Annotated in this window: 55 protein-coding genes, 1 tRNA gene and 1 pseudogene (1 of these 57 cut by a window edge); 35 read left to right on the forward strand and 22 right to left on the reverse strand. The window is 66.1% G+C overall.

What is annotated here, in order from left to right; all coding sequences use genetic code 11:
- Nucleotides 1-167: 167 nt before the first annotated feature.
- Genes AC1RM6_RS29505 through AC1RM6_RS29515 form a run of 3 tightly spaced genes read right to left on the reverse strand, consistent with a single transcriptional unit; the run spans nt 168 to nt 1,908 of the window.
- Nucleotides 168-344, reverse strand: a complete 177-nt coding sequence (locus AC1RM6_RS29505) for a Trm112 family protein (RefSeq protein ID WP_493108089.1) — start codon at nt 342-344, stop codon at nt 168-170.
- A 24-nt stretch (nt 345-368) separates the two neighbouring features.
- The gene (locus AC1RM6_RS29510) at nt 369-995 is read right to left on the reverse strand and encodes an LON peptidase substrate-binding domain-containing protein (RefSeq protein WP_493108091.1); all 627 of its coding nucleotides are present in this window, start codon (nt 993-995) and stop codon (nt 369-371) included.
- Nucleotides 996-1,011: 16 nt separating this feature from the next.
- A complete protein-coding gene (locus AC1RM6_RS29515) occupies nt 1,012-1,908 on the reverse strand; it encodes a tetratricopeptide repeat protein (protein ID WP_493108093.1) in 897 nt (298 codons plus the stop codon).
- Between the two features lie 174 nt (nt 1,909-2,082).
- On the opposite strand from AC1RM6_RS29515, the gene AC1RM6_RS29520 reads away from it, so the two are divergent.
- Nucleotides 2,083-2,157: transfer RNA gene (locus AC1RM6_RS29520), tRNA-Gly, on the forward strand.
- A gap of 138 nt (nt 2,158-2,295) precedes the next feature.
- Here AC1RM6_RS29520 and AC1RM6_RS29525 read toward each other — a convergent pair.
- From AC1RM6_RS29525 to AC1RM6_RS29545, 5 genes are all read right to left on the reverse strand, one after another.
- On the reverse strand, nt 2,296-2,562 hold the full coding sequence (locus AC1RM6_RS29525) for a helix-turn-helix domain-containing protein (RefSeq protein ID WP_493108096.1): 267 nt from the start codon (nt 2,560-2,562) through the stop codon (nt 2,296-2,298).
- A complete protein-coding gene (locus tag AC1RM6_RS29530) occupies nt 2,559-2,951 on the reverse strand; it encodes a CopG family transcriptional regulator (RefSeq protein ID WP_493108099.1) in 393 nt (130 codons plus the stop codon). The genes AC1RM6_RS29525 and AC1RM6_RS29530 overlap by 4 nt, the downstream gene beginning before the upstream one ends.
- A gap of 72 nt (nt 2,952-3,023) precedes the next feature.
- On the reverse strand, nt 3,024-4,982 hold the full coding sequence (gene rlxS / locus AC1RM6_RS29535; RefSeq protein WP_493108103.1) for a relaxase/mobilization nuclease RlxS: 1,959 nt from the start codon (nt 4,980-4,982) through the stop codon (nt 3,024-3,026).
- Nucleotides 4,983-5,435: 453 nt separating this feature from the next.
- Complete coding sequence (locus AC1RM6_RS29540; protein WP_493108105.1) at nt 5,436-6,356, reverse strand: HEPN domain-containing protein; 921 nt, start codon at nt 6,354-6,356, stop codon at nt 5,436-5,438.
- A gap of 423 nt (nt 6,357-6,779) precedes the next feature.
- Entirely contained in the window at nt 6,780-7,508 is a 729-nt protein-coding gene (locus tag AC1RM6_RS29545) for a hypothetical protein (RefSeq protein WP_493108107.1), read from the reverse strand.
- A gap of 428 nt (nt 7,509-7,936) precedes the next feature.
- Here AC1RM6_RS29545 and AC1RM6_RS29550 point away from each other — a divergent pair, with 428 nt between their 5' ends.
- The 8 genes and pseudogenes from AC1RM6_RS29550 to AC1RM6_RS29585 all read left to right on the forward strand — a co-directional run bounded on the left by AC1RM6_RS29550 (nt 7,937) and on the right by AC1RM6_RS29585 (nt 15,936).
- Nucleotides 7,937-8,116, forward strand: coding sequence for a hypothetical protein (locus AC1RM6_RS29550; RefSeq protein ID WP_493108109.1), 180 nt, complete (start codon nt 7,937-7,939; stop codon nt 8,114-8,116).
- A gap of 202 nt (nt 8,117-8,318) precedes the next feature.
- Nucleotides 8,319-9,317, forward strand: coding sequence for a hypothetical protein (locus tag AC1RM6_RS29555; protein WP_493108111.1), 999 nt, complete (start codon nt 8,319-8,321; stop codon nt 9,315-9,317).
- A gap of 92 nt (nt 9,318-9,409) precedes the next feature.
- Entirely contained in the window at nt 9,410-10,681 is a 1,272-nt protein-coding gene (locus AC1RM6_RS29560; protein ID WP_493108113.1) for a HEPN-associated N-terminal domain-containing protein, read from the forward strand.
- Nucleotides 10,682-10,898: 217 nt separating this feature from the next.
- Entirely contained in the window at nt 10,899-11,993 is a 1,095-nt protein-coding gene (locus AC1RM6_RS29565; RefSeq protein ID WP_493108116.1) for a hypothetical protein, read from the forward strand.
- A gap of 244 nt (nt 11,994-12,237) precedes the next feature.
- On the forward strand, nt 12,238-13,920 hold the full coding sequence (locus tag AC1RM6_RS29570) for a phospholipase D-like domain-containing protein (protein WP_493108117.1): 1,683 nt from the start codon (nt 12,238-12,240) through the stop codon (nt 13,918-13,920).
- A 98-nt stretch (nt 13,921-14,018) separates the two neighbouring features.
- Nucleotides 14,019-14,288: pseudogene (locus AC1RM6_RS29575) on the forward strand (SOS response-associated peptidase family protein); the annotation flags it as partial.
- 71 nt (nt 14,289-14,359) lie between these two features.
- Nucleotides 14,360-14,578 carry a DUF6961 family protein gene (locus tag AC1RM6_RS29580; protein WP_493108119.1) on the forward strand — a complete coding sequence of 73 codons (219 nt, stop codon included), beginning with the start codon at nt 14,360-14,362 and terminating at the stop codon, nt 14,576-14,578.
- The gene (locus tag AC1RM6_RS29585; RefSeq protein ID WP_493108121.1) at nt 14,563-15,936 is read left to right on the forward strand and encodes a competence protein CoiA family protein; all 1,374 of its coding nucleotides are present in this window, start codon (nt 14,563-14,565) and stop codon (nt 15,934-15,936) included. The genes AC1RM6_RS29580 and AC1RM6_RS29585 overlap by 16 nt, the downstream gene beginning before the upstream one ends.
- Before the next feature lie 8 nt (nt 15,937-15,944).
- On the opposite strand, the gene AC1RM6_RS29590 is transcribed toward AC1RM6_RS29585, so the two are convergent.
- Nucleotides 15,945-17,255: a restriction endonuclease gene (locus AC1RM6_RS29590; RefSeq protein ID WP_493108123.1), complete on the reverse strand. Its 1,311-nt coding sequence runs from the start codon at nt 17,253-17,255 to the stop codon at nt 15,945-15,947.
- Nucleotides 17,147-18,250, reverse strand: a complete 1,104-nt coding sequence (locus AC1RM6_RS29595) for an AlbA family DNA-binding domain-containing protein (protein WP_493108125.1) — start codon at nt 18,248-18,250, stop codon at nt 17,147-17,149. The genes AC1RM6_RS29590 and AC1RM6_RS29595 overlap by 109 nt, the downstream gene beginning before the upstream one ends.
- Before the next feature lie 89 nt (nt 18,251-18,339).
- On the opposite strand from AC1RM6_RS29595, the gene AC1RM6_RS29600 reads away from it, so the two are divergent.
- Entirely contained in the window at nt 18,340-19,317 is a 978-nt protein-coding gene (locus tag AC1RM6_RS29600) for a hypothetical protein (protein ID WP_493108127.1), read from the forward strand.
- Between the two features lie 4 nt (nt 19,318-19,321).
- Here AC1RM6_RS29600 and AC1RM6_RS29605 read toward each other — a convergent pair whose 3' ends face one another.
- From AC1RM6_RS29605 to AC1RM6_RS29620, 4 genes are read right to left on the reverse strand one after another with little or no spacing between them, the layout of a single operon-like run.
- Complete coding sequence (locus AC1RM6_RS29605) at nt 19,322-20,344, reverse strand: RES family NAD+ phosphorylase (RefSeq protein WP_493108129.1); 1,023 nt, start codon at nt 20,342-20,344, stop codon at nt 19,322-19,324.
- A gap of 4 nt (nt 20,345-20,348) precedes the next feature.
- A complete protein-coding gene (locus AC1RM6_RS29610; RefSeq protein ID WP_493108131.1) occupies nt 20,349-21,290 on the reverse strand; it encodes a sce7725 family protein in 942 nt (313 codons plus the stop codon).
- 7 nt (nt 21,291-21,297) lie between these two features.
- On the reverse strand, nt 21,298-22,314 hold the full coding sequence (locus AC1RM6_RS29615; protein ID WP_493108133.1) for a sce7726 family protein: 1,017 nt from the start codon (nt 22,312-22,314) through the stop codon (nt 21,298-21,300).
- A complete protein-coding gene (locus AC1RM6_RS29620) occupies nt 22,304-23,551 on the reverse strand; it encodes a tyrosine-type recombinase/integrase (RefSeq protein WP_493108135.1) in 1,248 nt (415 codons plus the stop codon). Before AC1RM6_RS29620 ends, AC1RM6_RS29615 begins: the two co-directional genes overlap by 11 nt.
- Nucleotides 23,552-24,015: 464 nt before the next feature.
- On the opposite strand from AC1RM6_RS29620, the gene AC1RM6_RS29625 reads away from it, so the two are divergent.
- From AC1RM6_RS29625 to AC1RM6_RS29635, 3 genes are all read left to right on the forward strand, one after another.
- Nucleotides 24,016-24,552, forward strand: a complete 537-nt coding sequence (locus AC1RM6_RS29625) for a sigma-70 family RNA polymerase sigma factor (RefSeq protein ID WP_493108137.1) — start codon at nt 24,016-24,018, stop codon at nt 24,550-24,552.
- Nucleotides 24,515-25,504 carry a FecR family protein gene (locus tag AC1RM6_RS29630; protein WP_493108139.1) on the forward strand — a complete coding sequence of 330 codons (990 nt, stop codon included), beginning with the start codon at nt 24,515-24,517 and terminating at the stop codon, nt 25,502-25,504. The genes AC1RM6_RS29625 and AC1RM6_RS29630 overlap by 38 nt, the downstream gene beginning before the upstream one ends.
- A 205-nt stretch (nt 25,505-25,709) precedes the next feature.
- Nucleotides 25,710-28,073: a TonB-dependent siderophore receptor gene (locus AC1RM6_RS29635; RefSeq protein WP_493108141.1), complete on the forward strand. Its 2,364-nt coding sequence runs from the start codon at nt 25,710-25,712 to the stop codon at nt 28,071-28,073.
- Between the two features lie 34 nt (nt 28,074-28,107).
- Here the strand turns inward: AC1RM6_RS29635 and AC1RM6_RS29640 are convergent, their stop codons facing one another.
- A complete protein-coding gene (locus AC1RM6_RS29640; protein WP_493108211.1) occupies nt 28,108-28,194 on the reverse strand; it encodes a small membrane protein YohP in 87 nt (28 codons plus the stop codon).
- Nucleotides 28,195-28,386: 192 nt separating this feature from the next.
- On the opposite strand from AC1RM6_RS29640, the gene AC1RM6_RS29645 reads away from it, so the two are divergent.
- Together AC1RM6_RS29645 and AC1RM6_RS29650 are read left to right on the forward strand one after the other, a co-directional pair.
- A complete protein-coding gene (locus tag AC1RM6_RS29645; protein ID WP_493108143.1) occupies nt 28,387-29,346 on the forward strand; it encodes an MlaA family lipoprotein in 960 nt (319 codons plus the stop codon).
- Between the two features lie 238 nt (nt 29,347-29,584).
- A complete protein-coding gene (locus AC1RM6_RS29650) occupies nt 29,585-29,908 on the forward strand; it encodes an ACT-like domain-containing protein (protein WP_493108145.1) in 324 nt (107 codons plus the stop codon).
- Nucleotides 29,909-30,045: 137 nt separating this feature from the next.
- Here AC1RM6_RS29650 and AC1RM6_RS29655 read toward each other — a convergent pair whose 3' ends face one another.
- The 5 genes from AC1RM6_RS29655 to AC1RM6_RS29675 all read right to left on the reverse strand — a co-directional run bounded on the left by AC1RM6_RS29655 (nt 30,046) and on the right by AC1RM6_RS29675 (nt 35,610).
- Nucleotides 30,046-32,079 (reverse strand): M13 family metallopeptidase, encoded by a 2,034-nt coding sequence (locus AC1RM6_RS29655; protein ID WP_493108147.1) that lies wholly within the window; start codon nt 32,077-32,079, stop codon nt 30,046-30,048.
- 86 nt (nt 32,080-32,165) lie between these two features.
- On the reverse strand, nt 32,166-32,576 hold the full coding sequence (locus AC1RM6_RS29660) for a hypothetical protein (protein WP_493108149.1): 411 nt from the start codon (nt 32,574-32,576) through the stop codon (nt 32,166-32,168).
- 228 nt (nt 32,577-32,804) lie between these two features.
- Nucleotides 32,805-33,905, reverse strand: a complete 1,101-nt coding sequence (locus AC1RM6_RS29665; RefSeq protein ID WP_493108151.1) for an MBL fold metallo-hydrolase — start codon at nt 33,903-33,905, stop codon at nt 32,805-32,807.
- The gene (locus tag AC1RM6_RS29670; RefSeq protein ID WP_493108153.1) at nt 33,898-34,464 is read right to left on the reverse strand and encodes a DUF4337 family protein; all 567 of its coding nucleotides are present in this window, start codon (nt 34,462-34,464) and stop codon (nt 33,898-33,900) included. Before AC1RM6_RS29670 ends, AC1RM6_RS29665 begins: the two co-directional genes overlap by 8 nt.
- 81 nt (nt 34,465-34,545) lie before the next feature.
- The gene (locus AC1RM6_RS29675) at nt 34,546-35,610 is read right to left on the reverse strand and encodes a nucleoside hydrolase (protein ID WP_493108155.1); all 1,065 of its coding nucleotides are present in this window, start codon (nt 35,608-35,610) and stop codon (nt 34,546-34,548) included.
- A 171-nt stretch (nt 35,611-35,781) separates the two neighbouring features.
- Between AC1RM6_RS29675 and AC1RM6_RS29680 the strand changes: the two genes are divergently transcribed.
- From AC1RM6_RS29680 to pal, 20 genes are all read left to right on the forward strand, one after another.
- Nucleotides 35,782-37,287, forward strand: a complete 1,506-nt coding sequence (locus AC1RM6_RS29680) for an efflux transporter outer membrane subunit (RefSeq protein ID WP_493108157.1) — start codon at nt 35,782-35,784, stop codon at nt 37,285-37,287.
- Nucleotides 37,284-38,705 carry an efflux RND transporter periplasmic adaptor subunit gene (locus tag AC1RM6_RS29685; RefSeq protein WP_493108159.1) on the forward strand — a complete coding sequence of 474 codons (1,422 nt, stop codon included), beginning with the start codon at nt 37,284-37,286 and terminating at the stop codon, nt 38,703-38,705. Before AC1RM6_RS29680 ends, AC1RM6_RS29685 begins: the two co-directional genes overlap by 4 nt.
- Before the next feature lie 5 nt (nt 38,706-38,710).
- Nucleotides 38,711-39,463 carry an ABC transporter ATP-binding protein gene (locus AC1RM6_RS29690; RefSeq protein ID WP_493108160.1) on the forward strand — a complete coding sequence of 251 codons (753 nt, stop codon included), beginning with the start codon at nt 38,711-38,713 and terminating at the stop codon, nt 39,461-39,463.
- Nucleotides 39,463-40,671 carry an ABC transporter permease gene (locus AC1RM6_RS29695; protein ID WP_493108162.1) on the forward strand — a complete coding sequence of 403 codons (1,209 nt, stop codon included), beginning with the start codon at nt 39,463-39,465 and terminating at the stop codon, nt 40,669-40,671. The genes AC1RM6_RS29690 and AC1RM6_RS29695 overlap by 1 nt, the downstream gene beginning before the upstream one ends.
- Nucleotides 40,668-41,435, forward strand: a complete 768-nt coding sequence (locus tag AC1RM6_RS29700) for an EF-hand domain-containing protein (RefSeq protein WP_493108164.1) — start codon at nt 40,668-40,670, stop codon at nt 41,433-41,435. The genes AC1RM6_RS29695 and AC1RM6_RS29700 overlap by 4 nt, the downstream gene beginning before the upstream one ends.
- Nucleotides 41,432-42,142, forward strand: a complete 711-nt coding sequence (locus AC1RM6_RS29705; RefSeq protein WP_493108166.1) for a response regulator — start codon at nt 41,432-41,434, stop codon at nt 42,140-42,142. The genes AC1RM6_RS29700 and AC1RM6_RS29705 overlap by 4 nt, the downstream gene beginning before the upstream one ends.
- Nucleotides 42,139-43,635: an ATP-binding protein gene (locus tag AC1RM6_RS29710; protein ID WP_493108168.1), complete on the forward strand. Its 1,497-nt coding sequence runs from the start codon at nt 42,139-42,141 to the stop codon at nt 43,633-43,635. The genes AC1RM6_RS29705 and AC1RM6_RS29710 overlap by 4 nt, the downstream gene beginning before the upstream one ends.
- A 193-nt stretch (nt 43,636-43,828) precedes the next feature.
- Entirely contained in the window at nt 43,829-45,118 is a 1,290-nt protein-coding gene (locus tag AC1RM6_RS29715; protein WP_493108170.1) for a thiamine pyrophosphate-dependent enzyme, read from the forward strand.
- A gap of 29 nt (nt 45,119-45,147) precedes the next feature.
- On the forward strand, nt 45,148-46,152 hold the full coding sequence (locus AC1RM6_RS29720; protein ID WP_493108212.1) for an alpha-ketoacid dehydrogenase subunit beta: 1,005 nt from the start codon (nt 45,148-45,150) through the stop codon (nt 46,150-46,152).
- Between the two features lie 5 nt (nt 46,153-46,157).
- On the forward strand, nt 46,158-47,429 hold the full coding sequence (locus tag AC1RM6_RS29725) for a dihydrolipoamide acetyltransferase family protein (protein WP_493108172.1): 1,272 nt from the start codon (nt 46,158-46,160) through the stop codon (nt 47,427-47,429).
- A 74-nt stretch (nt 47,430-47,503) separates the two neighbouring features.
- Entirely contained in the window at nt 47,504-48,247 is a 744-nt protein-coding gene (locus AC1RM6_RS29730; RefSeq protein WP_493108174.1) for a YebC/PmpR family DNA-binding transcriptional regulator, read from the forward strand.
- Nucleotides 48,248-48,484: 237 nt separating this feature from the next.
- Nucleotides 48,485-48,991: a crossover junction endodeoxyribonuclease RuvC gene (gene ruvC / locus AC1RM6_RS29735; protein ID WP_493108176.1), complete on the forward strand. Its 507-nt coding sequence runs from the start codon at nt 48,485-48,487 to the stop codon at nt 48,989-48,991.
- The gene (gene ruvA / locus AC1RM6_RS29740) at nt 48,988-49,590 is read left to right on the forward strand and encodes a Holliday junction branch migration protein RuvA (RefSeq protein ID WP_493108179.1); all 603 of its coding nucleotides are present in this window, start codon (nt 48,988-48,990) and stop codon (nt 49,588-49,590) included. The genes ruvC and ruvA overlap by 4 nt, the downstream gene beginning before the upstream one ends.
- A gap of 43 nt (nt 49,591-49,633) precedes the next feature.
- A complete protein-coding gene (gene ruvB / locus AC1RM6_RS29745) occupies nt 49,634-50,665 on the forward strand; it encodes a Holliday junction branch migration DNA helicase RuvB (protein WP_493108181.1) in 1,032 nt (343 codons plus the stop codon).
- 71 nt (nt 50,666-50,736) lie between these two features.
- Nucleotides 50,737-51,183: a tol-pal system-associated acyl-CoA thioesterase gene (gene ybgC, locus AC1RM6_RS29750; protein ID WP_493108183.1), complete on the forward strand. Its 447-nt coding sequence runs from the start codon at nt 50,737-50,739 to the stop codon at nt 51,181-51,183.
- A gap of 4 nt (nt 51,184-51,187) precedes the next feature.
- Nucleotides 51,188-51,883: a protein TolQ gene (gene tolQ, locus AC1RM6_RS29755; RefSeq protein ID WP_493108185.1), complete on the forward strand. Its 696-nt coding sequence runs from the start codon at nt 51,188-51,190 to the stop codon at nt 51,881-51,883.
- Nucleotides 51,883-52,362, forward strand: a complete 480-nt coding sequence (tolR, locus tag AC1RM6_RS29760; RefSeq protein WP_493108187.1) for a protein TolR — start codon at nt 51,883-51,885, stop codon at nt 52,360-52,362. Before tolQ ends, tolR begins: the two co-directional genes overlap by 1 nt.
- Nucleotides 52,362-53,216, forward strand: coding sequence for a UCP034077 family protein (locus tag AC1RM6_RS29765; RefSeq protein ID WP_493108189.1), 855 nt, complete (start codon nt 52,362-52,364; stop codon nt 53,214-53,216). The genes tolR and AC1RM6_RS29765 overlap by 1 nt, the downstream gene beginning before the upstream one ends.
- 75 nt (nt 53,217-53,291) lie before the next feature.
- The gene (gene tolB / locus AC1RM6_RS29770; RefSeq protein WP_493108190.1) at nt 53,292-54,617 is read left to right on the forward strand and encodes a Tol-Pal system beta propeller repeat protein TolB; all 1,326 of its coding nucleotides are present in this window, start codon (nt 53,292-53,294) and stop codon (nt 54,615-54,617) included.
- Nucleotides 54,618-54,689: 72 nt separating this feature from the next.
- Nucleotides 54,690-55,214 (forward strand): peptidoglycan-associated lipoprotein Pal, encoded by a 525-nt coding sequence (gene pal, locus AC1RM6_RS29775; protein WP_493108192.1) that lies wholly within the window; start codon nt 54,690-54,692, stop codon nt 55,212-55,214.
- Nucleotides 55,215-55,254: 40 nt separating this feature from the next.
- Here pal and AC1RM6_RS29780 read toward each other — a convergent pair whose 3' ends face one another.
- Complete coding sequence (locus tag AC1RM6_RS29780) at nt 55,255-55,704, reverse strand: hypothetical protein (RefSeq protein ID WP_493108193.1); 450 nt, start codon at nt 55,702-55,704, stop codon at nt 55,255-55,257.
- A 46-nt stretch (nt 55,705-55,750) separates the two neighbouring features.
- On the reverse strand, nt 55,751-56,182 hold the 3' portion of the coding sequence (locus tag AC1RM6_RS29785) for a S1/P1 nuclease (protein ID WP_493108195.1). The gene runs 414 nt beyond the window's last position; only the last 432 of its 846 coding nucleotides appear in the window; the start codon falls outside the window, past its right edge; its stop codon occupies nt 55,751-55,753.

Below are 56,182 nucleotides of genomic sequence, written 5' to 3' on the forward strand. Positions count from 1 at the left end.
GCTTCAAAGGAGAATATCCATGTCACCCTAACACGACATCTTGACCCACAACTCCCCATGTGAGTGCGGGGCGACGAAGAAGAAAATGGAGCGCCCTAAGTCGGCGCCTATGGGCGGAGGCCGGGGCCGCCCAAGTCTCGTGCATCACCGGCCGATGCCAGCCGGCTTTACTGCCCGTCCAGCCGCCGCGCTTCCTCGACCAGCATCACCGGCACGCCGCCGCGAATCGGAAAAGCGAGCCCAGCCTGCTCCGACACCAGCTCGCCCGCCGCTTCGTCATAGACCAGCGGCCCGCGCGTCGCCGGGCACACCAGCACCGCGAGAAGCTTCGGATCGAGGCTCATTGCCCGACACTCACTGCCCGACACTCACTGCAACGTCGCGCCATCGTCGTCGCCGCGGCGGAAGAAGCCGAGAAACTGTGCGAGCAGGTCGGCGCGGTCGGCGAGGGTCTCGGCCTCGAGCAGTGCCTGCTTCGACGCGCTGTCGAACGGCGACACCTGCGAGATGCCGTTGACCAGGGTCTCGTCGTCCAATCGGCTGATCGCGGTCCAGTCGATCGCCACCCCGCGCGAATCGGCGAAGCGGCGCGCCTCGCGTTCGATCTCGGCGCGGACGATGCTCGGCAGCGCGTCGGGGGCCTCGTCGTCGGCGAAGCCGCTGATATCGCCCTGGATCTGACGGAATGGGGTGATCGCCGGCAATTCGCGCAGCAGCCGGAAACGCGACACGCCTTCGAGGACGATGTTGAAGCGCCCGTCGTCCATCCGCTGGACCTCGCGGATATGGCCGATGCAGCCGACGTCGAACAGCGGCGGCGGCTCGCCCGGGCCGCGCGGCTGGATCATCGCGATCCGCCGGTCGCGGGCGAGCGCGTCGGTCACCAACGCGCGGTAGCGCGGCTCGAAGATGTGCAGCGGCAGATGGCCGCGCGGAAACAGCAGCGCCCCGGCCAGCGGGAAGATCGACAGGCGCTGGCCTTCCTTGTGCGGCATCAACCTTGCCCTGCCATCAGGTGAACAGGATCGCCGAAAGCTTGCGCCGCTGGTCGCGCACCCACGGATCCTCGAGCCCGACCACCTCGAGCAGCTTGAGCAGCCGCTGGCGCGCGGCGCCCTCGTTCCAGTCGCGGTCGCGGGCGATCAGGTCGAGCAGCGCCTCGGCGGCGCCGTCGCGGTCGCCTGCCGCCATCAGCCCGCCGGCGAGCTCGTAGCGCGCGTCGAAATCGTCGGGATTGGCGGCGACCTGCGCCCTGAGGCCGGCGAGATCGTCGACCGGCTGTGCGTCCTTGGCCAACGCGATCGCGGCGCGGGCGCGGGCGATCGGCTGTTCCTTCTCGCGCTCGGGCGGCAAGGTGGCGAGCGCGGCCTCGGCCTCGTCGACCAGTCCGGCCTTGACCAGCGCGCGGGCATAGCCCGACAACACGTCGGCATTGTCGGGCGCCATCTCGGCAAGCTGGCCGAACACCGACAACGCCTGCTCGACCTCGCCGGCCTCAAGCGCTTCCTCGGCCATCGCGATCATCGGCGCGATATCCTCGGCCAGCGTGTCGGCATCGCCCTTGATCGGCAGCTGACGCAGGATCTGGTCGAGCATCTGCGACAATTGGCTCTCGGTGCGCGCCGGGGTCAGGTCGGCGACCAGCTGGCCCTCGAACAGCGCATAGACGGTCGGGATCGACTGGATGCGGAACTGCGCCGCGACCAGCTTCTGCTCGTCGACGTCGATCTTCTTCAGCACCACGCCCTTGTCGGCATATTTGGCGGCGACCTTCTCGAGCACCGGGGTCAGCGTCTTGCACGGCCCGCACCACTCGGCCCAGAAGTCGAGGATGACGAGCGAGGTCATCGACGGCTCGATCACGTCGCGCTTGAACGCCTCGATCGCCTGCCGTTCCGCTTCACTCATCCCCAACGTCGCCACGTGCGATTCTCCATGTGCATTTGTCGCGCCCTTATGTGGGGGGCGGGCGGTCTCTGCCAAGGGGTTGAAGATTCTTCGCCTTGGGGGGTTGCGCCCCCCGAAACCCCAAGCTAATAGCCGCGCCTCGACGACGGGTTAGCCCGCCGGTCGGACGCCAGAGCGGGCGTAGCTCAGGGGTAGAGCACAACCTTGCCAAGGTTGGGGTCGAGGGTTCGAATCCCTTCGCCCGCTCCAGTTTTCCAAAGGAAATCTGGCTAATTTTCTGCTTACCTGCTGGTTGATGCGCAGCCGGGTAAGCAATAGGTAAGCTGCGACGAGCGTAGTTCAGCGTGACTGCTCGCACTGCATCGGGCCGGTCTCCGTCCGCTCGTCTTAAAACTGAAGCGGCTTCTTCCAAGTAGATGCGGAGGTCGATTCGTATCGACGTCGCGAGGCCCACTCCTCTAGATCCGGGAAGGCGTAGAGAACGCGCCGACCGAACTTGAGGAACGGAGGACCACCGCCGCTGACACGCATTTTCTCCAGCGTGCGGGGCGAGAGATTCAGAAATCTTGCAGCTTCCATATTGGAATAAAACGGCGATTCTCGGTGCGCGCGGTCGGCTCCATCACCAAGCGGCGGCCTTTGATTCCGGCTCATTGCTTGTTCTCCAGTCTCGGCCGCTTTGCGATCCTGTTCCCGACGATCTCGACAAATTTTTCGTAGCGAGCCCGCCCCAGCCGAGCGGTCTCGGGATCGAAGGGCGGCTGGTGCGCGACGAGGGTGAGCTGATGCAGGACGAACACCCCCAGCGCCTCGGACAACATCGCGCCCTGCCGCTCAATCCGCTCGATGGCGCGGCTCTGCCGGTCGAGTCGATTACCGAAGCGTTGGTCGAGTTCGCTGGCGCCTTGCCGGGCGAACCAAGCGCGAAGCGCGTCGGTGAGAATGCCCGTCTTCGACGCGCCGGGCTTGCTCGCGAGCGCGTCGAGCTTCTCCGATAGATCGTCGGGCAGATAGAATTGGTGGCGGGTCTTGTAAGTTTTCATGGGGCCGATGATGCGCGACCACCGCAATCCGCGACAGTTGCTCCATGACGCAGGACGACGCACCTCGCGCCGTCAGAGGCCAAGCCCGCGGCTTCGGCCGATCGTCCAGCTCACGTCGTCACCGCGCATGATCCCCTGAACCGCCCGTCCCATCTGCTTCTCCAGTGCGGGCTTCCACGGTAGCAAGGTGAACTCCCGGGACTTCTCGATCAGCGCAAAGCGCTTGTCGCCGATCCTGATGTTGCGAGTCAGCCTGCCCTCGACAGGCTCCCCATGCCGGGCTTCGGCAAAATCGAGCCCCAGTTCCTGGCCGAGCTGCCGGGCGGTGCGGGTCAGTTCGCGCCGCTGAAGGATCGCCATCACGTTCGCCCGGTAGCGGAAGGTCTCGCCATCCTGTTCGGCCAGTTGCTGCTCGATCAGCCATTGGCGGCGGATCGCGAGCGCTGCGCGGGTTTCGGCGCCGAAGCCGCGGCCGAGTGTCTCGGGTACGGGCGAGGTGATCTCCCGGTCGAGCCAGGTCACGCCGTCATGAGCGGCGAGCTGGTCGAGCGGCCGATGGCTCAACATCTCGATCGTGACCGGCGCCAGCTTCGACAGGCTGCGCTCATAGGCATGCGCCTTTTCCACATGGTCGGGGGCGATGATCCACCGCCCGTCGGGTTCGCGCGTCACGGCGCCCGTCCCTCGCCGGATCGCCTCAAGCCGGCGAACATGCGCCTGCGCATATTCCTCTCGGCCGCCGCGATCATACTTCAGGTGGATATCGACACTATAATATCCGCCGTTCGCCGCGGCGACCTGGGCCACGGTGCGATCGACCTGCCGGATCGCGACGGGACGCGGCGTGAGCTGGACGATCGCGCCCTCGCCGATCGGCTCCGGCGGCGCGACGCCGATGTCGGCATAATGGCTGCGGCCATCGATGCCATCGACGATCAGATAATGGCGATCCTCATATTCGTCGGACAGGCCGTGGGCGACCACGCGCCCGACGATCGGCGCCGCCTTCCCCTCGGCCGGATCGAGCACGGCATAATCGGCGGGTGACACGCTGCGGGCATGATTCCGCATCTCCCGGTTCAGGGTCGCGATGATATCGCCACGCCGGCCCATCGCCTTCAAGGTTTCCTCCAGCCGCTCGTCGAACCGCCAGCGACCCTTCCGCTCCTCCACAGCCAGCCCCATCCGCCCGAGCGTCTGGAGGCGGCCGGCCCGGAAGGCTTGCTCGATCCCGCCATGGTGTGACGGCGATACCAGCGCGTCGCCGTCGATCGCGTTGATCAGCCGGCGGTCAATTGACGTGAAGCGTTCCTGCGTCATCTCACGGCGCTCGGCCGCCATAATTTCCTGATCGGTGCGGGGGCCGAGATCGAGATTGACGATCTCGGCCGCACGCTGGCGAAAGCCCTGGGTCATATATTCGCGGGCGATGATCAGATCCTTGCCGCGATCGTCCGTCCCTTTGACGATGACGTGGCTGTGCGGATGGCCGGTGTTGAAGTGATCGACCGCCACCCAGTCGAGCTTCGTCCCGAGATCCTGTTCGGCCTGCGCCATCAGCTTGCGGATCATTGGCTTGAGGTCGTCATATTCGGCGCCGTCTTCGGCCGCGACGATGAAGCGGAACTGGTGGCGGTCGTCCTGGCCGCGTTCGAGGAAAGACCTGCCGTCGATCATGTCGGCGTCGGGGCCGTAGAGCGCACCGCGTTCGCCCTCCCGCGTGGTGCCGTCGCGCTGCAGGTAGCGCAGGTGGGCGACGGCGCCGGTCGCCCCCTTGCCGGCGAGCTTGACGATCCGCGCCTTGACGATGACGCGGCGGGCACGCCGGCTGGTGAAGCGGTCGGACGATCCGAGCAGCCGGCCGATGCTGGCACCACGGCCGATGCGACTGCCGTCGAAGCGGCGGCTGCCGGTTCGGCGAACACCGCTCGCCAGGTTGGTGGCGCGGCGGACTTTGCCGGCGAAGGAGTGCCAACCGCCCTTGTTGCCGACATGTCCGAGCCACAGTTCGAAATCCTCGTCGCCGGCCATCGCGAAGCGTCCTTATCCCTTGGAAAACCAAGGATGATGGAAGCATCAGCGCCCTCTTCAAGCGCCTCCATCATTCAGGCCCGGAACATGGGCATTCCGGCAAATGTCGGAGGCAAGGCCGGAATCATGCCTCCACAAACGAAGACGTGCAGACAGCGTTTCCGGCCTCCCGTGGAGGCAGGGCTTTCATCTTGCCATACCTTTTCTCCGCCATTTTCTGCGCCTTCTTACCTCAAGAAGATGTCAATGGCCGGCCGTGGACACGGTTCCAGACACACCTTTTACCGGCGCGACCGCAACCTCGCGCCGATTGTCCGCAAGATTTTGCCGATGCGGCGCCATGGTCTGCCGACACCGACATTAAAAGGGACCGCGCGAAGCGCGGCCAAAATGAGCTGGCTGGGGGTGAAATTCAGGAGGAAATAGAGGTGAAGGATCGCGCCTGATGCGCGATCAGGCGGCCTTGGCGAGGGTGTCGATCCGTTCCAGGCACAGCTCGCGGATAAGGGCTGCCAGCATCTCGACGCGCTCGCCGAGCCATGCCAGTTCCTCATCGGTGATGCGGTACTGGCGCGAATATCGGGCCTTCACATAGGCCTGCCGCAGCAAGTCGTAACAGCGCCGCTGGAACTTGTTTTCGTTGGGCCAGACGTCTTTCAGACGCGGCTCAAGCTGTTCGGTCTGCGACCTCAGTCGGTTCAGATTGTGGGTCTTCGGGCTGTACAAAGTGCGGACGAGAAGCACGCAATGATAGAGGCGTTCGGCTGCCTGATGCATGTCGAAAGCGGCCTCTTTCAGATAGCCTTTCGCCAACGCCGTCTTTGCCATCTCAAACCGACGAACGGCGCTTTCGTACCAATCCTCATAATATTCCCGCGTCTCCTTGAGCGCCTGTTGTGGCGTCAACGGCTGCGGCTTTTCGAACCGCACGCCGGGTTCGGAATAGAGCAGGATGCCCTCGTTCACGATGTCGATGAAGAAGTAGCGCCCAAGCCTGAGCTTCTCGTTCACGTCGTCGATGCTGTGAAAGATCGGGCTGACCTGCGTGCGCAGTCGCGTGCCTGACGACAGTTCATCGAGCAGCCGGTCCTCGGTCTTCAGCCAGAATTCCGGGACGTTTGTGAGGTCTTCGTGATCGACCACGACGAGGATATCGTAATCGGAGAAATAGCGTCCGACTGGGTCTTCGACCCAGTCCCCGCGCGCATAGCTACCGAACAGGATGATCTTGAGAATCTTGCCATCACGGAAGCGCTCGGCCTTCCGCTCGGCAATCGCATCCGCGAAGCCGTCGCGGATCACCTGCAACACGAAGTCGAGCTCGCGCCGCTTGCCTTCGGGCAGGTCTACGTCCTTGGCGGTGATCGGCTTCATAGGGTCAGACTCGCGCTATTGGCGGGGATTGCCAAGTGAATTTGCGGCATCGACCGGGGCTTGCTCGGTGCGCTACCTCCGCCCGCTTCCGCCAAAGACGAGCGCTTCAGGACGAACAATGCCGAACTCGCTGACCAGATCGCCGCCGCCCAACCATTCTGGCCGCGATGGGCGAATGGCGTGACAGAGCCAGATGTCTCGCGATCATGGACTATCCGGGCTTTATCGCATTCACCTTCCAGTTTCCGCGCGAGGAGCAGCTTGTCGCGGCTACCCGTGCCTATGTCGCCGATCAGCTCGGCCAGGGCACTGGATAAAGCCACAGGGTTATGCGGTCGATGCGACGGCCCGGCGATTGCCATCCGAAGGTTGATCTTCAGCCCGCCAGAAGTGTGATGACCGCGCTGATCCCGAAAACGTCTGTCAGGGACGGGTGAATGGGGTTGGCAGCGCGGCCAAGCGGCTTGCACCGAAATCCTCGGACACGGCGGCTGAGGTGTGGCGATCGGATGGCGTCTCGATCGCGGACGCTAGATTCTGGGGCACTGTCGCGCGAAACTCTGGGGTCGGCGCCAACAGCTGATGGGCCTGGATCGCGATGTCGAGCGTCACCTTATTCCCCTTGAGGCATTCGCTTGCCAGAGCATCGGGCTGAACCAGCGCCTTGGCGAGATCGACGCGGATCTTGTTCTTCAAGTCCTTGTCGGTCAGCTTATTATAGGTCGCGCTGAGGCCCTTCACGTTGAAGGCGCTCAAAAAGATGGTGGGTGCGATCGTGGCATGTCCCTGACGGTCGAGTTCGTGGTTGACCGCGAAGACCGCTAGCAACGCCTTATCCACCCGAAGGGCACGCATTGCCGCTGGATCGTTACGTGGCCTTTTGCCGGCCGCGAACTTGATTTGCTCCGGTGTCAGCTTCTCATGCCTGATGATGCTTCGTCCGGTATAATCGAGGAGCTTGAGGTTCGCGACCGCAGCCAGGTGATGGTAATCGACCGGGGTCAGGTCGCCCAGCATGGCACGCAACTCGGGGACATAGGCATAGACGCGGATGGCGGCCCAATCGGTCCACAGGCGGTCAAAACGCGGATCGATATCGAACCACTTCGTCGCACGCAGCGGATCAGCATAATCAGCTAGGTTGACAGGCATACGACCCCCTCGACGCGAACGTTTTCGCTCGTGTGCGCTTCTCTGGTCGGTGGGTACGCCCTGATAGCACTACGACTTAAATAATATACTGCAGTATATTAGGGCACTTGACAATGTGCCAGCGTTTTGGAGCCGATTCGAGCGTATTGCAACGACCGCACCCTAGTGAGTCTTCGCGCTTGATCCGACACTTTCAGACGACGACGTGCGGGAGCCTGTCGTTTTGCGCGATGCCGTTCCATCGCCAACGTACACGGTGCGCATCATGCTGGCGTGAGTTTGATCACCCCGCCGTAAGCTCGATCACGCTCCTTATTCTCGCCAGGTTCAAACGGCGACAGCAAGCATTTACAAGCTATTTGCCCAGATTATGCGCGCCCGCTCGGCGCGGCACGACCTCCGGACCGACCACGCACATGGAGGTTCCAATGCACGACATGATTGTTTCCGGCGCTTATCTAGCGAGCGCCGCCGCCATCACGGCGGCTACCGCCTTTCCCCGCAAGAATGCGACGATCCACAAGCTCCATGCCGACTATGAGCGCCGCGCCCACATCTTCTCCTGCGTGTCGCTGTCGGCGGCCTATCTGGTGCATGCCCTCACCTGATGCCGAACCGCACTTTCCCTGGCCCACGGCCCGCCGGCGCCAAGATCGCCCGGCGGGTCCGCCCATGATGCGCGCCGGGACTTGCGACAACGCGGCGGAGAAATGCTGCTGACCGGTTCAGGAGCGGCGTGTCTAAGATCCCGCGCTGTGCGTCAGAAGAGCCAATGCTAGCGTCCGGGGTATATTGAGCTAAATTGGCGGGATGGAATTCAAAAGGCGCACCTTATCGCAGATTGCCGACTTCATTTGCGGGAGTCGCGCCGACGACAGTGTCTGGGGGTATCGGAGCAGTCATTTTCTGACGACCTTCTTTGGGGATTGCGACACGGATTACGAGCATGACGGTTCGACGCGCGCGCTCTGGGTGATCGACGTCTTGACGCAGATACTGGCGGAACCAAGCGCGAATGCGCAGACCCCGCCGAACACCTTCGCGCGCGTCATTGCTGTCCTCATGGATCAGGGCGGCAGCCTGAATGAAACTGCCGAGCGGCCGGCCGCGCTAATGGCTCTGAACGCGGCGCTAGCACGGGAGGGGTTCGAGGCGTTCTACGCTGAAGACAAGCGCTGCTATTTGCGGCACGTTGCGACCAACCGCGTTGCCACGTTCCAAGTGGACCCGCATCGGCCCTTCTCGAAAGCGGAGGTCGAGCGTCGTGACCTTCTCGTGTCTTTCCTCGACCGGGCATCGGAAGATCAGCTGATCGAAGACGTGCTGCTGCCGCTTTTCCGGCAGCTGGGTTTCCATCGCATCACGGCCGCCGGGCATAAGGACAAGCAGCTGGAATATGGCAAGGACGTGTGGATGAAGTTCACGCTGCCAACCCTGCACGTTCTCTATTTCGGCATTCAGGCCAAAAAAGGAAAGCTGGACGCATCCGGCGTCACTAAAGGTGACAACGCGAACATGGCGGAGATCCACAATCAGGTTTATATGATGCTCGGGCACGAGATATTCGATCCCGAGATCGGGAAGCGCGTCTTGGTCGATCACGCCTTCATCGTCGCCGGAGGCGAGATCACTAAGGCCGCCCGAAACTGGATCGGCAATAAATTGGACGCCGACAAACGGAGTCAAATCCTGTTCATGGATCGCGACGACATCCTGAACCTGCACATCGCCAGCAACATGCCGCTCCCGAAGGGCGCGCTCCCGGCGACGAGCCCCTGGGACGAGATCGATGAGGACGTTCCCTTCTAGATGGTGAGCCGCCCGCCCCCCTGTGACAGCATCATGAGCGCCGACGTGCGTCGCGACGTGCGGGTCGATCCATGACGATGTCGGACTATGACATGGGCCGCGCCGACTGGATCGACATGATGCACGCCCAAGGTGCCGGCGACATCGATTCGGGGGACTCGCGGCATGTCTGCGGACGCTGCGTCGGGGATGAGGGTATCGCCGCTGCGGTCACTTATTTCGCCGACCAGAAGCGCTGCGACTTTTGCGGCACGCGGTATCGGTCGGACAAGACGGCACCGGTTGAGGACATCGCTCAGTTCATCATGGGATGTCTCCGCCAGGACTATGACACCCCCGAAAATGTGCTGTTCCTCGACAAGGAAAGCGAAAATGGGTGGGCGGGCGATACCGTCGATAAGCAGGATCTCCTTGGCGATTATGTAAATGTCGAATGGGAGCTCATGGAGGCGCTGCTCGGCTGCATCAGCGACGACAACGAATTTTGCGAGTCGGACCAAGCGCATTTCCTGCCGCACCGCCAGATGGCGGTCAGTTGGGGGAGCTTCAGCCGTTATGTGAAGCACCGCTCGCGCTTCATGTTTCTGCGCGAGGACGAAAAGCCGCGCGATTATGGCGACGAACCCGACGACGACTTCATCCCGATGTCGGCGATGCTCGAGATGGTCGGCCGCGCCGCAATTGCCGGGAACCTGATCCGTACCCTTCCGCTCGCGACGCGGCTCTATCGTGCGCGCGCGGTCAAGCCCGGTCGCCAATGGTTCACCGCCGCCGCCGACCTCGGCCCGCCTAAGCCGAGCGACACCGGGCCGCCGGCCGGCCGCATGAACCCAGCGGGGATCGTCACCTTTTACGGTGCGCTCGAAGCTGAGACCGCGCTATCCGAGGCGCTCAACAGCAACGGCCGCGTCTCACTCGGCTGTTTCGCTCCCAAACGGACTTTGAAAGTGCTCGATCTGACCGGACGCCGGCCGGTCCCCTACCACAGCATCTTCTCGGGTGTATCATCGACGGACCGGGGCTTACGCGGTTTCGTCGAAGCCTTCAGCGAGGACATTGCGCGGACCACCGCGCGCGACGGACGCGAGCATATCGACTATGTGCCCTCGCAGATCGTCACCGAATATTTCCGGCGAATCTTTACCTTTGGCGAAGATGGCGAAGAGCGTCTCGATGGTCTTCTGTACCCGAGCACGCGCAATGATGGCGGCCATAATGTCGCGCTGTTTTTCACTCGGCACGACATCGAGGGGATCGAGCGCCGGCGCGATCAGGCACTCCGTTTTTGCCCGCGCAGCACCAAGCGCTACGAGGTCCGCGCCCGCCGCGGGGTCGTGACAGGCTGGACCCAGATCACTGGCTGAACATGTGTCGGGCGCCGCCAGGATCGCGCACCGGCTTGCGGGAAAACCGCGTTAGCGCTATGTCCCTCGCATGCGCCGCTCCCGTCGGCGCGGCCGCTGCCATGGCGAAGGACTGTCGTCCAACGATAGGATCACACTCTCGCGACCGTATCCACGATGCCGGCCGCCAGAGACGAGCAGCGCGTCTCTACTTGGCCATCATCTGGAGACGACGCTCATGTTTTCGACCATCGACGGCGCCAAGGATCGCGCCAAATCCCTCAAAAAACAGTTCGACGATAGCGGTTTTGCCTTCGCGCTCGCCAAATGCCAGACCGCGATCGCCATCGCGGGCGGGTATCGCGATTGGCATGATCTGACCGCGACCTTGAAGGCGACACCTCGGCTCATCGTTGAAGCGCAATTTCGGCGCCGCTTGCTCACAGCGCTGCCGGCGCCCTGTCTCCCCGCTGCCCTGGCCTGGCTCGATGGCGAGCGCGCGGGGCCAAGCGGCGGCGGCATGACCCTGCGCTGGTATCGCGACATCTTTCCTTATTTCATGGCATCGGCCGCACTCCACCGGCGAACCGCCAGCCTCGCCCCAGGCTCGGGCACTGGGCAGCGGCTGCGCCAGGCGTTGGTTCTCAACGTCCTGATGAAGAGCGGGCCGCGCAATATCCTGCCGCGTCTCAATCCCGAAACATTGGCGCTGGTGCTCGAAGCACCGCTCGAGACATTATACCCCGACGAAATGGGGCATCCGCGGTTCGCGGTCGAGTTCACCGCGCTCGAACGCGAAGGCATCCTTGCCTATCGGCATGGATGCCTAGTCATCGCAGCGCCACCGCGCGACAAGGTGGACGCCTATGTTCTGCGGATGCGCGCCGAAAAGGCGGGTGGGTGGTTCGATAGCCCGGATGGCGAGGCGATGGGCGAGCTTGTCGACCTACTCGCGGCCGCCCGCATCGTCGATGCGCGCCGGATCGCGGCCGCAATCCTCGCCAAGGACTCCCCCGACCATCTTGTGTCGGTCGGCGCGGCCCTTGAGGTGCTGTCGGAGTTGGCTGAACAAGCCGACGTTGATCAGCTAGCGCGCGCAGCCGCAATCTTCTGTGCGATCTGGCCGGACAAGGCGGATCAGATTCGCTTTTCCATACCGGCGAAGATCGTGTCACGGCATCTGCTGCATGCGCGAAAGCTGGATCAGGGGAAGATCGCCCACTGGACGATCGCACGTGACGACTGGGCTGATCCGATCATCGCGGGCCTCGCCTCGCCGCACCTGTTCCAAAAGACTATCGACGCGATGGTCGACGGCATTGAACGTAGCTGATGGCAGGCTGCGCCAAATACTCCAAAGAGCGGATACACGGCCGGCATTCTCAGCACGAGCGCCGACTGTCTCGAACACCATCGATCTTACGACAAGCAACGCGCCGAATGGATATCCGATTCTGTAGAAATACGCACTACACCGGAGCCGTTAGGTCATCTTCTTGACTTGCCATTCATCCTATAAACCAACGATGATCTTCGCGGGGATGTTGGGGTTTCGACAGACATGAGGGGGGACGGTCATGACGATCGATGTTATCGCTTATGCGAATGCGGACGATGTCCTGATCGCGTGGGAGCCGCAGGCCTGGTCGGCCGACTGGGTCGGCTTCGCGCTCGAGCGGCGCGACGAGCGCACGGGCGCCATCACTCCGATTGCCAATCGCATCCCGCCCAAGTCAGGCGAGGCCCCGGTCGATCCGGGCGGCATCTCCTCGGCGCTCTCGCCGATCCGGCGCTGCCTCTGGACCGACCATGCGGTGCCCGCCACCCAGCGCGTCTCCTACCGGGTCTCGGCGATGCGCGCCGCCGGACAGAGCTTCGCGGTCGATCCCGCTGGTGTCTCCGACTGGACCAACGCGATCAGCGTCTCGGGCCAGACCGACAAAGGGGTGGCCGCTTATTTCAACCGCGGCACCATCATGTCGCAGGTCGTCAGCCATTTCGTGCAAGGGGATACGAGCCAGGCGACGCTACACGAATTCGTCTCGAAGCTCGGCGATCCGGGCTTCGCCGGCCGGCGTTATCTGTCGGGCGACGCCCGCACCCAGATGCTCAATTTCCTCGCCGACGCCGATCGGCGCGGCCACTCGATCTATGCCGCGATCTATGAGATCAATGACCATGAGTTGGTCGAGGGCCTGAAACCCTTCGGCAAGCGCGGCCATATCCTGATCGGCAATGGCGGGGCGACCGAAGCTTGGGTCCCGACCGACCTCCACACCGCCGGGCTTGAGACGCAGCATCGCGATCTGTCGAAGAAGGGCGCTACGTCGCCGAGCGTCCACAACAAGTTCGTCGTCGAAGTCGATCCGCAGGGTCAGGCGCTGCGTGTGCTCACCGGCAGCACCAACTGGACGGTGACGGGCCTGTGCACCCAGCTCAACAATGTCGTCATCCTCGACCGGCCGGCGATCGCGACGCGCTTTCTCAAGCAATGGCACGATCTCGTCGCCGCCGGCGACGATCTGCCCCCGGCCCTGGTCACCGCCAATGGCAAGGTTACCGAGGATGATGGCGTCGAACTCTATTTCGCGGCGACCGACAATGAGGAGGAGTTTGCGCCGGTCCGCCAGCTGATCCGCGAGGCCAAGCAAGGCGTGCTCTTCCTGATGTTCATGCCAGGCCAGTCGCCGCTCCTCGCCGACGTTCTCGACCGCGCGAAGGAGGACAAGGTCTATGTGCGCGGTGTCGTCTCGAGCGTGAAGGAGGAGGGCAAGAAAATCGTCCGGGTCGGGAGCGCCGTCGTCAAGACGGGCGAGAGCCCCGCCGACTTCCACGACGATGTCTTGGTGCCCTCGGGGATCAGTCCCAAGAATCGCCCGTCCTGGGCCGAGCTCGAGTTCAACGTCGCCCAGATGCTCCAGGAGCATATGATCGCGATCGTCCACTCCAAGGTGATCCTGATCGATCCCTTTTCCGACGACTGCGCGGTGGTCACCGGATCGCACAATTTCTCGGACTCGGCCTCGCAGCGCAATGACGAGAATCTCCTCATCATCCGCGGTGACCGCGCTCTGGCGCAGGCCTATGCCGTCCACATCAACGGCGTCTATGACAGCTACTCGTGGCGCGCCTATCTCAAGCAGGACAAGGCAAACGCCGACGTCATCTACAAGCCGCTCGATGGCTGGAAACCCGGCGGCGGCCGCCACCGCGAGCTCGCCTTCTGGATGACCGAAGCGCTGGCGGCAACGCGTGACTGATCCGACGCCGGCACCTGTGCCCGCACCCGCACCCGCACAGGGCGTCGAGGCGGTCGAGAAGAAGGTCAACCGCGTCGCCGAGCTGTTGAAGTCGCTCGATCCCGGCGTCCGAATTCCATGTCACGACCGACAAGCGCAGCTATCGTTTCGCGCTCGAGGACGGCAACTCGTTCTATCTCGCCGGCATCTACCGGCCCGCGACGATCGACAGGCCCGAAAGCTATGCGGTGCTGACGATCGAGGCCAATCCCGATGTCGCGCGCTATCAGGACCGCCAGGGAGCAGTGCTGTTGCGCCGGCAGAATATGGACTGGCTCGTTCTCACCTTTCCGGAAGCCGATCTGCTGAAACCGCTGCCGGCGCGCAGCTTCGACGTCGAAGAGATCGGCGCGCCCAAGGGACGCGCGGGAAACCCCGGCCAGAGGATGCTCGCGCTCTGGTGTTGCCGGACGCTCAACGCTGGGCCGAAGCGCTGGCCGTCCAGCGTCGCGATGGCGCCCAGGCCCCGCTTCACGTCGCCGAGCGTTTCGGTGCGCTGGCCTTGGCCGATGATAGGACCGGGATCGAGCGGTGGCAGGCGATTGCCCGGCGACTGGCACAGCTTCAGGCCCTGGCAGGCCGCCTTGACAATGACACAGCGCAATGCGCCGTACCGTAGAGATCGCCGATTTTGAATGGCCGCGCGGGCCGGTACCGATCGCGACGCTGATGGCGCTGCCGTCCGACAGCTGGGTGCATCTGCGCACTGAGATCAGCCGCCGCCGTCAGACTGATCCCGACCGGCCGCTCGCACGCTGCCGCTTGTGCAAGGGTCCGGTCTATATCCGGTCCCAGTTCGCCAATGACGAGCATCTGCCCTTGTTCGCGCATTATGCTGACGCGCCGGCCGATTGCCCGTGGCATCAGGGACCCAATATCACCCCCGACGATGCTCGCGCCGCGCAGTATAAGGGCCAACAGGAATCCGCGCATCATCGCTGGCTGTGCGAGACCATTGCCGATTTTGTCGGGCGCGATCCGCGGGCCAGGACGATCACGGTCGAAACCTATCGGCGTCCCGAGATCCACAGGCGCGGCCGCTTTCCCGATGTCTACGTCGAGTTGGAAGGCCTTGGCCGCTTCGCGATTGAGGTCCAGCTGTCCAAGCCGTTCGCGCCCGAGATCATCGCGCGCGACCTCCATTATGAGGCCGAAGGCGTCCATCTCCTGTGGGTGTTCGAGACGCTCGACACACCGCTGCCGCAAGGCTTTCAGGATGTAATCTTGCTCCAGCGCGGCAACGCCTTCCAGTTCGACGCCGCCGCGCTGGCGGCGTCGGTCGAGGCCGACCGCCTGCGCTTGACCTGTCTGCGCGACACCGACGCCGGGGGCTGGCTCAAGCCCAGGATCATCACGCTCGATGAGCTCGACCTGACGGGTCGCGCGGTGTTTTTCGAGGATCGGCGCAGCGGCCGGTTGCTCGATTTCTGCAAGGCCGGCCGCGACAAATGGTGGCAGGCGTTTCGGGCCGCCCCGCCCGAGGTCGATGATAAGGCCTTCCATGATCCGGCGTTCGGACCCGCCTGGGATTCGATCAAGGGGTTCGTCCCGTCGCTCGTCGAATGGAAGCGGCAGGTCTGGGCCACCGATTGCGTCAAAGGCGACCAACTGTTCGCCGAACTCGCCGCCATCCTCTTCTCGATCGCCCATAGCGCAGCGATCGGCAAGGAGGTGCTCCACATCACCCGCTACACCCAGGAAGGTCGGCTCGTCGCCATGCTCAACGGCAAGCTGAGTGCGGCCTTCCACTATCCGTTCGCGCGGATTATCGAGACGATGCTCGAGGGCACCAAGATGCGTGATCGCCTGTCGCGGCCGTCGCTACGCAAGACGATCGACCAGGCGAAGACTGTGCCGCAGATCGGCCCGGGCCATGCCGTGTGGGAGGGCGTCACCCGACTGTTCCCCGAGGTGTTCGACGGGCTCAGGCGCGCCGAACTCATGGACCTCGGACAGCTGCCCGACTGGGCGCGCTGAGCGGGACGTCAGTCCATATGGTTGAAGCTGCAGGGCGCGCCGTCCCAGACGTGATAAAGATGATTGCCGTCCCAATAAGACACCTCGCCGTTGTCCCCGACGCTGCGGCGCGCGCGCCACACGGTGTCGGGCCCGAAAAGCGCCAGAGCGGATTCGTCGAGACGCGGGATCTCCGCGCCGACCCACACGCCTTCGCTGCCGGGCAGGATGCTGTGCGGCAGCCCCATCAACAGCGCTGCGTGCTTCGTCTCCTTGATGACGAGCGCGAACCAATTGCGCGTGATGTTCCAGCCCCCCGTGGCATGGATGATGCGCGGGTCGCGGCGATCGCCGATGGTCTCGAGCAGCCAGCGGACCTGGTCGCGCGCGACGAGGCTCGACTTGTCCCGGATGATGCCCGCCTCCGCTTGACCACACCATCGCACGACGTCGGTCCCTTCGGCGAGGTCCAGATAGCCACCGGTCCGCGCCGCCCAGTTGCGCGATACCGGCGCATAGCTTGAGGTCGTGACGAAGAGCGTTCGGCTCGCGCCCTCTAGCTTGCCGACGCCATAGAGCGCCGCGACCTCGGTCTGGTTGATCTTGCGATGCGGCGCGAAGCGTTTGGCCTGGACGATGGTCAGGACATCGCCGAGCGGCGCGCGCTGGACGAGCCTCAGATCGATCCCCTGATCGCCGCGACCTGGCCCGAGGATCGCCTCGAACCCCTGCTGCTGGAAGATGCGGAACAGAAGCGTCTCGAAGTCGCGCCAGTGGAGCCGCTGCAGATCGTCGGGTCGCCGCGCGAACTGCGCGTAAAGCTCCTCATAGACGTCGGCAGTGTCTTCCTCGATCAGCCCGCACACCCATTGCCAATGAAAATAGGAGGCGAAAGCGGCAGCGAGGTCGGGGTCTTCCGCATAGAGCGCCATCGTCACGCCGTTCAGATTCTCATAGCTGTAGCCGAGCGCGTCGAGCAGATCGTGGAAGGCTGGCTCGAGCCCTTCCGCATCCTCACCGCTCAGGACCTGATAGAGCGGTCCCTCGCACCAGATCATCGACACGATCGGCGGGTCTTGGGGCTCGCCCTTCACATGGCTGAGATACGCCTTGAACCCGCAATCGAACCAGAGATCATTGGCTTCCAGCCAGCGCTGGATCGCGGTCTCGAGCCGCACGATCTCCTGGGCGAGCGCCTCATCCGTCCAACCACCGACCGGCGGCACGGCCCTCACTGGTCGATCCCGAACAGCCGTCTGAAGCCATCGACGAAGGGTTCGAGTGTCTTGGCGTCGATCGTCTCGGCGATCGTCTCGCCCAGATAGGCGGTGTCGCGCCAAGCCATGTCGCTGCGCTCATGATGGTCGAAGATGATGCGATAGCCCTTCAGACCCGTCAGGGTCAGCATCACCACCCAGGGGCCGCTCAGGCCCTTCGACTGCAATCGTCCGATTGCCGTCAGCACATGGCCGATCAGATCGTTGAAATATTTGGCCCAGACCAGCGGCTCGCCATTTTCGGCATGGCCGATCACCCAGGCGAAATCGATATAGCCGCGGCGATGGTTGACCGAGAAGGTCCGCACCTCGCCCTTGGCATCGATCGGCGAATGGACGATCATCCCTTCGAGCGCGACCGCCATCTCGGCGCCGCCCATCGTGATCCGGGGCGGAAGGAAGGCGTTCTGGCGGGTGGTCAGGATGTCGTGGCGCTCGCGCAGCACTGAGAGCGGCGCGACCGTCGCGATCGCCGCAGGCGTCGAAGCAAGCCGGAAGGGCATGTCCTGGCCGGCCGCCGCAGCGATGGCCCCCTGATGGAGCGCGCGAAGATCGCGCGGCATTGCGTCGGTGGCGGCGAAGGCGGCGCGAAGCTGGTGGGCATCCATATCGAACTTCCCCCGGTTGTTGCGTGCGACAAACCGCGTGATCCCCTGATGATAAACGCGGTGGGGGGCGGCAAAGCTTGCCGGGATCCGGATCACGAGGACCGCGCCCGCCTGTCCATCGGGGACGGATGCGAAGCGCACATTGCCGACCCGCGGATCGGTCGAGCTGCGCAGCAAATTCTCCAGTCGCAGGATCGCATCGTCGATCGTGTCGGCAGGGATGGGCCGCAGGCCGCTCGCGACGCCGTTCGTCTCTTCCATCCCGAACAGCATGTCGCCGCCGTCGGTGTTGGCGAAGGCGGTGACGTCGGACAGGAACTCGCGCACCTCGCCATCCTTGCCGCCCGGCAGGGCCTGCTTGAACTCGAGACGCCGGTCCTCGGCGCGCTGTTGCGTAACGAGGTCCTGCAGATCGCCCCACAGGATCTGATCGATCGCCTTTTCAAGCATGGTGAGGAGAGACGATTCCGAGCATAGGGGATTGTAACGCATCCGGAATGCGAAGCTCAATCCGAATGCGGCCAAAGACCGGTGACGATATGACCAAGACCAATATGGGCCCGTTGCTCGCCAACGCGGTGGATTCGATCAGGATGGGGATCGAGGACTATGCCCTCGACACGCCTGCCCGCGCCCTGTCGGCGGTCCGCAACTTCTACGCGGGCGTCCTTCTCCTCGGCAAGGAAGCGCTGATCCGGGCCGCGCCGCACGCGGACCCCGATGTGATCATCGGCGTCCGCTACAAGCCCATGCCCGACGGCAAGGGCGGCGCGACCGTCGAGCTCGATGGCCGCAACACGATTGATTTCCGTGAGCTGGGTGAGCGGTTCAAGACCTTCCAGATCCCGATCAGCACGGCGGCGCTGACCGAACTCAACCGGCTCCGCAACGCGATCGAGCACAAATATACCGACCAGCCCGCCAAGGTCGTCCGCGAGGTCATCGCCCGCGCCTTTTCTGTGACGGTCGCGCTGTTCCACCAGATCGGCGTCCACCCGGCCGAGGTGCTGGGCGATGCCTGGACGACGCTCCTTAAAGTTCGCGATCTATATCAAGCCGAGCTCGCCCGATGCCGCGCGACATTGCATGCGGTGCAATGGGCGTCGCCCACCGTCGCTCATCAACATCTGCGCTGCACCGACTGCGGCTCGGAACTCGTCGAGCAGCGCGACCCCGACAATGGCGATCAGGCCGAGATGGATCTGGTGTGCCGAAGCTGCGGCGAAACGCTCGACTGGGCGGATACGATCGAACAAGCGGTCGACCTCGCTCTGGGGGCAGAGGAATATCGTCGGTACAAGGAGACCTCAGAGCCCGGGCCGCTCCTCGACTGTCCAGCCTGCGAACGGCACACCTATGTCGAAGATGAGGAGCGATGCGCGGTCTGTGGCGAAGGCTTCGACTGGGAGCGCAACTGCATGGTCTGCACGGCGCCGATCTCGATGGAGGATGCCCAGGCCGGTTTCGATGAAGGCGTGTGTTCCTATTGCACCCATATCGCCAACAAGGACGACTGACCGATCAGGCGGCGCCGACCTCCACGCTCACCCTGGTGATGTTGTAGAGCGTCACCGCCCCGCCGACCGCCGTGGCCGGATCGAACAGCGCGAGGTTGATCCCTTCGCTAACCGAGCTGCGATAAAGGACCCCGTCGAACCCCGACTTCTTGATGAACTCGCACAGATATTGGCTCGGGATATAATCGATGGCGGCGCGCTGCGGCAGCACCGGCCGCGTCAGCTCGCCGCCGAGCCGTTCGAGCAGCGGCAAATCCGCGCGCAGCTGGCCGATCTTGCTCGCATCGCCCAGGACGAAGGGCGAGACGAAACCGCGCGGGTTGCGCAGGTCGACCGCCCTGATGTCGGGGATGGTGAAGTCGGCGATGCAGGCGACCTCTCCGGTATGCGGCCGGATCTCGGCGGCCGCCGTGTCGGGCCGCGACCCGAGATAAAGATAGGGGATGCCGGCCGGATTGGCGCGCCCGTGCGAGGCGAGATGCTTGGGCGGCGCGTTCATCTCGCCGATCGGGAAGGCGTTGTCGCCTGTACGGATGCGGGCCCGATACCATGTTTTGGGAACGCTGGTCTCCAGCAGCATCGCGAGCAGGCCGGTGAGGCGCTCGCGGTCGATGTCCTGTTCGAGGAACCAGCGGTTCTGGAACATCATCTCGTCGCGCAGGGTCTCCCACTGCACAAGGCCCTCGCTGGTGTAGCTCGGCGACGGTGAGAAGGTCTGGCGGACGATATTGCCGTCGTCGAGGATCTCGCCGAGCAACTGGCTCGCATGCGCTTCGTCGAGCTTGTTGTCGGGGAAGAGCTGCCAGTCCTCCTTCATCCACTCGACCAGCGTCCGCCCGGCGGGATCGAGCTCGTAGACATTGACCAGCGATTCGAACTCGTTGGCGAGCGCCGTCGGGTCAACGAGCGGGACGTCGGCCGTCCCGCAAAAGCCGCACGTGCCGCTTTCCGCGCTCAGCGACGGGATGTGATCGGAGCGTAGCCAGCGATCATCGAAGCATTCGGGGCAGCACTTCTTCCTCGCCACGGGTCTAGCCGAGATAGGCGGCGAGGGTGTCGATGTGATGCTTCATCGAGAGCTTCTTCACATAACCGAGGCCCGGGAAATGCTTCTTCGCGTGGAGGTCGCGAAACTCCTGGATCGCGCTGGTCTCGAGCAGCTTCGAGTTGCCGGCGTCGAGTTTCTTGATGAGCTTGTCGAGTGCCTGCGCGAACTTGCCGGCCGGATCGGTCGGGGTGTCGTTGGTCGTCGAGACGAAATGATAGACGAACATGACGTCGTCATTGTCGGGATCGATATAGGTCAGGTGGATGGCGACCGCATAGGCTGGCCCGCCACCTTCCGAATAGACGTCGCCCACGATCAGGAAGTCGCCGAATCCCGCCATCCCAAGGTCGCCATAGGTGACATGGAGCTCGGAGAATTTCTCAGGCGAATTCTTGGCGTAGTCGGCATTCTTGCGGCGCTCGAAGCCATCCTGGACGAGGATGCGCGTGCCGCCGTTGAAATGCCTGCGGTAGAGCGTGTCGGCCGGACTCGACACGAAGACGTGGGTCGAGTCCTTGAGATCGTCACCGAGAAATTGCGCAAGCGCCTTGGGCTCATTGAAGCCGGCATGGACGAACGTCGGGTGGTGACCCTTATGGGTCTCGTAGCACCCCTTGGCGTCGTCGAGGCTGGTATTGCTGCGCAACAGGATCCCCGCCGAGATCTTGTCGTTGCCGATGAAGCCGCCCTGCAGCAACGCCGAGATATTGGCGCCGTCGTCACCATGGTCGCCATGATAGGGATTGACGATGACGATCGCGCGGCCGCCGGCGTCGCATATCGCCTTCAGCGTGCGCTCGAGGCCACCAAGCGACTCCCGCACCGGCTCGATGACGGGCACGAAATTGCGCTCGGCAAGGAGCGGCGCCATCTCGCGGATCGTGATCAGCTCGAACTGTTTGCCGCGGAAATAGGGATAATACATGCGGCGATCAGGCCCAGGCCATCGCGGCGCCAAGCGGGGTCGAGACCGCCTCGACGATCCGGTCATGATCCGCGCGCCGGACCTGGATCGACAGGGCCGCCGCGTGCAGCGATGGCGGCAAACGATCGACGAGGTCGCTCAAGGGTGCGAGATCCCGTGTGCGCTTGAGGGTCTTCACCATCGCCACATGCACGGCGGTGGGATCCTGCGCGTCGAACAGGTCGCGCATCACCGCGTGGCGCTGGGTGTTCGGCACGTCGGGAACGGCGACGCCCATGCTCTTCAGGATGGTTGCGGCCTCGGCCGAGCGCAAAGACTCGAACACCGTCGCGGGGCAGATGCGCTCGGGCCGGTCTTCCGCCTCGCGCACCGTCGATATCCGGTAGCGCGACGAGAGCATCATCACACCGACATCGTCGGGTACCGTATCGAGGATACCCGCCACATGGCTCTCGCTCGCGATCACATAGACCTTGGCGAAGACCCGCTTGTAGTTGGCGACCTGATTGGCGAGCCGGGCGAGCGAATCCCGTTCGGACTTGATCTCATAGACCGTCGCGGTCCCGTTCAGGATCGCGAGATCCGCCTTGCAGGTGCCGGCGCGGAACTCGGTCAGCATGCACGCCGTGTTGAGCGAGTGCGTGCCCATGAGGACCTTGTGGGTGAGCGCCGCGCGATAGATATATTCGTCACGTCGGCCGGCGGTCTTGAGCACGCCGAACGCGGCGTCGAAGGCCTGACCGACCGTCGCATCGGCGGTGCACCGGTCGCCGATGTCGGTGAGACCCAGCAGACGCGCGAACAACGGCGATCGTCCCTCCCGCGCCATTTCGCGGAAGACACCGGACGAGAACAGGCGCGTCATCGCCGAAAGCTGAGTCGAATTTGGTGCCACCGTCCCCCCGCGACCACCGCGATGCGCCATCGCGAGACCCGATGCTGGCTCTATCGGATTAACCTCGCCGGGGGAATCCGGTAAATTCGCGGAAGCTACCGCGGGACGCTGAGAGGGCTTATGCGGCACGGGCGATGATCCGGATCTTGCCGTCGAGCGCCGCCGATATCTCCTCCGAAACCCGATCGGCGGCGAGCACTAGCGCCCGGTCGAGATGGATATAGCGCTGGGTCACGCCGCGACCAGCATGGCCTAGCAGGCCCGCAATAGTCAGCTCCGAAAAGCCCATGTCGCCGGCCACGCTGGCAAAGGTGTGCCGCAGGACGTGAGGCGTCACGCCCTCGATTTTTGCGATCGCGCACAAGCGGTCGAGTACGCGCACCAGCCCCACGAAATGCCCGTCGCTGATCTCGCTGGGGAACATGAAAGGATTGCCCGGGCGTTCGGGCTGCGCCGCAAGCAGGCGCACTGCCGCTGTTCCGATCGCGCGGACCTGCTTGCCCGACTTGGTCGTCGGGAAATCGACCGATGACCGGTCGAGTTGCGCCCAGGCGCGTTGCAGCCCGAGCACCTCCATCCGTCGAAAACCGGTCAGAAGAAGACAGCGGATGCCGTCGAGTGCCACGGGGGGCTCATCGACCGCTCCGCGCAGCGCGACGCCAAGACGGCCAATCTCTTCGAGCGAGAGGTGTCGCTCCTTCTTCGAATCGATCGAGATCTTGCGAACCCCCCGGGCCGGGTTGCGCTCGATCACGCCCCACCGCGTGGCCTGCTCAAAGATGGTGTGGAGCATGCCGACGGTGCGGCCGGCGACGCCGGCGCCACCGGTCGTTTTGCCGCCGCGTCCTTTCCAGGCTTTCGCGGTCTTGCCCGCGGCGACATCGGCCTGAAACTTCTCGAGATCGCCGATCGTGATGCCGTCGACCCGCCGGTTCCCGATCAGCGGCCTCACATGCGTTTCGATCCGGCTCTTGTCGAGCGCGAGCGTGGTCTTGGCGATCGGACGGCGGCGCCGCCCCAGAAGCTCGCCTCGCTCCGACGCCTCGACATACCAGTCGCAAATTTCGGAGACGGTCGGCTTGCGCCGCGCGGCCTGCTTCGCCTCGGCGGGGTCACCGCCTTGGGTGACCTCGGCGAGCTTCTGGATCGCGAGTTTACGCGCTTCGTCGGGCGTCAGGACGGCCGCAGATCCCAACGTCAACCGCCGGCTACGTCCCTCTGCGTTTCGATATTGGAGAATGAAGGCGCGCGCGCCTGAGGGTTTGATGCGCACGCCGAAGCCGCGCAACTCGCTATCCCATGCCAGGACATCGCGCCCCTTGACTGGCTCGAGTTTGTCCAAAAGCTGCTTGGTGAGCTTGGCCACCACACTCTCCTGCTTACCCGGATCAGCCATAGCACACGGGTAAGCACCAGGTAAGCAGATATTGCCATATCGTGGCGTAGTCTGGCGAACATGGACGGCGCTTAACAATACCTAAAGCATTGTTTTATCGCACTTGATCGCAACCGAGCGTAGTGCAGGAAGGCGCGACGGGCCTGTTGCCAAGGTTGGGGTCGAGGGTTCGAATCCCTTCGCCCGCTCCAGCGATCCAGTGTGATCGCTGCCGGTTTTGCGGAATATCCGCGGATGACCGGCCTTTTTCGACCGATAGTCGATCTCCCCATTCGATGATCCTGTCGCTGCCCGCGCGATGTGCGCAGCCGCCGTGCTGCGCGCTGGCGATCAACGGCATTGTCGTCGTTGCGAATGCCTCGCAGTCGCGCTAGAAATCGGCACTCTCCCGGGCCTTGTCATGGGTCGCCGGGCGCGACAGGGGAGTTCGCTTGGTGCCGGCCGCCGCAGTCACGATCGAGATCGGCGCGCTCTATGCGTCGCAGGGCGACTGGTTGAGAAACTGGCTGCTGCGCCACACGCGCTGCTCGCACCGTGCCGCCGACCTCGCCCAGGATATTTTCTGCCGGCTGCTCGAAAGCCGCGATGCCGCGCCGATTCGCGATGGCCGTGCCTATCTCGTCACCATCGCTCGCCGGCTGATCATCGACGATGCGCGCCGCGCCCGGGTCGAGGCTGCCTTTCTCGCGGCGCAGGCGAACCTCGTCGAGGGGATGGCCGAGCCCGGGCCCGACCGGATCGCCGAGGCGGTCGACGAACTGCTCGCGGTCACCCGCGCGCTCGATGCGCTCCCCGAGCGCGCCCGCCGCGCCTATCTCCTGTCGCGGCTCGACGGCTGGAGCCATGGCGAGATCGCCGATGCGCTCGGCGTGTCGAAGAGCATGGTGAAGCAATATGTCGCGAAGGCCTATGCGCATTGCTATGCGGTCGCTTATGGACCCCCGGCCGATCGAGCCTCCGCCCGGCGATAGCGAGCCGACCGCCGATATCGTCGAACAGGCGGCCGGCTGGCTCGCCCATCTCGAATCGGGCGACGCCGACGATGCCGACCGTGCGCGCTATGCGGACTGGCGGGCGGCGCATCCGGCGCATGCCGTCGCGATCGACCGGCTCGGCGGCCTCGACGCCCGGGTCCACGACAGCAGCGATGCCGGGCGCGAGACGCTGCGCCGGTTGTTCCTGCACCGCCGTCGCGGTGCCGGCGGCGCGCTGCTCGGGCTGGCGCTGCTGGTCGGGGCGGGGTGGACGCTGTCGATGTTGCCGGCGGTGCAGCTTCGCTTTGCCGACGATCGCACCGCGATTGGCGAGACCCGCGCGATCGCGCTCGCCGACGGCAGCGAGATCGTCCTGTCGAGCGACAGCGCCGCCGATCATGATGTGCGGGGCGACCGGCGCACGGTGCGCCTGCTCGGCGGCGAACTGCTGGCAAAGGTCGCCGGGGGCCGCACGGCGCCCTTCGTGGTGACGACCGCGTATGGCACCGCCGAGGCGCTCGGCACCGCCTTCACCGTCCGCCTCGATCGAGGCGCGACGATCGTCACGGTGATCAGTTCGCATGTCCGGGCCTGCCCGGCCGGTGTGGAGCCAGGCCATTGCCTGCTGCTCGCGCCCGGCGAGCGCGCCCGGATTGCCGCCGGCACCGCGTCACGCCTCGCCGACGTCGCACCCGGCGATGCGGCGGCCTGGGCCGATGGCTGGCTGCCGGTCGAGGATCAGCCGCTGGTCGAATTGCTCGACACGCTCAACCGCTGGCGGGTGGTCCCGGTCCGCTTTGATCGGGCGGCGCTCGCGGATCTCAGGATATCGGGGGTCTTCGCGCTGCGCGACACCGACAGCGCCATCGCCAATCTCGCGCGGTCGCAACCGATCGCGATCGACCGCAGCGATCCGACGGCGCTCCATATCAGGCGGATCGCACGCTGATTTCACCTCGCCGCTGTCCCATATGCGTTCCCGCACGTCTCCTTGATGAGAGCATGTGATCGGGGATCGGGACGTGAGCAGCAGGACCAGAGCATTTTCAAGTCAGGTGGAATCACCTGGCGGCTCGGAAAATGCGGAAAACAAGGGCAATTTGGAGCATGTCCTGATCAATCTGATCAGGACATGCTCCAGGACCGTCGTGGCGTTGGCACTGGCCGGACTCGCGGTCGCGACACCGGCATCGGCGCAACCCGCGCCGGCGAGCCGCAGCTATGCCATCGCTGCCGGGCCGCTCGGGGCGGCGCTCAACCAGTTCGGGCGCGCGGCGGGCGTGACCATCTCCTATGCGCCGTCGCTCGTCGCCGGCAGGACCAGCCATGGCGTGCGGGGAACGCGATCGGCGGCCGATGCGCTCGACGGGCTGCTGCGCGGCACCGGCCTGCAGGCGCGGCCCGACGGCGCCGGCGGATATACGCTGTCGGCGGGCCGGCCGATCGCCTTCGCCCGCGCAGCGGCGCGCGCACCATCCGGCGGCGTGCTGCCGGCTGCGCCCGAACCCGCCGCCGAAGCGACCGACATCGTCGTGGTCGGCAAGGGCTATGGCATCGAAGTCGGCGCGAAATCGCTCGCCCCGCTGCGCGAGGTCCCGAACACGGTGACGCTGGTCGACCAGGCCCGCATCCAGCAGCAGAATCTGTTCACCATCACCGATCTTGCCAGCCAGACGGCGGGGCTCACCACCACCGGGCAGGATAGCGATCTTGCCCAATTCATGTCGCGCGGCTTCACCATCGACGATTATCTGGTCGACGGCGTCCCCAATAACGGCTTCACCGGCGAGATTCCCGACCTGTTCCTCTACGATCGGGTCGAGATATTGCGCGGGCCCGCGGGCCTGTTCAGCGGCTCGGGCAGCCCGGCCGGCAGCATCAACCTGGTCCGCAAGCGGCCGTTGCCCGACTTCACGCTCCAGGCGCTCGCCGCTGCGGGGTCATGGAATAATCTGCGCGGCGAACTCGATCTGTCGGCCCCGCTGTCCGATGGGGTCGGCCTGCGCGTGGGCGTTGCCTATCAGGACCGCGACCAGTTCTACGACGTCACCCATCAGAGCCGGCTATTGGCGTTCGGGGTGCTCGATGCGAAGCTCGGCGAGACGACGACATTGACCGTCGGCGGCCATCATGACCGGTATCGCGGCGCCACCTTCTCGGGTCTGCCGGGGCTGGCCGGGCCCGACGGCCAGGCGAACCCGCTCCCCGATCTCGCGCGGTCGACCTATGCCGCAGCAGACTGGAACCGGTCCGATTTCGACACCAGCGCCGGTTTCGCCGAACTGCGCCAGCAGCTGGGCGATCGCTGGGTCGGGCGCCTCTCGGCGACCTACGGCAAGACCAGGACCGAACTCATCACCTCCTATGCGGTCGCGTTCGGCGGTATCACCCCCACCAATGGCGATGCTTTCCTGCTCGCCTCGCGGCTGACCCGCGACCAGGATTATCTCACCGCCGACCTCAACGTCGTCGGCGCGCTATCGCTGTTCGGCCGCGACCATGACGTGCTGATCGGCACCGACTATCAGCGCAAGACACTCACCGAGGGCTTTTCGGATCGCGCCTTTATCGGGAACTTCGATCTCTACCATCCGGTCTACGACATAACCGAGCCCGATTTTCCGATCATCTCGATCACCGATACCAGGGTCGAGCAATATGGGCTTTACGGCCAGCTTCGGCTCAAGCTTGCCGACGGCCTGACCCTGGTGCCCGGCGGCCGGCTGAGCTGGTACGAAAATCGCGCGACCCCGGTCCTGCCCGCGGCGGATGCCGCCACCGTCAGGACCCGCGCGCGCTTCACCCCTTATGGCGGCCTGGTCTACGACGCCGGCAGGCGCTGGACGCTCTACGCCAGCTATGCCGAGACCTTCGCGCCGCAGAGCGGCCTCACCATCGATCTGACGCCGCTGCGTCCCGTCACCGGCAAGCAGGTCGAACTGGGCGTCAAGCACGGCCTGTTCGCGGACCGGCTGCTGCTGTCGGCCGCGCTCTACCGGATCGAACAGACCGGCCGGCCGCAGGCCGATCCGCGCGACATCAATTTCTCGATCGCGTCGGGCAAGGTGCGCAGCCAGGGCGTCGATATCGAGGCGAACGGCGAAGTCGCGCCCGGCTGGCACCTTTATGGCGGCTACAGCTTCAACGATAATGAATATCGCGACGATGCCGCGCTCGAAGGTGCGCGCTTCACCCTCGCGATGCCGAAGCACAGCGTGAAGCTCTGGACCAATTACCAACCGCCCGAACGGCGCTGGAGCGTGGGCGGGGGCGTCAGGTGGCAGAGCGAGACCAAAGCCTTCCTGACCTTCCTCGGCGGCACCACCGGCGCGCGCCAGCCGGGTTATGCGGTGGTCGATCTGCGTGCCGGCTACGACGTCACCGATCGCGTCACGGTGGCGGTCAACCTCAACAACCTGTTCGACAAGCATTATTATGAACGGGTCAGCGGCACCGAATTCGGCAATTTCTACGGCGCGCCGCGAAATGCGCTGGTGACGGCGCGGTTGCGCTACTGAACCGGGTCTGGCGACCCGGGCAGGTGCGGATCGTTCAGAACACCGCCTTGAAGCAGCCGGCGACGACGAGCAGGCCGATCAGCGCCAATATTCCCACGATCCACACGATGGCCTTCAACATGATCGTCTCCCTTGATTGGGATGTCGAACTGTTACGGGTGTGCGAAGTTCCGCATCCGTTTGCAGACTGCAGGGCAAAGGGCCTTGCTGCGCAGCGCGATCCCGTCCATCTCTTCTTGCCTGCGGGAAGTCGGGCTTCGCGGCGTCATCGGGCAGGCGGAGATTAACCCGTTTCTGAAAGAGTATTCGGCGAATGAGCGTTCAGGCCCTCGTGGTGGCCATGGTGTTGCCCGCACTTGCGCCGGCAAGTGCCGACCCTGCAGCAACCTTGAAATCCGCGGCCTGTCTTCCCGCCGATTCGCGCGAATTTCCGGCGCCGGCGACGGTGGTCGCGATGACCGTGCCGACCGCGGCGCCATCCGCCGCCACCGCCCCTGCGGTGGAGGAGGACATCGTCGTGTCGGCACGCCCCCGCGACGCCACCGATCCGCTCGAATCGGTCAACGTCCAGGCTTTCGAGGTGACCCAGTCGGTCGACAAGGCGTTCGTCGGACCGGCGGCGCTGACCTACAAGCGGACCCTGCCCGAGCCGATCCGCGACGGGCTGCGCAATTTCTTCAACAATCTCAAGGAGCCCGATGTCTTCCTGAACTTTGTGCTCCAGGCGCATATCGGCAAGGCGATCGAAACCATCGGCCGCTTCGCGATCAATTCGACGATCGGCGGTGCCGGCTTGTTCGACGTCGCCAAGCACCCGCCCTTCAACCTGCCGCGCCGGCCCAACGGCTTCGCCAACACCATGGGCTATTATGGCGTGAAGCCCGGCGCCTTTCTGTTCGTGCCGCTGATCGGCCCCACCACCGTGCGCGATGCGCTGGGCGGCGGTCTCGACCGGCTGCTGTTGCCGTTCGCGGTCGGCGCGCCGTTCAACCAGCTCGCCTATAATCTTCCGGCCGGCGCGGTCGGCGCCCTCGATCGCCGCGTCGGACTCGACGATGAACTGCAGGCGCTGCGCGATGGCGATCAGGACCTCTATACCGCCCGCCGCAACCTCTATCTGCGCAAGCGCCAGGCCGAGATCGACGCGCTCCATGGCCGGCGGCGCGAGACCGGGAACGCGCCGTCGGGCGCGGCGCCCCCGACGGCGGCCATCCCCTCGGCCGAGGCGATGGCCGAGCAGCCGGCCGCGTGCCGATCGGGAGTTGCGGGCTGATCCGCGGCATCCGATCGGCTTGCCTCGCCGCGGTCGCGGCGGCATAAGCGCGGCATGAACGGAGCCATGGGCCGATATCAGGGGAACGGAGCGATCCTGTCGCAACCCGTCCGTTCGCCTGCGGCCCGCCTTCTTCTTTCCGGGATTCGAATTAGCACCCGCCGGATCTGATCCGGCGCGTCCGCGCATGGGCGATGGCCCGCGCGATCTGCTTCACGAATATTCCGGAAAAACCATCATGACCGATCTGTCCTTCGCGCCCATCGCCGGGCGTGCGCCTGCCGTTCCCCCAGCCAATCCCAAGGCGCCGCGCGCCACGCTCGCGCGGCTCAGGGTCGTCGCCGACATCTGCCCGCAGGTCTTCCTGCGAACCCTTGGCCTGATCGCCCAGCGCGACATCGTGCCGCTGTCGATGGCGTTCGAACGTCGCGCCACCCGGCTCCATTTCGAATTCGAGCTCGAGGGTCTGTCCGATCAGGCGTCCGAGATGCTCGCCGCCAAGGTTGCCGAACTGGTGCGGGTGCGCTCGGCGCACTGGGTCCGCGCCCGGAAAAGATCATAAACGGGAGATATGAGAAGGCCCGCCGGACGAAGGGGGGGGAACGTCGGGCGGGCCTTCGAATATTGAGGCTGTCGAGCGGGGGGCAAGCCGCAGCCTCGGCTATAAGAACCCGCTGGAGGCCGGCGGGTTCCATGGCGTCACCACACTTTGATGCGGTCGGCGGGTGCCAGATAATAGCGGGTGCCGGCAGGCACCTTGAACGCGTCGTACCAGGCGTCGAGATTGCGCACGACGAACGGCCGCCACATGCCCGGCGTATGCGGGTCGCTCGCGATCTGCCGCTGGAGCGCGGCGTCGCGCATCTTGGTGCGGTAGATCTGGCCGAAGCCGAGGAAGAAACGCTGCTCGCCGCTATAGCCGCCGATCGCCTTCGCCGGCTTGCCGCCCAGCGAGATTTTCCAGGCATCATAGGCGATCGTCACGCCCGCGAGGTCGGCCATATTCTCGCCGAGGGTCAGCCCGCCGTTCACATGGACGCCCGGCAGCGGCTCATAGGCCGAATATTGCGCCTCGACACGGTCGGTATAGGCCTTGAACCGGGTGACGTCGCCCGGGGTCCACCATTCGGCGAGCCGGCCGGTCGCATCATATTTGCGGCCCTGATCGTCGAAATGATGGCTGATCTCATGGCCGATCACCGCGCCGATCGCGCCATAATTGACCGCCGGGTCGGCATTGGGGTCGAAGAAGGGCGGCTGCAGGATCGCCGCCGGAAAGACGATCTCGTCCCACACCGGATTGGCATAGGCGTTCACCGTTTGCGGGGTCATGTGCCATTCGCGGCGATCGGCGGGATGGCCGAGCTTGGCGACGTCCTCGTCATAATCGTACCGGACGAAGCGCTGTTCGTTGCCATAGGCGTCGCCGGCGGCGACCTCGAGCCCCGCATAATCCTTGAAGCTGTCGGGATAGCCGATCTTCGGGGTGAAGGCGGCCAGCTTGGCGAGCGCCCTGGCGCGGGTCTCGGGCGCCATCCATTCGACCTTGGCGAGGCGCAGCTTCATCGCCGCCAGCAGGTTGCGGACCAGCGCATCGGCCTTGGCCTTGCTGTCGGGCGGGAAATAATGCGCGACATAAAGCTGGCCGACCGCCTCGCCCATCCCGGCATTGACGAAGTCGACCCCGCGCTTCCAGCGGACCTTGAGCTCGGGGGTGCCGCTCAGCACCTTCTGGAAGGCGAAATCCTCGTCGACGAACGCCTTGGGCAGCACGTCGGCGCGCGCGCTGATCGTGCGATAGGCGAGATAGGCCTTCCAGCTGTCGATCGGCACCGACCCGAGCAGCGGCGCGATCCCCTCGATCGCGCTCGGCTGGCTGACGATCACCTTGGGCTGGGCGCCGAGCCCGACCGCACCGAAGAACGCCGCCCAGTCGAATCCCGGGAAGCGGCCGGCGAGCGCGCCGGTGGCGAACGGGTTGTAGCGCTTCTCGGCCTGGCGGCTCTGGACCCGACTCCAATGCGCCTCGGCGATCTTCGTTTCGAGCGCGAGGATCGCCACCGCTTTCGCATCGGCGTCGCCGATCCCGGCCAGCGCCAGCATCTTCGCGACATGCGCCTGATAGGCGGTGCGGGCCTCGGCGAACTTGGCGTTGTCCTTGACCAGATAATAATCGCGGTCGGGCAGGCCGAGCCCGCCCTGGCCGACCACCACGACATAGGCATCGGGATTCTTGGCATCGATGGTGATGCCGGCCTGGATCGGCGCACCGACCCCGTCGCGGCTCGCCTTGGCGAAGGCGGCGGCGAGGCCGGAGGGCGACGCGATCGCGGCGATCGCGGCGAGATCGGGCTTGAGCACCGCGGCCCCCTTCGCCTCGATCGCGGCCTCGTCCATGAAGCTGCGATAGAGCAGCCCGGCCTTCTTCGCGGGCGCCCTGGCCAGCGGATCGGCGTCGACCTTGTCCATCACCTCGCGGGTACGCTGGTCGGACAGGTCGCGCAGCACCGCGAACCCGCCCCAGCTCGCGCGGTCGGCGGGAATCTCGGTGCTGTCGTCCCAGGCGCCGTTGACGAAGCGGTAGAAATTGTCGCCGGGGGTCGCCTTGGGATCCATGCCGGCGGTGTCGACGCCGAAGCTGCCGAGCGCGGGTTTCGCGGCCGGGGTTGCGGCGTCGCCGATCGTCGCAGCGAGGGCGAGCGCGGTCGAAAGAAACAGGGTGGTTTTGGTCATGAAGGCCGGATCCCGAAAAGATGCGATGACGCATCTATACGGCTTCGGCGCCCGCTTCCTACCCGATCCGCGTTATCGGATTTTCCTCAACCCTTTGGCGGCTTCGTGTAGGGCACGAACTTGCCCAGCCCGACGCTGCCGGTGAAGAAGCGCGAGCTGCTGTCGTAGAGCCGGACGATGTCGATGCTGCACAGCTGCGACGAATGGGTGTCGGTGACCAGCACATCGCTGCTGCGCAGCGAGGTGGCGCCCGAATCGGGGCTGTTCACATAGAGGGTGCGGCCGGTGTCGTAGACGATCGCCTTGCCGTCGATGATCTGCGACGATCTGATGTCGCGCAGATAGATGCAGTCGACCGGGGCGCCGGCGACGCGGCCGGTGATCGCCTGGGCGAGGCGCTCGTCGGGGGTGCGGCGCGCGGCCGAGGCCGATCCGATCGCGAGCGTCGAACCCAGCAAGGCTGCGCCGACCATGATGGAAGCTGTCAGATTACGCATTGGGCCAATCCTGTCCTGCACGAGGCCCCGCGTCGGGCGGGGCGCCGTTACTGCCGATATGGTGGCGACCCCTCCACCATGAAAGCCATATTGACGTATGATACCAGGTCTTGGCGAGCCTGACTCACCGAGACCTTGTATCAGCCCGTGCGGCGCTTGAGCAAATCGATCGAGGATGCGTCAGCATCTTCGAGATCGCGTATGAGCCGGGCCGAGGCCAGCACCTGCTTATCGGGCGGGAAGGACGGGGATATCCCAGCCTTCGCCCGCGGCGAGCGTGCGGAACCGGGCCGGATCGACATGGCCGGCGGCCAGTTCGCCCTGCAGTTTCGCCGGTGCCCCGTCGATCGGTTCGGGACCGAGCTCGAACGTCCCCCAATGCACTCCCAGCGCAAAAGCCGCGCCGATCGTCTGGAACGCGGCGACCGCCTGGTGCGGATCGATATGGTTGCCGCTCGGCGGTTCCTGCAGCTTGTACGGCGCGATCGGCAGGATTGCGAAGCGGACCGGCACCGCGCCTTTGGCCTCGCTGGCCCAGCGCATGTCTCCCGGGCCAGTGTCGCCGGCATAATAGAGATCGCCGCCGGGCAGGGTGATCCGGAAGCCGGTCCATAGCGACCGGTCGATATCGTCGATCCAGTGGGCGCTCCAATGATGCGCGCGGGTCAGCACCACGTCGATCCCGGGCCGGATCCCGACATGATCGCCCCAGTCGCGCGCGGTCGCGGCCAAGCCGTGCTGGGCGAGCAGCGTGTCGTTGCCGAGCCCGGTGATGATGCGCGGATGGTCGCGATAATCGAGAAATTTGAGCGTGCCGATGTCGAGATGGTCGTAATGATTATGGCTGATCAGGACGATGTCGATCGGCGGCAGGTCGCGCAGCCGCACCCCCGGCGCCCGCACCCGTTTCGGGCCGACGAACTGGACCGGCGAATCGCGCCATGCCCAGACCGGATCGATCAGGATGTTGAGCCCCTGGGTCTGCACCAGCGTCGATGCATGGCCGATCCAGGTCACCCGCATCGCGTCGCCGTCGACCCGACGCGGCGGGACGGTCGGGGTCACCGGCACGCTCTTCGGCCAGTCATGATGGCCCTCATGGCCCATGCCGATCTGGACGAAGTCGGCCGCACCCTTGGTGCGGGCACCGCCCGATCCCGATTCGCCCTCGGGATTGAAGAAATGCGCGCCGTCGAAATGCGACGATCGCGGTCCGTGATAATAGATGCGCGAGGGCGGGGTGGTCCGGTCGCATCCGGCGAGGATCGTCATCGCCACGGCCAGCAGTGTTGCGGCGCGAGCGATCCCGCCGGTCGCTGTGTCAGCCAAGGAAATTGCTCAATATGTCGGGATGGAAGGCGAGCCCGGCGAAGCCGCAAATTCCCATGAACAGCCCGGCGGCGCCGAACGCCCAGGCGCCCGCGAGCACCCCGAAACTCTCGACCAGCGCCGACACCGCCGCCATCGCGATCGCGGTCGCGATCAGCGCGTCGCTGGCGTCGAACTGGTCGTCATGGACGTTGAGCGCGTCATATTGCGCAGCTTGCGCCTTGGCCTGCGCGGCGAGCTTGGGCGCTTCGGCGGCATATTTGCCGATCTCGGCATCGAGCGACGCCAGCGCGGTCGCGGCAACGTCATTGTGCGGCCCGCCCGCGGCGATCGCCGCGATCTCCATACGCGCGGTCTCGGCGATATGCCGCTTGGTCTTGGTCGCCTGATATTCGCCCCAGCTGTCGACCGAGCTCGACTGCGCCTGCTGCATGGCCTGGACGATATTGCCGTCCTTGATGTTGCACAGCCCGGTCGCGACCGACAGCACCACGACGGTGATCGCAACCAGCCGGTTGAGCCTTTTGTCCTTGGCCTCGGCGCTGACTTCGACTTCCATGTCCCTGTTCCCCGAAGCTGTTTCGACCGGGTGGCCCTGCGCCGGCCAAGCTTAACCGGCGCTGGCGGCCGGCCGATAAAATTACCGCCCGATCAGGTCGACGAACAGCGCGTTCAATTGCGGAATGTCGATCGCATAGACGATCGTCACGTCGCGTTCGCCCAGGCCCGGTCCCTTACCCTCGGGCCAGGTCAGGAAGCCGCCATAGCCGGGCCCGGGCACCGTCGAGACGTCGACCGCGAGCCGGTTCGATCGGGTGACGATGCCGGGGCGCAGCCAGACCGCGGCCTGGGTTTCGTCCCACAGCGGAAAGCCGGGCTGGGCGATCCGTTTGACATAGGCGGCGACCGGCTTGCCCGATGCGGTCGCCTTGGCGATCAGTTCGGGCGTCCCGCGGGTCGGCGCGGTCGCGTCGTCGGTGACCACGCTGATCTTCGGGAAGGCCGAGGTGAAGACGATGTGCGCCGCCTCGGGATCCCAGTAGAAATTGAAGCTATGGCGCGGATTGTGGACGACCTGCATCGCGAACTCGTCGATCGGCTTGTCGAGATCGACCCCGAGCAGATTGCCGCCGCCCATCGTCACCAGCTCCTTGGTCCGTGCCGCGAAGCCGTCGTCGAGCCGCTGCGCGAGCGCGATGTTGGTGAGCGGCCCCATCGCGACGATCGATACCTCGCCGGGATATTGGCGAGTCATCCGGATCATGAAATTGGCGGCGGTCTCGCCGATCGGCCGGGTCGTCGGCATGCCCTCGGCCATCGGCGGCACGACATCGGCCGGATGCCAGGCACGGCGCGCCATATTGTTGTATTTCGGCCATTCCTCCATCCACGCGCCCTTATAGGGTACCGGGCCGTAGAGCTTCTCGCGCAGCTTCTGGGTCGCCATCGAATTGACCAGCGGATAGATGGCGCCGGCGACCACCGGGATATCGGTGCGCTTGACCAGTTCGAGCATGCGCAACGTCGCGGCGACCTCCTCGGCCTGCCAGCCGTCGCCGCTTTCGATGGTGATGCCCAGCACCTCGACCTGCGGATCCTGAAGGATCATCAGCAGCGGCTGCAGCCCGGGTCCCTCGAACGCGTCCTGGTCGATGATCACCTTGCGCCGCGCGGCATCGGCCGGGGCGGCGGTCGCTGTGGCCACCACCGAGGCGATCAGCGCAAATCCCCAAAAAACCGCGATAAAACGCCCTGTGGTCCGGATCATCTCGCCCCCTTCGCTTGCCCGTCCGTCGATCCCCGGATTATGTGCAGTGCGCAAGCAAGATTTCAGCCATGAAATCCGCGGACAAGAAAGCCGGGTAGAGCGGACCACATGAAGCCAAGCCCAACAGTCTCTGCCGCCCGCCGGGCGATGCTGCTCGCGCCGCTCGGCGCGATCATGCTCGCCGGCTGTGCGGTCGGGCCGAATTACAAGGCGCCGTCGACCGCGTCGCTCAAGGTTCCCGACGGCTTCGTCGCCGCCAATCCCGCGGCGGTGCAGGAGCCGGTCGATCTCGCGAGCTGGTGGCGCAATTTCGAGGACCCGGTGCTGACCGGGCTGATCGACCGGGCCTTCGCCAACAATCTCGACATCGATGCCGCCGCCGCGCGGTTGCGCCAGGCACGCGCCACGCTGCGCGGCACCGAGGGGCAGTTGCTGCCGACGGTCTCGGTCAGCGGATCGGCCAATCGTTCGGTCGGCAATCAGGGCGGTTCCTATATCGATCCGACCACCGGCCAGAATATTTCGCGGGGCGGCGACACCACCATCTATCGCGGCAGCGCCGACGTCGCCTGGGAGGCCGATATCTTCGGCGGTATCCGCCGGTCGGTGCAGGCGGCGCGTGCTTCGGCCGAATCGACCGCGGCGACGCTGCGCTTCACCCAGGCCAGCGTCGCATCCGAGGTCGGGCTCAATTACATGAACGCGCGGCTCGCCCAGATCCGGCTGCGGATCGCGCGCGACAATCTCAATTCGCAGAACGACACGTTCGAACTGGTCGGCTGGCGTCGCGACGCCGGGCTGGTGTCGAGCCTCGACTATGAACAGGCGCGCCAGCTGCGCGCCCAGACCGCGGCGACGATCCCGACGATCGAGAATGACTACAACACCGCGGTCAACCGGATCGCGGTGCTGCTCGGCGAGACCCCGGGGTCGGTGACTGCCTTGATCGATCCGCCCGCGTCGATCCCGCTCGCCCCGGGCGTCGGCGCGCCGATCCCCGCCGAGGTGATCCAGCGGCGCCCCGACGTCCAGTCGTCCGAGCGCGCGCTCGCCGCCGAGGTCGCACGGATCGGCGTCCAGACCGCGCAGCTCTATCCCGCGCTCAGGCTGTCGGGCTCGTTCAGCGGCTCGGCGACCTCGATCGGCAATGTCGTCAGCGACGGCATCGGCAATCTCGTCGGCGCGATCAGCGCGCCGATCTTCCAGGGCGGCCAGATCCGCGCGGCGATCGCCGGGCAGCGCGCGAGCACCGACGCCGCGCTCGCCAGCTATCGCTCGACCGTGCTGGTCGCGCTCGAGGAGGTCGAGAATGCGCTCAAGGGCCGCGACACCGCCGAACGGCGCGAACGCGAGATCCAGATCAGCGCCGAGGCCGCGAACAATGCGGTGATCTTCGCGCGCGACCAGTATCGCGCCGGGCTGATCGACTTCCAGTCGCTGCTCGACACCGAACGCAGCCTGTTGTCGACCCAGGACAGCGCCGCCTCGGCGCGCGCGGCCCGCGCGACCGCGACGATTCAGCTCTACAAGGCCCTGGGCGGCGGCTGGGAAGCCGCGCCGGTGCCGGCCCCCGGCCCCTATGAGGGCGGGTCTTCTTCCAAGACGAGGCGATGATGGACCAACCGACCAACGACGTGCCGCCCGACAGCGACCTCGACGATTTCCTGGGCGTCCAGCCCCAGTCGAAACGTGCGGTGCTGGTGCGGCGCATCGCGATCGGCGCGGCGATCCTCGTCGCGATCCTGATCGTCTGGCGGCTCGCGGTCGGCGGCGGCGACAAGGCTGCCTATGCGACCCGCCCGGTCGATCGCGGCGACCTCACCGTGGTCGTCTCGGCGACCGGCAATCTCGCGCCGACCAACCAGGTCGAGGTCGGTTCGGAACAGTCGGGGATCATCACCGACGTCTATGTCGACAATAACGACCAGGTGAGGACCGGCCAGCTGCTCGCCAAGCTCGACACCTCGCGGCTTCAGGATGCGGTCAACCAGGCGCAGGCCAGCGTCGCCTCGGCCGACGCGCAGGTGATGACCGCCGATGCGACCGCGGCCCAGTCGGCGGCGACGCTCAGACGCTTCCAGTCGGTGTTCAAGGCGTCCGGGGGCAAGGTTCCCGCCGCCACCGAAATGGACGTCGCGCGGGCCGACAACGCCCGCGCGATCGCCGGCGTGGCGACCGCCAAGGCCGCGGTCGAACAGGCCAAGGCGACCCTGTCCTCGGCGCAGACCGCGCTGTCGAAGGCGTTCATCAAGTCGCCGGTCAACGGCCAGGTCCTGTCGCGCTCGATCGAGCCCGGCCAGACCGTCGCCGCCTCGTTCAACGCTCCGGTGCTGTTCACCATCGCCGAGGATCTGCGCGCGATGCGGCTCGAAGTGAAGGTCGACGAGGCGGATGTCGGCCAGGTCCGCAAGGGCCAGCGCGCGACCTTCCAGGTCGATGCCTTTCCCGGCCGGACCTTCCCCGCGACGATCGAGCGGGTCGATATCGGCGCCAACGCCACGACCTCATCGACCACGACCACCACCACGACCACCAGTGGCGTCGTTGCCTATACCGCCCGGCTGACCGTCGCCAATGGCGACAAGCTGCTGCGGCCGGGGATGACCGCGACCGCCGACATCGTCACCACCGAACGCAAGAATGTGCTGCTCGTCCCCGTCGCTGCGCTGCGCTTCACGCCGCAGAGCGGGGCCGGCGCCAAGGGCGGCGGCATCACCAGCGTGCTTGCGCCGCGCCCGATGCGGCGCGGCGGCGGCGCGACCCGCGAGGCGACGATCGGCCGCAACAGCCAGCAGACCGTCTATATCGTCGGCGACGACGGGAAGCCGACCCCGGTCAACGTCACCGTCGGCGAAAGCAACGGTTCGCAGGCCGAGGTGATCAAGGGCGATCTCAAGGCCGGCGACGAGGTCGTGATCGGCCAATATGCCGCCGGTCAGGATCGCCAGAGCAGCGGTTCCGGTCAGGGTGGCGGCGGTGCCCAAGGCGGTGGCCAGGGTTCGGCCGGACGCCAGCGCCAGGGCGGCCAATAACCGCCATGGCCGGCAAGCCGCCTTTCAATCCCAGACCGGGTGAGACCCTGATCTCGCTGCGCGGGGTCACCAAGACCTTCGGCGAGGGACCGACCGCCTTCCAGGCGCTCAAGGGCGTCGACATCGACATCGCCCGCGGCGATTTCGTCGCGGTGATGGGGCCGTCGGGATCGGGCAAGTCGACGACGATGAACATCCTCGGCTGCCTCGACGTGCCGTCGACCGGCCAGTTCATCTTCCGCGGCCATCATGTCGAGGCGCTCGAACGCGATCAGCGCGCGCTGCTGCGGCGCCGCTATCTCGGCTTCGTCTTCCAGGGCTTCAATCTGCTCGCGCGCACCACCGCGCTCGAAAATGTCGAACTGCCTCTGGTCTATCGCGGCGAGGACAAGAAGGTCCGCCACGAACTCGGCATGGCGGCGCTCGACAAGGTCGGCCTCGCCGACTGGTGGGACCATACCCCCGCCGAGCTGTCGGGCGGCCAGCAGCAGCGGGTCGCGATCGCGCGCGCGATCGTCACCAGCCCCGACGTGCTGCTCGCCGACGAGCCGACCGGCAATCTCGATTCGGAACGCTCGGTCGAGATCATGCAGCTTCTCACCGATCTCAACCAGACCAACGGCATCACCGTGCTGATGGTCACCCATGAGGCCGAGATGGCGGCGTTCGCGCACACCATCATCCACTTCAAGGACGGGCTGGTCGAACGCAGCGAAGTGAAGCAACGGTCGATGGCAGAGCAGGGGGTCGGGGCCTGATGCTCGGCACCACCTTCCTGCTGGCGATCCGCGAGATCCGCCGCCACCTGATGCGGTCCTTCCTCACCGTGCTCGGCATCGTCATCGGCGTCTGGGCGGTGGTGACGATGGTCACCCTCGGCAATGGCGCGACCGCCGCGGTCAAGGAACAGATTTCCAGCCTCGGCTCGAACGTGCTCCAGATCCGCCCGGGCCAGGGCTTCGGCCGCGGCGGCGGCGGGCCGCAGCCGCCCGATTTCAAGATCGAGGATCTCGACGCGATCCGCACCCAGATCGTCGGGGTCGAGGCGGTCGCGCCGCAGGTGCAGTCGACCGGCGCCGCGGTCTTCAACGCCGCCAACTGGTCGACCACGATCAACGGCACCAACCGCGACTATTTCACCGCCCAGCCCTGGACCCTCGCCAGCGGCCGGATCTTCTCCGGAGCGGAGGAGCAGGCCGGCAAGGCGGTGTGCATCGTCGGCAACACCGTCCGCCAGCGGCTGTTCCGCGGTCAGGATCCGGTCGGCCAGCGTTTCCGCATCAAGAATATCTCGTGCGAGGTGATCGGCGCGCTGGTCGCCAAGGGGCAGGGCGGCTTCGGTAACGACCAGGACGATGTCGTGATCATGCCTTACAAGGCGGTACAGCGGCGGATGACCGGTACCCGCGACGTGCGCGGCATCATCGTCTCGATCGACGACGCCTATGACAGCGCCAAGATTCAGGCGTCGCTCAAGGATCTGTTGCGCGAGCGCCGCCATCTCTCGGCCGAGGCCGAGGATGATTTCAACATCTTCGACACCAAGCAGATCTCCGACACGCTGTCGGGCACCACCCAGATCCTCACTGCCCTGCTCGGCGCGGTCGCCGCGGTCAGCCTGCTGGTCGGCGGCATCGGCATCATGAACATCATGCTGGTCTCGGTCACCGAGCGCACCCGCGAGATCGGCATCCGCCTCGCGATCGGTGCGGTCGCACGCGAGGTGCTGATGCAGTTCCTGGTCGAGGCGGTGACGCTGGCCTGCCTGGGCGGGCTGCTCGGCCTGTTCCTCGCCTTGATCTCGACGATCCTGCTCGCGCCGGTGCTCCAGGTGCCGTTCATCTTCGACCCGAAGATCAACATGCTCGCTTTCTTCTTCTCGGCGGTGATCGGCGTGGTGTTCGGCTATTTCCCGGCGCGGCGTGCGGCCTCGCTCAACCCGATCGAGGCATTGCGGCACGAATGACGATGCGAACCATCCTGCTGCCGCTGCTCCTGTTGCCGGTGGCGACATCGCTGGCGGCGAAGAAGCCCGATCCGGCGACCGAGATCTGCACCGGCCCGATCCGGCCGACCCTGTTCCTGTCGCCGATGGGCGAGCCCTTTCGCCCGAAGCACGCGCCCGCCGCGCCGGCCCCGGGCGGTCCGGCGCCGGCCCCGATTTCGGCCGACGCCGCACAGGACGATCCGGTCAGGGACTGGTTCGACCAAGCCGACCGCAACCATGACGGCCGGATCGACATCGCCGAACTGATGCTCGACGCCGACCGTTTCTTCGCGCTGCTCGACAAGGATCATGACGGCCAGCTCCTGCCCGAGGAGGTCGCCGCCTATGAGGACAGCGTCCCCGAACTGCGCACCTATCAGGCGCGCACCCCGCGCGACGGCAGCCGCGAGGACCGCAAGGAACAGAAGCGCGAACGGCAGGCGCAGGCGCGGCCACCCAAGCTCAAATCGGGCGAGAGCGGTTATGACGGGGCGATGGGGGCAGGGCGCTTCGCCTTTCTCAACATTCCCAATCCGGTCGCGTCGGCCGATGCCGACATCAACCGCGCGGTCGATCGCGACGAGTTCCGTCGCGCCGCCGCCGACCGTTTTCGCCAGCTCGATCCGGCACAGAGGAAGGCGCTGACCCTCGCCGATCTCCCCAGGACTCCCGCACAGCAGAGCGCCAACGCCGCCTGTCTCGCCGCCCAGAACGCCGAAGTGAAAGGCAAGCCCCGCCGATGAGCCCCGCCAGCGCCGCGATCCTGGTCGTCGATGACGACGCCGATCTGCGCACCCTGATCAGCGACTTCCTGCGCGCGAACGGGCTGGCGGTGCAGAGCGCGGCCAATGCCGAGGAGATGGACGCGCGCATCGCCGCCGAAAAGCCCGACCTGATCGTGCTCGACCTGATGATGCCGGGCGAGGATGGGCTGTCGATCCTGCGGCGGCTGCGCAAGCCCGGCGGCCCTGCGATCATCATGCTGTCGGCGATGGGCGAGGACACCGATCGGATCATCGGGCTCGAGGTCGGCGCCGACGATTATCTGCCCAAGCCGTGCAACCCGCGCGAACTGCTCGCGCGGATCCGCGCGGTGCTGCGCCGGCGCAGCGAGGAGGCGGTGGCGGGCGCCGGGGCCGGCGGCAAGATGCGCCGATTCGGTCCGTGGACGCTCGACATCGTCCAGCGCGAGGTGCGCCGGATCGATGCCGCGCCCGCGCCGCTCACCGACGCCGAATTCCGTGTGCTCGCCGCCTTTCTCGATCGGCCGCAGCGCGTGCTCAGCCGCGACCAGCTGATCGAGGCGGGCAAGGGGCTCGAAAGCGAAGTGTTCGACCGCGCGATCGACGTGACGATCAGCCGGCTGCGCAAGAAGCTGGGCCCCGACGATCCGATCCGGACCGTCCGCAACGAAGGCTATATGTTCACGCTCAAGGTCGAGGGCGAATGATCGCGACCCCGCGGGCTTTCCGTCTGTTCGGCGGTTTGCCGATCTTCTGGCAGACGCTGCTGCTGCTGCTCGGCGGGGTGGCGCTCGTCCTCGCGGTCTCGATCGTCCTGTTCCTGTCGTCGCCGCCGCCGCGCCCCGATTTCAACCGGCTGTCCGACATCGCCGAGACGCTGTCGGGGCGCCGGCTGCCGCGCAACCAGGATTGGCGGCTGGTGCCGGTCGATCGCCGTCCGCTCGGGCCCGAAGCGGACGACCGTCGTCGCGGCGGCCGCGATGCCGATGGCGGCCATGGCCGGCCGGAGCGGCGCCGTCCCGCCGACAAGCCCGACGACGATCGCGCGCGCGAACGTGGCCTGACCGCGGTCGATGCGGCATCGCCGCCGGTCGCGGTCGGCGAGATGATCGCGTCGCCCGCCTTCACCGCGCGGCTCGCCGAACAGATCGGCGTTCCGATCGAACAGGTGAGGCTGTTCTTCGAACCCGACCAGCGCAGCAACATGCCGTTCCAGCGGGTCGACGACCGGCGCGGCGTGTTCGTGCGGCGCGGCGAGCCGATCTTCTTCAACACCGTCGTCGCCGGGCTGCAGACCGACAAGGGCTGGCGGATCGTCCGCACCCCGCCGCGCGATCTGATCGCGCCCTGGCAGATGCGGATCATCATCCTGTTCGGGTTCAGCGCGCTGGCGATGATCCCGATCGCCTGGCTGTTCGCGCGCGCATTGACCCGGCCGATCCGCCGGATTGCCGATGCCGCCGACCGGATGGGCGCCAATCCGCAGGCGCCGCTGATCGCCGAGGAAGGCCCGGCCGAGCTGCGGGTCACCGCGCATGCGCTCAACCGGATGCAGGAGCGGCTGGCGACCTATCTCGCCGAGCGCACCAACATGATCGGCGCGATCGCCCACGACCTGCGCACCCCGCTCGCGCGGATCGCCTTCCGCATCGAAGGCGCGCCCGACGAGATGCGCGAGAAGGTCCAGGGCGATATCGAACAGATGCGCGCGATGATCGCCGCGACCATCTCGTTCGTGCGCGACACCGCGCGAATCGTCCAGGTCGAGCCGGTCAAGCTCGACGCGATGCTGCTGGGCCTGGCCCATGACGAGGCCGAGATCGGCCGGCCGGTCGGGGTCTCTACGCTGACCTCGCTGACCGTCCCCGGCGATCCGATGGCGCTGCGGCGGCTGTTCCAGAACCTGATCGACAATGGCATCGTCTATGGTGGCGGCGTCGAATTGTCGCTCGCGCTGGTCGATGGCGAGGCCGAGGTCCGGGTCGTCGACCGCGGACCGGGGCTGCCCCCGGCACAGCTCGAGACGATGTTCAAGCCGTTCGAGCGCGGCGATCCGTCGCGCAACCGCACCACCGGCGGAATCGGGCTGGGGCTCAGCATCGCCCGTGCCATCGCCCAGGAGCATGGCGGATCGCTGATTCTCGCCAATCGCGACGGTGGCGGCCTCGAAGCGATTTGCCGACTCCCGCTCGGCCACTGATCTAAATAATGTCGGCGCGGCATCGTACCGCGCATGGAAATTTCCATGCCGGTCCGGCGTTGGCAAGGATCGGACGAATTTGCGCGTCCGCCCTCGTGGCTCTAGCAACTTTATAACACGCCGCTATTCTTTCCTGACTCGCTGACCGGTTCGACAAGAAGCCGGCGGTGTCCGCTCTTTGAGGATGACCCGCATGTCCGGTCCTGATCGCCCAATCTCCGATTCGGCGCCCCGCAATCTGCCGCCGCTGTCGCTGCATATTCCGGAGCCGCGCTTCCGGCCGGGCGACGAGGCCGACTATCAGGATTTCGACATGCCGGTGGCGGGCGCGGTGGCGCGGCCCGCGACCGACGCCAAGGCCGCCGAGATGCGCGACCATGCCTATGCGATGGTGCGCGTGCTCGACGACGACGGCTGCGCGCAGGGCCCCTGGGATCCGCGGCTCGCACCCGAAACGCTGCTGCGGATGCTGCGCCACATGGCGCTGGTCCGCGCCTTCGACGAGCGGCTCTACCGCGCCCAGCGCCAGGGCAAGACCAGCTTCTACATGAAGTGCACCGGCGAGGAGGCGACCTCAGTCGCCGCCGCGCACGCGCTCGATTATGACGACATGCTGTTCCCCAGCTACCGTCAGCAGGGGCTGCTGATCGCGCGCGACTGGCCGATCGTCGACATGATCAACCAGATCTATTCGAATCGCGGCGACCGGCTGAAAGGCCGCCAGCTGCCGATCATGTATTCGGTGCGCGAGGCCAATTTCTTCTCGATCTCGGGCAATCTCACCACCCAATATCCGCAGGCGGTCGGCTGGGCGATGGCCAGTGCGTCGCGCGGCGACACCCGCATCGCCGCCGCCTGGTGCGGCGAGGGCTCGACCGCCGAGGGCGACTTCCACTCGGCGATGACCTTCGCCGCGGTCTATCGCGCCCCGGTGATCATGAACGTGATCAACAACCAATGGGCGATCTCGTCCTATTCGGGCTTCGCCGGCGCCGACGAGACGACCTTCGCCGCCCGCGCGGTCGGCTATGGCATCGCCGGGCTTCGGGTCGACGGCAATGATGCCCTCGCGGTCTATGCGGCCACGCAATGGGCCGCCGACCGCGCGCGCGGCAATCATGGTCCGACCCTGATCGAGCATTTCACCTACCGCGCCGAGGGCCACTCGACCTCGGACGATCCGTCCAAATATCGTTCGGCCGACGAGAGCAGCAAATGGCCGCTCGGCGATCCGATCGCCCGGTTGAAGGCGCATGTCATCGCGCTCGGCATCTGGGACGAGGATCGCCATGCCGCGATGGACCGCGAGGTCGCCGAGGAGGTCAAGGTCGCTCAGAAGGCCGCCGAGAAGAACGGCATCCTCGCCGACGGCCTCAAGCAGCCGTTCGATTCGATGTTCGAGGACGTGTTCGAGGAGATGCCCTGGCATCTGAAGGAACAGGCGCAGCAGATGCGCGACGAGCGCAAGGCGGCGGGCATATGAGCGAGGACGGCGTGGTCGCGACCCGCACCATGAACATGATCCAGGCGATCAACAGCGCGATCGAGGTCGCGATGGGGCGCGACGATACGATCGTCGTGCTCGGCGAGGATGTCGGCTATTTCGGCGGGGTCTTCAAGGCGACCGAGGGGCTGCAGGCGAAGTTCGGCAAGACCCGGGTGTTCGACACCCCGATCAGCGAATGCGGAATCATCGGCGTCGCGGTCGGCATGGCGAGCTATGGCCTGCGGCCGGTCCCCGAGATCCAGTTCGCCGACTATATCTATCCCGGTCTCGACCAGCTCGTCTCCGAGGCGGCGCGGCTGCGCTACCGCTCGGCCGGCGAATATACCGCGCCGATCACCGTGCGCACCCCGTTCGGCGGCGGCATCTTCGGCGGCCAGACCCACAGCCAGTCGCCCGAGGCGCTGTTCGCGCATGTGTCGGGATTGAAGACGGTGATTCCGTCCAATCCCTATGACGCCAAGGGGCTGCTGATCGCCGCGATCGAGGACAATGATCCGGTGATCTTCTTCGAACCCAAGCGCATCTATAACGGCCCGTTCGACGGCCATTATGACCGTCCGGTCCAGCCTTGGGCGAAGTTCGCCGAAAGCGCCGTGCCCGAGGGCTATTACCGGATCGACCTCGGCAAGGCGCGGGTGGTGCGCGAGGGCAATGACGTGACCGTGCTCGCCTACGGCACGATGGTCCATGTCGCCCAGGGCGTCGTCGCCGATACCGGCGCCGATGCCGAGATCATCGACCTGCGCAGCCTGGTGCCGCTCGACATCGAGACGATCGCCGCTTCGGTGAAGAAGACCGGCCGCTGCCTCGTCCTCCATGAGGCGACCAAGACCGGCGGTTTCGGCGCCGAGCTTTCGGCGCTGGTCCAGGAACATTGCTTCCACCATCTCGAGGCCCCGGTCGAGCGCGTCACCGGCTGGGACACGCCCTATCCGCACAGCCTCGAATGGGCTTATTTCCCCGGCCCCGTCCGCCTCACCGAGGCCCTCAAGCGCGTCATGCAGGATTGATCGATATGGGCACTTACAGCTTCAGGCTCCCCGACATCGGCGAAGGCATTGCGGAGGCGGAGATCGTCGCCTGGCACGTCAAGGTCGGCGACCTCGTCGAGGAAGACGCCCCGCTCGCCGACATGATGACCGACAAGGCGACGATCGAGATGACCGCCCCGGTCTCGGGCAAGGTGATCAGCCTCGCCGGCGCGATCGGCGACATGGTCGCGACCGGCTCGATGCTGGCGAGCTTCGAGACCGACGACGAGGTGGAAGACGAACCGACGGTCGAAGTCGCCCCCAACGAAGCGGCGCAGGTCGTGAAGCCCGATCCTCAGGTCGAACCCGAAAAGCCCTCTCCCCCTGTGGGAGAGGGTTGGGAGAGGGGCAGTGAGCCGCAAACTGCACCCGAACTTCCTGTCGCGCCCGCGGAAAAAACCAAAAAAATCCTCGCCTCCCCCGCGGTCCGCGCCCGTGCCAAGGACCTCGGCATCGACCTCGCCCAGGTGAAGGCCGCGGGCGACCATGTCCGCCACGCCGATCTCGACGCCTTCCTGCTCTACAATGCCGGCGGCGGCTATCGCCCGGCGGGGACCGCGCGCGCCGACGAGCCGATCAGGGTCATCGGCATGCGCCGCCGCATCGCCGAGAATATGGCGGCGTCGAAGCGGCATATCCCCCACTTCACCTATGTCGACGAGATCGACGTGACCAAGCTCGAGGAACTCCGCGCCGATCTCAACGCGACCCGCGGGGCCAAGCCCAAGCTGACCCTGTTGCCCTTGATGATCACCGCGATCTGCAAGGCGATCCCCGATTTCCCGATGATCAACGCGCGCTACGACGACGAGGCCGGCGTGGTGACGCGCTATGGCGCGGTCCATCTCGGCATGGCGACCCAGACCGATGCGGGGCTGATGGTGCCGGTGATCCGCGACGCGCAGGACCGCAACGTCTGGCAGCTCGCGACCGAGATCGTCCGCCTCGCCGACGCCGCGCGCACCGGCAAGGCGAGCTCGGCCGAACTGTCGGGCTCGACCCTGACGATCACCTCGCTCGGGCCGCTCGGCGGGATCGCGACCACCCCTGTGATCAACCGGCCCGAGGTCGCGATCATCGGCCCGAACAAGGTCGTCGAGCGGCCGGTGTTCCGCGACGGCCAGGTCGTTGCCGCCAAGCTGATGAACCTGTCGATCTCGTGCGATCACCGCGTCGTCGACGGCTGGGACGCGGCGAGCTATGTCCAGGCATTGAAGCGATTGCTCGAAACCCCGGCACTGCTGTTTGTGGACTAAGCTTGCGCGGTGCCATCGCCGGGGGCTAGAGAGCCCGCCACTCAACGACATCAAGATCAGGATGGGCGGCGGCCATGGCCGGACATAGCAAGTTCAAGAACATCATGCACCGCAAGGGTGCGCAGGATAAGAAGCGCTCGTCGCTCTTCTCGAAGCTCAGCCGCGAAATCACCGTCGCGGCGCGGATGGGCCTGCCCGACCCGGCGATGAACGCGCGTCTGCGCGCGGCGGTGATCACCGCCCGCAAGGAAGGCCTGCCCAAGGACAATATCGAGCGCTCGATCAACAAGGCGGGCGGCAGCGACGACGCCAATTATGAAGAGGTCCGCTATGAGGGCTTCGGCCCAGGTGGCGTCTCGCTGATCATCGAGACCCTCACCGACAACCGTAACCGCACCGCGACCAACGTCCGCACCGCGGTGTCGAAGAATGGCGGCAATCTCGGCGCCGGCGGCTCGGTCAGCCACGCCTTCGACCGGCTCGGCCTGATCAGCTATGCGGCCAAGGCCGGCGACGCCGAAAAGGTCTTCGAGGCCGCGCTCGAGGCTGGCGCCGAGGACGTGTCCTCGTCCGACGACGGCCACGAGATCTGGACCGCGATCGACGCCCTCCACGAAGTCGCCAAGGCGCTCGAGCCGGTGCTCGGCGAACCCGAAGGCGCCAAACTCGCCTGGCGCCCCCAGACGATGGTCACCGTCGGCGAGGACGATGCCGGCAAGCTGCTCAAGCTGATCGACGCCCTCGACGACGACGACGACGTCCAGACGGTGTGGGGCAACTATGACGTCCCCGAAGACGTGATGGAGCGCCTGGGCTAGGGCCGTAATGTCGCGGCCCATCGTTCCCGCGAAGACGCATAGGCATTAAGCTGCCCGTCATCCCGGCGGAGGCCGGGATCTCAGGAGGTAAGGGCGCGCCTTATCCGCATGAGATTCCGGCCTCCGCCGGAATGACGATTTTTAAGGCCGGCCCGCGATCTCGACGCCTGTGCGTCTACGCGGGGAGGACGAAAATGGGGGAAGCATGATCTTCAGTTGTCGCAGAACCCCCCACCCATGATCCTCCTCGGTCTCGATCCCGGGCTCGGCACCACCGGCTGGGGGCTGATCTCGGCCGACGGCAACCGGCTCAGCCATGTCGCCAACGGCCAGATCCGCACCGATCCGACGATGGAGTTGGCGCGGCGGCTGACCTTGTTGCACGATGCGCTCGCCGAGATGATCCGGACCCATCGGCCGGAGGGCGCCGCGGTGGAGGAAGTGCTGGGCAATTCGAATCCCAAATCGACGCTGAAGCTCGGCCAGGCGCGCGGGGTGGTGCTCTATGCCGCCTCCAGCGCCGGGCTCGCGGTCGGCGAATATCATCCGTCGGTGGTCAAGAAGGCGGTGGTCGGCACCGGCGGCGCCGAGAAGCGCCAGATCCAGGCGATGGTCCAGCATCTGCTGCCGGGGGTGAAACTCGCCGGCCCCGACGCCGCCGACGCGCTCGCGGTCGCGATCACCCATGCCCATCATCTCGCCAGCGCCCGGGCGATGGCGCGCCGCACCGGGGTCGGGGCATGATCGCGCGGCTGAGGGGCGTGCTCGCCGAGAGCACCGCCGACCAACTCGTCCTCGACGTCCAAGGGGTTGGCTATCTCGTCTGGTGCTCGGCGCGCACTTTGACCGCGGTCGGCGAGGTCGGCGGCGACGTGCTGCTGTTCACCGAGATGCAGGTCCGCGAGGATGCGATCACCCTGTTCGGCTTCGGCTCGGCGGGCGAACGCGACGCCTTCCGGCTGCTCACCAGCGTCCAGGGGGTCGGCGGCCGGGTCGCGCTGGCGATCCTGTCGGTGCTCGATGCCGGCGATCTCGCCCGCGCGATCGCCGCCGGCGACAAGGCGATGATCGCGCGCGCCAACGGCGTCGGCCCGAAACTGGCGATGCGGATCGTCAACGAGCTCAAGGACAAGATGGGCGGGGTCCCGCTCGGCCCGGGCCTGTCGCCGGCGGTCGCGACCAAGGGCGGCGCGAGCGCCGACGCGCTTTCGGCGCTCGCCAATCTCGGCTTCCGCCCCGCCGAAGCCAGCGCCGCGGTCGCCGCCGCGGTCGAGGAACTCGGCGAGGGCGCCACCCTCGACGCGCTCGTCCGCCTCGCCTTGCGCAAGGCGTCGAAGGCGTGAAGCGGGGATACCGCGCTGACCATGTTCCCGCTATGATCCGCCGATGACCGACAGCGACCGCATCCTGACCGCCTCCAGGCGTACCGAAGACGCCGATGCGGCGCTGCGGCCCAAGTCGCTCGACGAGTTCGTCGGGCAGGAGGCCGCCCGCGGCAATCTGCGGGTGTTCATCGAGGCCGCGCGCCAGCGCGACGAGCCGCTCGACCATGTCCTGTTCTTCGGCCCGCCCGGGCTCGGCAAGACCACGCTGGCGCAGATCATCGCCAAGGAAATGGGGGCGGGGTTCCGTGCGACCTCGGGTCCGGTGATCGCCAAGTCGGGCGATCTCGCCGCCCTGCTCACCAATCTCGAGGATGGCGACGTCCTGTTCATCGACGAGATCCACCGGCTCCAGCCCGCGGTCGAGGAGGTGCTCTACCCGGCGATGGAGGATCGCGCGCTCGATCTGATGATCGGCGAGGGGCCGTCGGCGCGCTCGGTGCGGATCGATCTGCCGCGCTTCACCCTGGTCGGGGCGACCACCCGCCAGGGGCTGATCACCACCCCGTTGCGCGACCGGTTCGGCATCCCGGTGCGGCTGCAATTCTATTCGGTCGAAGAGCTCGAAAAGGTGGTGCGCCGCGCCGCCCGCCTGCTCGACCTCGGCATATCGAGCGACGGTGCGATCGAAATCGCCAGACGTGCCCGCGGCACCCCGCGCATCGCCGGCCGGCTGCTGCGCCGGGTGCGCGACTTCGCCAATGTCGCGGGCGCCGAGATCGTCGACGCCAAGGTCGCCGACGCCGCGCTCAACCGGCTCGAGGTCGATGCGCTCGGGCTCGACACGATGGACCGGCGCTATCTCCACATGATCGCCGACATCTATCGCGGCGGCCCGGTCGGGGTCGAGACCCTCGCCGCCGGCCTGTCCGAGCCGCGCGACACGATCGAGGAGGTGATCGAGCCCTATCTGATCCAGCTCGGCCTCGTCGCCCGCACCGCGCGCGGCCGCTGCCTCAACAGCCGCGGCTGGAAGCATCTCGGCCTCAATCCGCCGCCCGAAGCCGGCCAGGACGGACTTTTCGACGGGGTTTGAGGCGATTCGGCCGGTAATCTTCACGAAAGGGGATTCATAAAATCCGCCTTTGCCCGTACAAGCCGTTACCGATGCCCAACGAAAAACCCTATTCGGGCCGCTTTGCGGATGGCGAACACCTGTTCGCATGCCGGGTCTATTTCGAGGACACCGACGCGGGCGGGGTGGTCTATCACGCCAATTATCTGCGCTATATGGAGCGCGCGCGCAGCGACATGCTGCGGGTCGCCGGGATCGATCAGCGCGGCGCGATCGAGGGGGGCGAGGGCGTCTATGTCGTCCACGACCTCCACATAAAATACCGGCTGCCCGCGAAACTCGACGACGACCTCGTCGTTGTCAGCCGCGTGCCGAAAATCGGGGCGGCGACCCTGGCCATTCATCAGAGAGTCATGCGCGGTGCCGAATTGGTGGCCGAAGCCGCCGTTCAGGTGGCGTTCGTTGGCCCCGACGGCCGGCCCAGGCGACAACCGCGCGCCTGGATCGAAATTTTCGAGACGATCAAAGGGAACGACTGAACTGATGGATGCGCTCTCGCTGACCCCCACCGCTTCGGCGCTGTCGCCGATCGCGCTGTTCCTCCAGGCGGACATCGTCGTGAAGACGGTGATGATCGGCCTGCTGCTGGCGAGCGTCTGGACCTGGGCGATCATCCTCAGCCAGGGGCTGACCCTCGGCAGCCTGCTCAAGCAGTCGAAGGCGTTCGAGGCCGATTTCTGGAAATCCGAGGATATCGACAAGATCTATGACGGCCCGGCGCGCAAGGACGTGCCCTCGGCCAAGCTGTTCACCGCCGGGGTCGCCGAATGGCGGCGTTCGGTGCGCGGGCCCAAGGTCGACCGCGAGGGTACCCGCGCCCGGCTCGCCACCGCAATGTCGTCGGCGGCCAGCGCCGAGGTCGATCGCCTGTCGAGCCGGCTCAGCGTGCTCGCCACGGTCGGATCGGTCGCGCCGTTCGTCGGGCTGTTCGGCACCGTCTGGGGCATCATGCGCAGCTTCACCGATATCGCCGCCAGCCAGAACACCTCGCTCGGGGTGGTCGCACCCGGCATTGCCGAGGCGCTGTTCGCGACCGCGATCGGCCTGTTCGCGGCGATTCCCGCGGTGATCGCCTATAACCGGCTGCTCCACAGCATCGGCCAGATCGAAAATCACCTCCACCGCTTCGGCGACAGCCTGCACATGACCCTCAGCCGCGAACTCGAGCGGCTCGGCTGATGGCGATGGGCCCCGTTTCGGGCCGCGGCGGCAAGCGGGCGCCGATGGCCGACATCAACGTGACGCCGATGGTCGACGTCATGCTGGTGCTGCTGATCATCTTCATGGTCACCGCGCCGCTGATGCTCGCCGGGGTGCCCGTCGATCTGCCCGAAAGCAGCGCGGGCGCGCTCGACCAGGACAAGAAGCCGGTCCAGATCTCGATCGACAAGACCGGCAAGATCTTCATCGACGAACGCGAGATCCAGATGGCGGCGCTGCCCGAACAGTTCGCGCAGGTCGCGGCGAAATCGGGCAAGGGCAAGGACAGCCCGCAGATCTTCCTGCGCGCCGACCGCGGGCTCGATTATGGCCGGGTGATGGCGGTGATGGGCGAACTCAACCATGCCGGGCTCAACCGCGTCGCGCTCGTCACCATGGGCGGTGATGGCGCGAACGCCGGCAGCGGCGACACCAGCGCCGGCCGCGAGGGCGATTGATGGATCGCGCCGAGCGGGCAGGGCTGGGGGTCGCGCTGGTCGGCCATGTCGGGCTGCTCGCGCTGATGTCGCTCAACCTGATGAGCGTCCGCCCCAAGCCGCCGATGAGCGAGCCGATGGACGTGATGCTCGTCGACAAGGTCGCGCTGCGATCGGCCGCGCCGACCCCCGCGACTGAGGCTCCGCAGGCCGCCGAGGCGCCCGAGGTCGGCCCGGTCGAGGATGCGAGCCCGCCACCCGAGGCGAAACCGACGCCGACCCCGCCGCCGCCCAAGCCGGTGCCGGTCCCCGCGCCCTCGCCGAAGCCTGCGCCCAAACCGGCTCCGACCCCGCCGGCCCCCGCCAAGCCCGAGCCGCCCAAGCCCGCCAAGCCGGCCCCCGCCAAGGAAGCGCCGGCCAAGCCCGCGCCGGAGAAGCCGGTCAAGGGCAAGCCCAAGGCGTCGGCGCTCGGCGAGGATTTCCTGAAGGGCATCCCCGCGCAGAAATCGCCGGCCAAGGGCACCGCGCCCAAGGCGGCGGTGATGGACGTCGCCGCCGCTACATCGCTGGCGGCGATGATCTCGGCGCAGGTGAAACCCTGCTACACGATTCCCGAAGGCGGCATCGAGACTCAGAGCATCGTCACCCGTCTGGCATTGCGGATGCGCGTCGATGGTTCGCTCGCGGCGCCCCCTGAAGTGCTGGGGCAGCTCGGGGTGACCCCCGGCAACCAGGCCTATGCGCGGCAGATGGCCGAGGCGGCGGCGCGCGCGGTTCAGCGCTGCGCGCCACTCAAGCTGCCGGCCGAACTATACGACATCGAAAATGGCTGGAAGCTGTTCGTGCTCCGCTTCAACCCCCGCGCCATGAACTGACGCTTTCCGCCGATATTTGACTCAACACCCCGGTTTTGGGCTATGTCCCTGCCGGGGGCCAGAGGAGACGACCTGATGCGCCTGCCCCTGACCCTATGCCTTGCCGCCGCCATGATGGCGTCGCTGGCCGCGCCGGCCGCGGCCCAGCTCGAGGTCGACATCAACGGCGGCATCAGCCAGCCGATGCCGATCGCGATCCCGGTGATGCCGACCCCGGCCCCCGCCGACACTCCCGCCGGCGACACCGTCTCGCTCGGCCAGCGCGTCGCCGAGGTCGTCACCAACGATCTCAAGAACAGCGGCCTGTTCAACCCGCTCGCGCGCAGCGCGCTCGAAACCGTCAGCCACCCGCAGGTCACCGCCCCCGACTATATGTTCTGGACCCAGAGCGGCGCGCAGGCGCTGGTCCAGGGCTTCGTCCAGGCCAATGGCGACGGCACCCTGACCGTCGGCTGCTATCTCTACGACGTGCTCGCCAAGGCCGAGCTGACCCGCCAGGGCTTCGTCGTCTCGCCCGCGCAGTGGCGCCGTGCCGCGCATAAATGCGCCGACACCGTCTACACCCGGCTGACCGGCGAAGGCCCCTATTTCGACAGCCGCGTCGTCTATGTCTCGGAGACCGGTCCCAAGAAGAACCGGATCAAGCGGCTGGCAATCATGGACCAGGACGGCGCCAACCACCGCTTCCTGACCAACGGCCAGACGATCGTGCTGACCCCGCGCTTCGCGCCGAACCAGCAGACGATCACCTATATGTCCTACACCGACAACCGGCCGCGCGTATATGTCTACGACATCGGCTCGGGCAAACAGCGGCTGGTGGTCGACCAGCCGAACATGACCTTCGCGCCGCGCTTCTCGCCCGACGGCCGCTACATCGTCTATTCGATGTCGGTCGGCGGCAACACCGACATCTACCGCGTCTCGGCTTCGGGCGGTTCGCCGACCCGGCTGACGACCTCGCCGGGCATCGACACCGGCGCCAGCTACTCGCCCGACGGGTCGAAGATCGTCTTCGAAAGCGATCGCTCGGGCACCCAGCAGCTCTATGTGATGAACGCCGACGGATCGAACCAGAACCGGATCAGCTTCGGTGGTGGTCGCTACGCCACCCCGGTGTGGAGCCCGCGCGGCGATCTGATCGCCTTCACCAAATTGGGCGGCGGCTTCGCGGTCGGGATCATGGGGATCGACGGCTCGGGCGAGAAGATCCTGACCAATGGCTGGCAGGACGAGGGGCCGAGCTGGTCGCCGAACGGCCGGGTGATCATGTTCTTCCGCACCGGCCAGGGCTCCGGCAAGGCCGATCTGTGGTCGGTCGATCTGACCGGCGTGAACGAAAAGCCGGTGCCGACCCCGCTCGACGGCTCGGACCCGGCCTGGGGGCCCCTGCTGCCTTAAGCCAAGGTTCAGGGAGAAAAACCCACGGAAATCCGTTATCATTACTGAAGCGAACCAAAGAAGGAGTACGATATGGCGCGTCTGGTGACGAAAATTGCGCTCGTGTCGGCACTTGTGCTGACCGCGGCCTGCGCGAAGAAGAAGCCCGCGGACCTTCCGCCGCCCCCGGCCGTCCAGGCCCAGCCCGAGGCGGCGCCCTATACCCCGCCGTCGAACCCGACCAGCACCACCGTTCCCGGCTCGCGCGCCGATTTCCTGGCGCAGGCCGGCACCGACACGATCCATTTCGGCACCGACGCCTATGATGTCGACGCCGAATCGCAGGCGATCCTCAGCAAGCAGGCGTCGTGGCTCGCCAAATATCCGAACGTCACCGTGACGATCGAGGGCCATTGCGACGAACGCGGCACCCGCGAGTACAACCTCGCGCTCGGCGACCGGCGCGCCAATGCCGCCAAGAATTTCCTGGTCAACGCCGGCGTCCCCGCCGGCCGTATCTCGGTGATCAGCTACGGCAAGGAACGCCCGGTCGCGACCGGCTCGGACGAGGACAGCTGGGCCCAGAACCGCCGCGCGGTGACCGTGGTCCCGCAGTAACCTCTTCTCCCCTCCCTGAACAGGGAGGGGAGGAAAAACCTCAATCCTCCAGCGCCAGCAGATGCTCCCGCAGCGCCCGCGCATCGTGCAGCGCATTATGCGGCACCTTGCTGTTGCGCGCGGTCGAAAAGCCCGGGGTCCGCCGGAACTCGAAGCGCAGATGCGACACGTCGACGATGTCGCTCGCCCCGATCAGCAGCAGCCGGCAGAACAAGGCGATATCTTCGGGCCAGTCGGCGATGATCAACGGATCGGGATCGTTGCGCAGATAGGCGGCGAGGTCATGCGCCGCCGCTTCGCGGTCGAGTATATTGAGCAGCATCGGCGGCACCGATCTTAGATAAGGGACGACATGGCGTTCGACCCACTCTTCGTAGGGCTGCTTGATCGGCAGCACGACATAATAGTCCTCGCCGTCCTCGGCGGCGAGGCCGACGCTGAGCAGCTCGCCGCCGAACCCGTTGAATTCGGTATCGAGGAAATAGCGCATCGCTAGACGTCCCGCCCGAAACCGGGCGCCATCGACCCGGCGCCCATCAACCCAGGGCTTCGTCGAGCAGCCGCGCCAGCCGGATCCCGCCGCGCGCGACCTGCAGCCGCAGCACCGGGATCAGCGCGTCGATCTTGTCGGCGCCCAGCGTCGGCCGCTGATCGGGCTTGGGCCCGCAGCCGTCGCCGCCGAGCAGCACCGCATAGGCATGGTGCGACACCTCCCAGCTCTCGCGGCTCCAGTCCTCGACCGTCCCCGCGGCGATCGCCGGACGGTCGGCGACCGGAATCTGGCCGAGGATGCCGAGCGGCCCGCCCGGCGGCGACGAGATCGCGCGGTCGGCGAGCAGCCCGTCCCAGATCGAATGGAGGTTGGTGTTGGGCAGCACCCCGTAATTGGCCTTCACGTCGTTGCCGCCGCGGTCGTGGCGGTCGCCGGCGTGGAGCGGCTGGGCGAGGTCGCCCATGAAGTGGATCAG

The sequence above is a fragment of the Rhizorhabdus sp. GW822-FHT03C02 genome (assembly GCF_058801765.1).

Bases quoted from the DNA above. Each gene is read 5' to 3' on its own strand.
- AC1RM6_RS29505 (WP_493108089.1), bottom strand. From the start codon at position 344: ATGAGCCTCGATCCGAAGCTTCTCGCGGTGCTGGTGTGCCCGGCGACG.
- AC1RM6_RS29510 (WP_493108091.1), bottom strand. From the start codon at position 995: ATGCCGCACAAGGAAGGCCAGCGCCTGTCGATCTTCCCGCTGGCCGGG.
- AC1RM6_RS29515 (WP_493108093.1), bottom strand. From the start codon at position 1,908: ATGAGTGAAGCGGAACGGCAGGCGATCGAGGCGTTCAAGCGCGACGTG.
- AC1RM6_RS29525 (WP_493108096.1), bottom strand. From the start codon at position 2,562: ATGAGCCGGAATCAAAGGCCGCCGCTTGGTGATGGAGCCGACCGCGCG.
- AC1RM6_RS29530 (WP_493108099.1), bottom strand. From the start codon at position 2,951: ATGAAAACTTACAAGACCCGCCACCAATTCTATCTGCCCGACGATCTA.
- rlxS (WP_493108103.1), bottom strand. From the start codon at position 4,982: ATGGCCGGCGACGAGGATTTCGAACTGTGGCTCGGACATGTCGGCAAC.
- AC1RM6_RS29540 (WP_493108105.1), bottom strand. From the start codon at position 6,356: ATGAAGCCGATCACCGCCAAGGACGTAGACCTGCCCGAAGGCAAGCGG.
- AC1RM6_RS29545 (WP_493108107.1), bottom strand. From the start codon at position 7,508: ATGCCTGTCAACCTAGCTGATTATGCTGATCCGCTGCGTGCGACGAAG.
- AC1RM6_RS29550 (WP_493108109.1), top strand. From the start codon at position 7,937: ATGCACGACATGATTGTTTCCGGCGCTTATCTAGCGAGCGCCGCCGCC.
- AC1RM6_RS29555 (WP_493108111.1), top strand. From the start codon at position 8,319: ATGGAATTCAAAAGGCGCACCTTATCGCAGATTGCCGACTTCATTTGC.
- AC1RM6_RS29560 (WP_493108113.1), top strand. From the start codon at position 9,410: ATGGGCCGCGCCGACTGGATCGACATGATGCACGCCCAAGGTGCCGGC.
- AC1RM6_RS29565 (WP_493108116.1), top strand. From the start codon at position 10,899: ATGTTTTCGACCATCGACGGCGCCAAGGATCGCGCCAAATCCCTCAAA.
- AC1RM6_RS29570 (WP_493108117.1), top strand. From the start codon at position 12,238: ATGACGATCGATGTTATCGCTTATGCGAATGCGGACGATGTCCTGATC.
- AC1RM6_RS29585 (WP_493108121.1), top strand. From the start codon at position 14,563: ATGCGCCGTACCGTAGAGATCGCCGATTTTGAATGGCCGCGCGGGCCG.
- AC1RM6_RS29595 (WP_493108125.1), bottom strand. From the start codon at position 18,250: ATGCTTGAAAAGGCGATCGATCAGATCCTGTGGGGCGATCTGCAGGAC.
- AC1RM6_RS29600 (WP_493108127.1), top strand. From the start codon at position 18,340: ATGACCAAGACCAATATGGGCCCGTTGCTCGCCAACGCGGTGGATTCG.
- AC1RM6_RS29610 (WP_493108131.1), bottom strand. From the start codon at position 21,290: ATGTATTATCCCTATTTCCGCGGCAAACAGTTCGAGCTGATCACGATC.
- AC1RM6_RS29630 (WP_493108139.1), top strand. From the start codon at position 24,515: ATGGACCCCCGGCCGATCGAGCCTCCGCCCGGCGATAGCGAGCCGACC.
- AC1RM6_RS29640 (WP_493108211.1), bottom strand. From the start codon at position 28,194: ATGTTGAAGGCCATCGTGTGGATCGTGGGAATATTGGCGCTGATCGGC.
- AC1RM6_RS29645 (WP_493108143.1), top strand. From the start codon at position 28,387: ATGAGCGTTCAGGCCCTCGTGGTGGCCATGGTGTTGCCCGCACTTGCG.
- AC1RM6_RS29650 (WP_493108145.1), top strand. From the start codon at position 29,585: ATGACCGATCTGTCCTTCGCGCCCATCGCCGGGCGTGCGCCTGCCGTT.
- AC1RM6_RS29655 (WP_493108147.1), bottom strand. From the start codon at position 32,079: ATGACCAAAACCACCCTGTTTCTTTCGACCGCGCTCGCCCTCGCTGCG.
- AC1RM6_RS29660 (WP_493108149.1), bottom strand. From the start codon at position 32,576: ATGCGTAATCTGACAGCTTCCATCATGGTCGGCGCAGCCTTGCTGGGT.
- AC1RM6_RS29670 (WP_493108153.1), bottom strand. From the start codon at position 34,464: ATGGAAGTCGAAGTCAGCGCCGAGGCCAAGGACAAAAGGCTCAACCGG.
- AC1RM6_RS29680 (WP_493108157.1), top strand. From the start codon at position 35,782: ATGAAGCCAAGCCCAACAGTCTCTGCCGCCCGCCGGGCGATGCTGCTC.
- AC1RM6_RS29685 (WP_493108159.1), top strand. From the start codon at position 37,284: ATGATGGACCAACCGACCAACGACGTGCCGCCCGACAGCGACCTCGAC.
- AC1RM6_RS29690 (WP_493108160.1), top strand. From the start codon at position 38,711: ATGGCCGGCAAGCCGCCTTTCAATCCCAGACCGGGTGAGACCCTGATC.
- AC1RM6_RS29695 (WP_493108162.1), top strand. From the start codon at position 39,463: ATGCTCGGCACCACCTTCCTGCTGGCGATCCGCGAGATCCGCCGCCAC.
- AC1RM6_RS29700 (WP_493108164.1), top strand. From the start codon at position 40,668: ATGACGATGCGAACCATCCTGCTGCCGCTGCTCCTGTTGCCGGTGGCG.
- AC1RM6_RS29705 (WP_493108166.1), top strand. From the start codon at position 41,432: ATGAGCCCCGCCAGCGCCGCGATCCTGGTCGTCGATGACGACGCCGAT.
- AC1RM6_RS29710 (WP_493108168.1), top strand. From the start codon at position 42,139: ATGATCGCGACCCCGCGGGCTTTCCGTCTGTTCGGCGGTTTGCCGATC.
- AC1RM6_RS29715 (WP_493108170.1), top strand. From the start codon at position 43,829: ATGTCCGGTCCTGATCGCCCAATCTCCGATTCGGCGCCCCGCAATCTG.
- AC1RM6_RS29720 (WP_493108212.1), top strand. From the start codon at position 45,148: ATGAACATGATCCAGGCGATCAACAGCGCGATCGAGGTCGCGATGGGG.
- AC1RM6_RS29725 (WP_493108172.1), top strand. From the start codon at position 46,158: ATGGGCACTTACAGCTTCAGGCTCCCCGACATCGGCGAAGGCATTGCG.
- AC1RM6_RS29730 (WP_493108174.1), top strand. From the start codon at position 47,504: ATGGCCGGACATAGCAAGTTCAAGAACATCATGCACCGCAAGGGTGCG.
- ruvC (WP_493108176.1), top strand. From the start codon at position 48,485: ATGATCCTCCTCGGTCTCGATCCCGGGCTCGGCACCACCGGCTGGGGG.
- ruvA (WP_493108179.1), top strand. From the start codon at position 48,988: ATGATCGCGCGGCTGAGGGGCGTGCTCGCCGAGAGCACCGCCGACCAA.
- ruvB (WP_493108181.1), top strand. From the start codon at position 49,634: ATGACCGACAGCGACCGCATCCTGACCGCCTCCAGGCGTACCGAAGAC.
- ybgC (WP_493108183.1), top strand. From the start codon at position 50,737: ATGCCCAACGAAAAACCCTATTCGGGCCGCTTTGCGGATGGCGAACAC.
- tolQ (WP_493108185.1), top strand. From the start codon at position 51,188: ATGGATGCGCTCTCGCTGACCCCCACCGCTTCGGCGCTGTCGCCGATC.
- tolR (WP_493108187.1), top strand. From the start codon at position 51,883: ATGGCGATGGGCCCCGTTTCGGGCCGCGGCGGCAAGCGGGCGCCGATG.
- AC1RM6_RS29765 (WP_493108189.1), top strand. From the start codon at position 52,362: ATGGATCGCGCCGAGCGGGCAGGGCTGGGGGTCGCGCTGGTCGGCCAT.
- tolB (WP_493108190.1), top strand. From the start codon at position 53,292: ATGCGCCTGCCCCTGACCCTATGCCTTGCCGCCGCCATGATGGCGTCG.
- pal (WP_493108192.1), top strand. From the start codon at position 54,690: ATGGCGCGTCTGGTGACGAAAATTGCGCTCGTGTCGGCACTTGTGCTG.
- AC1RM6_RS29780 (WP_493108193.1), bottom strand. From the start codon at position 55,704: ATGCGCTATTTCCTCGATACCGAATTCAACGGGTTCGGCGGCGAGCTG.